Raw genomic sequence first — 56,226 nt, forward strand, 5'->3', positions numbered from 1 at the left:
CGTATTATTCCACGAGGTTGATGAGCATGAGCAGCGGCCCGTCTTCGGTTTCGCGGGCGTACTCTTCCAGTTCGAACAGGTTGGCCATGCGCTTGATGAGCGGGTCGCGGATGCCGCCGCTGCGGCCATTGTACAGGCTCAGCACGTCGAACAGGCTGCCCCCCGTATCGGCGTAGGTATAGGAGTTCAGGTTGCCCTCAAAGTAGAGTCGCTGCACGTCGGCGCTGTGGTGGGTCAGGTACTCAATGGCTTTGGCCAGCAGGTTGATGTTGGTGCGGCTGATAACGGCCTTGCTGACGGGTTCGCCGGTGCCGCCCCCGTGCCCGGTCAGGGGAAAGGGCAGTTCCGCCCCGAGTTGGTTCTTCCAGTTCAGCACCTGGGTGGCCAGTTCGGCCACCGGTGCGCCAAACCGAAAGCTGGCGCTCAGCTGGAAGGTCGTAAAATTGCTTTTCTCCAGCGCGTTGACCGCGTGCCGCCACCCGTAAATCTGTTGGTGGGTGTCGCCCACAATGACTTTCGTGGCATCCTGGCTGAGGAAGAAATCCAGCATCACGCCCGAGGCATCCTGCCCCTCATCGAACAGAATGTAGTCGAAGGCCAGCTTGGGCTGGTCGAGCTGAAATTTCTTGAGGTAAAAATCGTGGGTGATGGGGACCTCCCCCCCGTTCATGCGTTTGAGTAGCACCCGGCAGCTGCGCTCGATGAGGGCGTAGTGGGTCCGTACGAAGGCCTGCGCGCTGGGGTCGGCCACGGTGTCGAGGTAGTTCAACTCCTGCACCTGCCGTTTGCTGCTGTTGCAGAAGTAGGCCAGAAACTTGCCGACGTGGTTGGCCAGCACGTACTCCGCATGGGCCTTGGCATCGGCCATTTTCGGGAGCTTCAGCAGCTCGGCCAGCTCATAGGGTTTATAGCCCCCGTTTTCGTGGAGCTGGTAGCCCGAGTGTTTCATGACGTGGCGGTAGGCCAGCGAGTGCGCCGTTTCCACCTGCACGTTGTGCAGCCCCTGTTGGGCGAACTTGCGAATGGCTTCCTGGCGCACGCTCTTGTTGAATGCCAGGTAAAGAATGCGCGCATCCGCGGGCCGCGAACGCGCATAGGCCACTACCGTGGTCGTCTTGCCCGAACCGGCCACCGCGTTGATTTTGATATCGCCGGCCGAGGCAATAATAGCTTCTTGCTCAAGAGTAAACTGCATCGTGGAGTTTTGCTGGGATTAACCGCAATTTAGTTTTGTAGAAACGGATACGCTTAATGGTAATACCGGTAATATACATAATACGAGTAATATAAATGTTGTTAGTAATACAGGTAACATGAGTAATATGGTTAATACGGGTAATACCAGTAAGGAATAGTAATGCTGAAGACTTGGTCCGCGGGCCACTCATCAGGTAACGCCGCGTTAGCTTACCTGCAGTACTGTTCGTTTCAAAGCACCAAAATACGCTTACCGCTCTGCCCAGAACATGAAGCTTAGCGGCTGGCCACGACAAAAGGAGCCCAGGCGTTGGCGTGGAAATATCCGGGATAAAATGCGGGTAGGGCCAGTGCCTTGTCAACCGTTCATTGTCTAAAAGGCCCGTTCCTGGAGGAAGCCCGTGCCACGACCGGGCCAAGCAACTGGCCGTTTTGCCGCCACCTGCCCAACTGCTGCTGCCCTTGCTCAGTCGGCTGCTCCGGTTGCGCCCATCTCACGCTATCAATTCACGCTATCAATCACGCTGTCAGCCGCAGCGTGACCGCCCGCAGTGCAGCCACGTCCAGCGTAGCCAGAGGCAGGGGCGCGGTGAGGCCCGCGCCATAAATCAGGTCCGCCGCCCACGCTGCCAGGTCGGCCGCCTAAATCATGCGCCGACCCGCTCCGTCCTCGTACTGCGTTTTGCCCATCATGAAAGCTTCCAGTTCAGGGTGCAGGGCGGCCGGTACCTCTGGCAGCGCCTGGTCAACTGAGGATGAGCGAAGGAGCCCATTCAGATAATCCCGGAGGGCCTGGTAAGCATCTTGGCTAGAAATAGGTCATGGAAAGCAAGTATTAGATGCTTCATGCACTGGAAAGCGAGCAGTGGAGGTAATATAGGTAGTGAAGGTAATATAGGTAACAGCAGTAATATTTCGAGTTGCATCACCTGAGTTTTAAATCAAGATTTCGGGCGAGTTCCTATGTATTCATTTGTCGGTCCTCTCGTTTGGTGGGATGACGGGTGCCTGTCGGCATCGCCCCAGGTCCTGTAGTGTATAAATGCCATCCCGGGTTTTTACAGTAACTCCGGGCTCACCGCACAACAGTGTTGGGCTTCCAGGAGTTGGTGCCGGTAGCGGTGCATACCCAAAGCTACAAGTAGCACGCGGTGAGCAACGCAATAGCGAAACCCGCGCGCGACTGGTCCGGACCGTCTGCTGCTAGCAGTCAAGCAAAACCTGGGACTGCGGCTACGAGCAGCACCACCGCACCGGGGACTGGAACAAACCACGGTGGATATTAAGTGACCAAATACCATCAGGCCCCGGCATGCCGTTCCAGCCTTCCTTGCCCAAAGTCAGCCGGTGCATGCACTGCGCTCGGGCCAGACAGAGCCCTGGGTGGAAGAACGCCAGAGTAGATACTGAGGCATAAAAAAGGCAGTGGGGAACAAGATGCTAAAAGTGAAGGTGCGCCTAACCATGTGTTTAAAAGAATTTTAAAGGGAACACAATTATTATTAGTAACATTGATAATATAAATAATATGGGTAACAACACTTTAATTAGTAACATGAGTAATATGTGCTTGCGGACGTTTATTCTATGAGTAGAACTTTGGCATTTGCAAACCAAGGGGGAGTGGGTAAAACGGCATCCCATCCCGCTCGAAGCTCAGATGTATGCCGCCGACGCCCTAGAAGTACTGCGCTTGGAAACGGCTGGGTAGTTACGGGTGGAGCACCCGTACCAGGTACTCGACACCGTTATCCACGAGTCGATTGTCCGGGGTGAGCCGACTCATTTGGGAAAGGACATTTTTTCCTATGCCACACAAAGTACCTGGGCCGCCGACAACTATTTGCTGGTCGCTGAATACTCACCCGCTAATTCGTTCGTCGCCCAAGGTCAGAGTCTTCAAATCCTGCGCTGCCCCAGCGAGCCAACCCTGCACAAGGTCATATCCGAACGCGCCTTTTTCGACCCTATTTGTGCTGTTGAGCTAGTAAAAAAAACACCTAGAAGCTAAAATAAGGCGTATACTATAAGTAACACTGGTAATAATGATAACACAAATTATGCTGTCATTCCTGCCGATGCGAAGAGCGCTGTTGCCGTTCTAGACTGTTGGGCCGGTTAGTGTCACTATTGCTTCAGACGGTGCCTGGCAGACGTTCGTACTGAACTGGGGAAACCTGGAGCAGTTGCTCGATTACTTCCACGTCAATTATGTCCATGCCTGCCGGGTGTGAGGGGAGCATACCTACTCGCAGAAGCGGGCGCTACTTTGAGGCGCTGAAACTGCTTTTTGCCAGTTGTCTCCCCGGTTCGCAACGTCTATGGCACCTCCGGCAATTAAAGGAATAGCAGCAAGAACGAATTAAGCGGGGGTATGCTCATCAGTCCAATGCCCAAAAACGGTGGGTTTTGCGGCCTGTAATCGATGCAAAGAGTGCCGCGCTATCTGGACCCGGTCTAGGGTAGGTGCGTTGAAGGGCATGGCGTTTATGGGACAATTCTCCTGAGTTAGCTATCCGGTCAATCTGGTGCCGGCTAACTTACCGCAACCCGCAGATTTTTAAGAAAAGCTCCCGAGGTTCTTAGTCGCCTTTATTTTGTCGGTTTTGAGCGAGTCGGTGAACTTGAAGAGCTGGTCCAGGGGCTTGACGTCGCCGAGGACGGTGGCTACGAGTTGCGGCTGGGTAATTCCCAATGCCTCTAGTGCTGCTTAGCCGTGTAGGCCCGGGCATCTTCGGCGGGTTGTTCGAAGGGAATGGGCAGTTGCTGGGGCTGCTGACGGGCAATGGGGAAGCACACCGCGTCGTAAGCCCTTCCTCGCTTCACCAGCGTGTAATCAATCCTGAGGTCGGTGTGCTCGCTGACCTGGCGCACGGCGATGTCCAATACCCGGGCCTTGAGCTGGCTGATGTTCTGGAACAGCTCCGGCTCCTTGCCCTTGGGGTCCTTCAGGTGCAGCAACTGTTTGAACTCGTCCAGCGAGTAGGTCCGCGTGGTATCCTTGTCTTTCCACTGGCTCACAAGCTGATAAATGTGCTTGGCGTATTTGCTGCTCAGTTTCAGAGCCGAGTGCAGCTGATTGGAAGTGAATGAATTTTTACAATATAAATATGTGATAAATAATGTTAGAACCACTTTTTATAAGCTGAGATACTTCGATGACCTCAAAAGCATCTAGTGGGGCTTCAGACACTATTCCATCGATATGACCACATCATTAATCGGTAAAGCACTAAAAATAGCGTCGATAAAAACCTGTCAAGGTACAAAAAATCTGGTTCTATAAGCCAAGATTAGTCACTTTTAGCAGGTCGTTTTTAAGATTAAGTAATTGATTATCATAATAATATGCGTAAATATGGCCTCCGTGGTGAGTTGATTTCTAGAAAAGATGATTACCGAGTGGTGCCGTAACTTAAGTTTCTCAACACCTATAATAATCGTAAGTATCTGATAAATAATATTTTATAATTCGACTTGGTTTCCAGTAATCACAGCTTTGGTTGTTTTGCATATGAGATGCGGTAGTTGAGACGGCTACGTAATGATGGCTAGAAAGAAGGGGCTTGAATACTGGTTGCAGGATAGCATAAGCCATAGAATGGGGATAAGAAGGCAGTGGGGAAGAGAAAGGTCAAGAGGACCCACAGTGAGTGGTAACTGCAGGAACTGGTCAGTACACCCGAATTGGGCCTGTATGCTGTGTCTTTAGATAATACAATTACACCCCTCTTATCAAAAACATCCAGCCTGCCATAGTAGCATCAAAGCCTGAAAACCACACAAGAAATGCAGGGCCGATTCAGCTTTTGGATAGATAGGGTGCTGTCCCTTCAAAATAAGCTAAACGTCACCAGTGGATAAGCACAAAGGGGGGATGGAGACCAGGGGTTGAAATTGTACTGTTTTCCTAAAGTATGATAATGAACTAAATGAACCGTTGATTGAATCGAATTACTGACCAGACAATCATGGGAGGCAAACAAAGGGTTTACTGATGATATTTTTTAGAGCAGGCATACTTGTTGATGCGGTTTATCCGATAGAAGGAACTGCGGATTGAAACGAGAACACCGGCCGATTAGGAAGTGGTCTGTTTATCTTATCTGGGGTGAGTGGGCTGGCTAATGGGGAAAGCATATCGTTCTGATAGGTGGTTGATGGGGCTTGCAGAGAAACGGATTATTAGCCATTTGGGGAGGGTGTTGAAAGCGAACGGGTAGGCAGTGGGGAAGAAAAAGGGTGAAACAATTTGGTGACGTAGCAGTGCTGGTGTAGCTTGCTTGTGAAGTAGGGTTTGGGTTGATTGGAAGCCTTAGCTTGACTGGTTTTTTTGAATGCATCACACACACGATGCATACAGAAATTATACATAGCTTCGCTGACATATTTTACTTGTCATTCCACCTACTTAGAAGGTCCTTCATTTTTTTCTTTTCTAGCGACTATGGCTTACGCAATAATCAAGTGGGGTAGGATTCAAACAGTGGTGCAAGCGGCATCGGCCACGGCCCATAACTACCGCCAGTACGAGGTGTCCAACGCCGACCAGGAGGCCCCGCATCCGAACATCGAGTTCGTGAACGTCGCCGAGCGCGACTACTGGGAAGTGGCCAGCGAACGCATCACCGAGGCCGGCATCACGCCCCGCCGGAAAGACGCGGTTCGGTGCGTGGAAGCTTTTATAACTGCTTCGCCCGAGTTTTTTAAATGCGACCCTAACGGATGGACAGCTGATTATTCGCAGAGCAACTGGCTGAAGGATACTAGGATTTTTCTAACCGAGAAGTTCGGGGAGAAAAACCTTATCGCCTTCCAGCTTCACCAGGATGAGAAGACGCCGCACATCCACGCCGTCATTGTGCCCATTACACCAAACGGGCAGCTGTCCGCACGGGGCCTGTTCAATCCGGCTACTATGCGCGGGTATCAACGCGAGTACGCCGAGAAGATGAAGGACCATCTATAGCAGGTCGGCAAGTGCAGCCTGCTTTTTTTAATACAATTTTTAGGACGTGCGCCCTTCTCCGGCAACCCTCCTTTTTCTTCCCCACTGCCTAATCGTTTACTCTAATGGCTTACGTCATTTTGCGTCACGGCAAACTATCTACCCGAACCCAGGCGGCGGCGGCCACGGCCCACAACTATCGCCAGTACGAGGTGTCCAACGCCGACCAGGAGGCCCCGCATCCGAACATCGAGTTCGTGAACGTCGCCGAGCGCGACTACTGGGAAGTGGCCAGCGAACGCATCACCGAGGCCGGCATCACGCCCCGCCGGAAGGATGCGGTTCGGTGCGTGGAAATCATTTTGTCAGCTTCGCCCGAATGGTTTGAACGCAATGAAAATGGACGGGCAAAGGATTACTCGCAGAGTGAGTGGCTGAAAGACACCAGAAGTTTTCTAACCGAGAAGTATGGCGAGAAAAACCTCATTGCCTTCCAGCTTCAGCAAGATGAGAAAACGCCGCACATCCACGCCATCGTCGTGCCTATCACCAGTGACGGGCGGCTATCCGCGCGGGACTTGTTTAATCCGGGGACACTACGCCGCAATCAGACCGAGTACGGCGAGAAGATGAAGGCGCATGGCCTGGAACGAGGCATTGAGTATAGCAAGGCCAAGCATCAGCCCATGAAGCGTTTCTACGGCCAGCAAAACGAGACCGCTGCCGAACTGGGCATGCAGCTGGGACCAGCCAGCCCGTATCAGGAAAAGCAGGTATCCAGGCCGGGCCACATTGTGGCTAATCCCGAAAAGTGGGCCGCCCAAGAGAGTCAGGTAATGAACGACCACGCCCGGGCCCAGGTGGATGCCGCCAACCAACGGGCTGATAAGGCTCAGAATTCGGCGCTAGAACATGCCGCAGTCAAGGACCAGGTCCGATTACTGCAAAAGCAGTTGAGCGCGTTACAGGAGCTAAAACGGGCCGACGATAAAGTGCAGGAGGACCTGTACAAATGTCTGGCGGGGGGGGAGAAAACCCCTCGAATGGTTTTGAATAAAGGTAATGAACTGCTAGACAATGAGGTGCGCGCTTTAGTAATTGGCCGAATAACTGTCACTATGCTCAACCAAGACGTTAAGACAGCAGGTGATAGGGGAAATTATAATAGAGCGGCTGAGTTAGTCGACAAGGTGACGGACCAAGAAGCCAAGAACAAACTTTTAGAGGCCGGTCTGAGCCGTTATGCAGGCGGTAAGACCCGGTTGGCAGAACTCAACGAGAAGCAGGCAAAGGATGCCGCCGAAAAAATTCGGGAAGCTGAAAAGCAAAAAAGATGGGATGAAGAAGAACCCGCGCGAAGAGCCCAAAAAATTCTCGACCAGGAACGCCAGCAAAAGGTCATTTTTGATAATGAACGGCTAAAAATTGAACAGGTAAGCGGACAAGTGCTGAGTACGAAATCGCACATCATGTCGCTTGATGGATTCGCTTGGTCGGCCAGAGAAGCTGGTTTACAGGTAGAAATTCCCAGTAAGGGGCAACTCATTCTCTCTATCCCGGGAAGTAAAAACCGCTTTGAACACCAAGACCTCCAGTTGGGCGGTAAAGAATTCGCTGACGTTCTCAACGGACACATCAAAATCAACAATGCAACATATGAACGAGAGAAGGGGAGGAGCTACGACCGGGAAATGTGATGAACCGAAAACAGGGCTGAGCCGGAAGTAGATTTTTCTTCCCCACTGCCTAATCGTTGTTCAACACCTCTGCTTGAGAGGACGGAGGTTCGCTTTTTCGACCGTACTGGACAGTCGTTCCGGGGGCATTCAACGAGCCGTTCAATGACCTTTCAAAATGGAGGCTTTTAGCCTCCATTTTGAAGAGTTAAGAGCGACCCCTCATAACTCATTGACCAGTCGGCAGGTCGTGTTTTAAGAAACACACTTCTTGTTTTAAAATTCGCACTTGTCTTTTTAGAATCAGGACCAAAACTAAAACAAATTGATTTAGTTTTGGCAAACAAACTGTTTTACTTTTGCTAGGTAATCCTAAAACAAAATTGTTTAGTTTATATATATTAGATACAAAATGAGCCAGTCTACCGCATCCTCTCCAGATAAATCAACCGAACCTCACACTTGGTACAAGAAGCTGACTGACTACCCATCGAACCGTGAAAATCCCTTTTTAGAAAAAGCGGTAGCGGAGATGAAGGTTTCCGTTAAGCGTCAGTCTATCAAGCCTAGGAATCGCGGAGCGGAAACAAGTCTGGTGCTCGTCGACGACCTCGGTGAAGAACACGGGGAAGCAATCTTCGTGCGGCAAGTTGAGGTCGATGAAGCCGGATTCACCAAAATATTTCGGGAAGGCTTGGCTCGTTTTAGCGGTCTAAGTATGCGTGGTACAAAGGTCTGGCTTTACATATGTGACCAACTCAAACCGGGTTCAACAAGCGTGCACTTTATGCATTCGCAATGTCTGGAGCATACTGGATATAAGAGCCGGAGCAATGTTATGAGCGGTTTAGCTGAGCTATTGGAAGCATCCATCATCGCTCGAAGCGAAGAATCTAGCCTCTACTTCATTAATCCGATGGTCATGTTCAATGGCAATCGGATAACTTTTGCCAAGTCCTACGTTAGAAAGCAGATAACTAAAAACCATCCTACTCAGTACGAACTAGAGCTCAACCCCCATCTTTCATTGAACCAGTTAAAGGACCTGTCCACAAGGCTGGATGGTTGATGAGGTGTTTTAGAAAGGGGAAGGCAGTCGGGCTGACTGGCCTCACACCTCAGTGCTTGCACACATAATGCATTATCTGACGGGGTGGTGTTGTAACGTTCGTCGCAGACTTTAACCCAGGGAGCAACTCCTATTCACTGGTCCCGACGCGACGGCCTCGCTGAATGCGTTCCCGGCGCTGCTGCTCCTGCTCGCGGGCCTTGGCCGGGCGGGGAGCAGCAGGAACATCCGTAGCAAACAACAGGTCCAGTGCATCTTGCAGGGCCTGCTTTTGTGAATAGGTGTACTCACCCCGCGACCGGCGCGCGTGGACGAAGTCTCTCAACTGCTCCAGATGCCCCCGGCTGAGCACGAACGTTTGGCGGACTCCATCCGACGCATCATCGGCCTCCGGAGCGGCTACGGTAACGGGAACTTCCGCTTTGGATGCCCGCTTATTATTGCTTTTATTACCAGTGTTACTTGTATTATCAGTATTGCTGGTTGTCTTTGACACAACTGGCTTAGCCGCTGGTTTTTGGACGGGGGCAATATCGTCGGTGAGGTCGAAGAAGTCGCGCTCTGACGTTGGCTTTGCAGTGGTCGCCTCGCCGGCAGCCGATAGATTTTTGAAGGTTTTGGCCATGGGATGTAAGCTGCTTAGCGGGTGAGGATTTCCGCCACCAGCGCCTGGTAGTCGGTGGCCCCGGCACTTTGCGGAGCATAAGTGAAAATATCTTTGCCTAAATGAGGGGCTTCCCCCAAGGCAATGCTTTCGCGGATAAAGCTGTTCAGCACCAGTTCCGGATGCTGGGCCCGCATTTGCTCGGCCGTTTCCCGCCGCAGCACCTTACGGGCGTCGTGGCGGGTGAAGAAGATACCGCCGACTATCAATTCGGGGTTTAGCCGCCGCTGCACCCGGCTCACCAGACCCAGCACCATCTCCAGGCCATCGGTCGCGTACAGCTGGGCCTCCAGCGGAATGTAGAGCTCCTGCGCGCAGGCGTAGGCGTTGAGCGTGACCAGCCCCAGCGCCGGCGGGCAATCGAGTAAGATATAGTCAAACTTCCCGCGAATTGGCTCAAGCAACTCCTTGAGCAGAAACTCGCGGTCCAGTTCGTCGCCCTTCACCTTCTCGAAGCCCGACAGCGCCGGTGAGCCCGCTATCAGCCCCATGCCGTGGGCCGGATAGGCTTTGAGGGGATACTCCTGCAGCAGCGCGCCATACACGTTTTTCTCCGCCTTCACCACCCCTAGTCCTTTGCTAAGGTTGGCCTGCGGGTCCAGGTCCACGAGTAGTACCCGCTTGCCGGCGCGCAATAGCCCCGCGCCGATATTGGCGGTGGACGTGGTTTTGCCAACTCCGCCCTTTTGATTCGTAAATGCCAGAATTTTACTCATGCGGCAAATATAGGCACCCGAATGTTACCAGTGTTATACGTAACACAAATATTACTAGTGTTACTAATATTATAACTGTTCACGCAATGGTATTTGCAATTGAATAAACCTTGTTATAGCGGCGCAGATTAAAATTACTGTGATTTCTATCCTACGCTTCGTGAGGGGCTACCCCACATCATGGTCTGCTACAATCATCGTTGGTCGTGTGTGGACGCGAGGCGGTAGAGAGGCATATTTTTGATAATGGTTTTAGCCCCCCCTTATTTACCAATCCTGTAGCAGCCGGACGTTGTATATCCCATAGGAAAGCCACGGATGGTCTTCAGCGCTACCGCTGCACGGCCTGCCAGATGCCTGTGGGCTCGTAGTCTTCGTTGAGTAGCACCAGCATGACGCTATCCATCCCATTACTTGCGAAACTTTAGCGCGCCGACCTTTTGGGTTGGCTTACCGGTGGGCAGCAGCCGGCGGCCCATTATCCGAATCTTGTGCTCCTGGCCGTCCACGATTTCGCTCGCGTCGTAACCTTCGCAGCAAGCGTCAGCCAGCGTCAATCCGAGCAGCCGCACCGTTTCTGCTTCCGCCATCTCCCCGGATACGCCCAGGGGCTTGCCGGTTAGGGCGTAGCAGGCTTTGGCTAAGGTTTTAGCACGGGCCAGCTAGCCTATAACTTGGTTGTTTTTCTGTCGTGACGGCAATCTGCCAGTGCAACCTCTCAGCCGGCTTTAGCCGAAACCGCCGAATTCCATTCGCTATCAAACCTATGGACTTGCAGTCCATAGTCGTTTAGTTCAACCCAGAACCTGATTGTATCCGGCGTAGTGGGGTCCCCTCATTTTCCACCCCTTATGCTTTCGGTTCTAGAAGGAGCGCAGCATTTGAAAAGCACGCTGGGGGTGGGCTTAGCGGCGCATGAGCAGTGCTTCCAGCTGGGGGGTGGTGTACTTGCTGCTCAGGTCAAGCAAATATTCTTTCAGGTCAGGGTTGAACTTGCCCGTTACCACCTCTGTGTCCGGCTTCAGGCTCAAGGTGGAAAATAGGAGCAGGTATTGGCTGCAGCCTTTTTCTTGTCGGAGAGTCTTGTCTTTAGTTGCTTGCATGAGCCGCTTAATGGCCACCAGCAGCTTAGCGTACTGCTTGCCGTCCGCGTTATCGCCTGGGATAACGTCATTGAAGGCGAACTGGAAGGTTAGCTGTTGCGACTCATGGGTCAAGCTGCTTAGGGCTAAGGCAAAGAGACGGGCCTCCACCGGGCTGTAGGCCGGTGGGGAGCGAACGAACAGGTCGCTCAGATAAGCAACTTCTTGGATGTCAGATATGGGCGTGCTCATAGCAGAAATGTGTTAGCGGATTGTTAAACAAAACCGTGCGCTTTGGTGCCAGCCCTTGCACCGGGGTGCCATCATTGCGCCTGGCTCTTATGACGCAGGCTGGGGCGTGGGCAGCATTTCGTCGAGCTGCGCCACATTGAGCAGGTAATCGCGCAGCATGGGATTGAATAGCACGGTAACCAAGCCATCGACGCACCCAATCGAACGTTCCTTGGTATCGTCCAGCAGCCGGCGCGGGTGATACTGCCGGAGCGCGGGCATCTCGAACGAAAACATGACCGAGTCGAGTTGGTGCAGCGCGCAGTAAATCAATTCCTCGCGGGTGTTTTCTCCCGGCGTGGTTACCTCCTCTAACGGGAAAACGTAGTATTCACGCAGGACGTAGCCATCGGCGCGGATTTGCTGCAGCACCCGATTCATGAGTTGATGCACGGGCTCGCCGGCCGGAAATTTGCGCACAAAGTTCTTGTTCCAGTGGGTGCGGACCATTTTAAAGTCTGCCTGGTCATAGGCCAGGCGCAACACGAACGGGGTCGCGTGCGGAAGACGGCGTGAGGGGGAGGACATATTACGGGCAAATAAATAAGTAGCAAAGGGGGAAGAATGCCACCGCTGACGGCGACCGGCTGGGGATGGCCCAAGACGTTATCCGGTCGGTTCGCGACGCGTCGACGGTGCCATTCTGTTTGTTTACCAACGTCCTACTGGGCTACTGAGCATTTTCCGCTTTAAGCCGGGCGCTGGTCTGGGCCGCCAGCGCGGCTTCCAACGGTTTGCTCAGTACGTCCAGGGTGCCTTCCCACCCAAAGCCCTGGGGTTTTTCGATGTACGCGGCCCGGGCCCGGCCCCCTTCCCAGAATAGCCGGTACTTGCTCTCTTGCTGACTTGGGCCGAACAGGTAGGTGGTCTCCGGCCGCAGCACGGCCCCGTCGCCGATGGCCCGGAATTGGCAGAATTTGCCGTCGAGAAAGTAGTAAAGGGTTCGCACCTGCGCGTGGTGCTTGCCGAACCAGCCGGTGGTCCCCTCGTAGGCGTAGACCTTCGTCAGGTCACCCGGCGCGGACGGCACCAAGCGCATTTGGGAAAAGGCACTCAGCGGCTCTCCGAAGGTATGGCCCGCGATGCCGTTAAGCGAATCAACCTTGCCGCCGAACGGAAATGCGGAGGGGGCCGGAGCGGCGGTTTCCGGGGCAGCAGCGGCGGGCGGGGAGGTCGAACTCGGCGAAGAGCAACTGGTCAGCAGCCCACTGGTGAGGAGCAGAAGCGTGGCGGGCGCGAAAAGGCGGTGAAGTGATAACGGCATGGGGTACGAAAGGGAAAGCAGGGAAAGAAAGGGGTTAGTGGTATCCGCTATTACTCGGGGCCGTCGCCGGTGGGGCGTTCGTGGCCAATGAACTCGGAGTTGCGCCCTTTCGGGCTGGGGGCCAGGTGTCGCGCTAAAAGCCCGAGGCCGTGCGCGTCGAGGTAAACAGTTTCCTGCCTGAGTCCCTGTTCGACCCACAACTCGGGTTGCACTATCAGCAGCGCGTTGACCCACGTGGCCCAGCTCAGCGGAAAAAAAATGTCCTGCAATTCTTTCTGGGCGAAGAGCAGGGCTTGGGTTAGCTGCTGGGGCGACGCCTGTGTATGCGTTAGCCGCTGGGCCGCAGGTGCTGCAAGGGATGGGGCCGGGAGAGCCATAACGGGGGAAAGGAGAAGCCAGGCGAAAGGCCGAAGATACCAAAAAACGACCGTCTTGTAGTCATGTATGATTACAAGACGGTCGTTTTTTGGTTCCAGCTTGCCGGGGTGAAAAATGAGGTGGTTTTGCAAGCCTTTGGCCAGCACCTGCGGCAATTGCGCGAGGCGCGGGGCTGGAGCCAGCAGGCACTGGCCGACGTGTCCGACGTGTCCAAACCAACCATCTACCGGCTGGAGACGGCCCGCTACTCGGTGACGCTCGACGTGCTGGCCTCGCTAGCTCAGGGGCTGGAAATCTCGCTCAGCGAGTTGATGCGGTTTCCCGTGCCGCCGCGCGCTGCCGCCAGCGCCAGCTAAGCAACTGCTACGAGGTGCTCGGAATAGGCTGGCTAATCGGTGCGGGTGGCTGCTGCTTCGGGCAAACCTGCCTCGGCTGATACCCGTGGCTGTACCAGCAGCAAGGGCTCCGCTTGGGCAGGCAGTTCGGTTGGGTCCGGCGTTGGTTTCTTGGTTGAACGTCGCACCGTCCGCTCTAAGGGTTGGGTGACCCAGGTATATTCGTTGCGGTCGTTTTCCTCAAATTGATGAATTACACGCGGAAACCCTGAATTGGGGGGGCGAATCGGTGCCTTAGGCATAGCAACGGGAAAGCTAGTGACGGATAAATGGCTATTACGGGCTACCCATCGGGTAATAAAGTAAAAAACTTACTTATGTTGCAATATACAGCAAATTGGTAGCCTGATTAATTTTATTTTGCTGTATAATTCTAGTATAATGCTGTAAAATACAGATTGCTAAGCGATTAATTTTGCTCGCTTTCAGCACTTGCCATGTATTTTGCTAAAAACCTGCGCTTTTTGCGGCGTAGAGCCGAGTGGTCCCAATCGGACTTGGGAGATAAAATTGCCACGGACTACAACACGATTAGCCGGTACGAAAGCGGGAAATCGACCCCCAAGCTCGAAGCCCTCACCAAACTGGCCCAGGTGTTTGACGTTAGCGTGGAGGAGCTGCGCAATGTGGACCTGACCCGGCCGGCGGGTCTGGGGCGGGCGGAAGAGCCAAGCGACGCGTACGCCAATAGCAGTCGTTTGCCGGCCCCGTCGGCCGAGGCGGTAAAGCACCCCCTCCTCGTTTCCGTTGAACTGGACGGCACTGCCGCTTCCTTGGAGCGCGCGGTGGCCCGCCTTACCGCCATCAACCCCATCATCGCCGCGACAGATTAGGGCCGGCTGGAGCCCGGCATACCGCGCCTGCGTCTTGCCAGTGGACGATGGTGCGGGTGAGCACGCCAGAGCACGTTGACTTCGGGCTTGGCCGCTAAGCCAGACCCAATTGCGCGAAACGCCGCTCCAGCAGCCGGTAGAAGTCGTCTTTCAATGGCTCCGGCAGAAAGCTGATAGCAATGAATGCCTGCCAAGCGGGTCGGGCCTTCGCGAAGCGCGCCAGCATGTCCGTCACCACTTTGTCGGCAATGCCGGCACGCAACGCGGCCTGCCGGAAATCCGGCTGCCGGAGCCGCTTTTTCTTGCCGTTCAGCGTGAGGGCCAACTCTTCGGTGTCGGCGGGGTTGACCAGGGCGGTGGCCACCAGGTCGTAGGCGGGGGCTAGGCCGTAGCCGCGGCCGGGCGTTTGCAGCAGCGAGAAGTTCTTCAGGTGCATGTCGGCGTTGCCCGTCAGGAAGCTGAAGAGCACCAGCTCGTAGTAATTGACCACGTCCAGACCGGGATTGGCCGAGTATTTTAGCAGGGCCCGGGCGATTTGCTCGTGTGAGCCGTCGTACTTGTTTTCCGTCAGGCGCTCGGTGAGCTGGCACATATCTTCCATGGCCAGCTTGTGGCCCTTCTGCCGGTCGATGCGGCGCGTGACGTAGGCCAGCGCGCCGCCCTCCAGGCGCAGCAGCCCGTGGGGCACCGTGGGCAGGCGGGCCAGCGCGGCCAGGTGCATGGTCAGGTCCTCCACTTCGGGCAGGTGGGGGTAGCGGGCGGTGGGCGGCTTGAGGATGTACTCGCCGTCGAGCGCGCCCACGATGGTGAAGCGCCCCGGCTGCCCGGCGGCTCCGGCCGGGGCCACTCTCAGCGAGAGCTTGGGTTGCACGCCGGTGACGGCGATGTGCTGGCGCACGACGGCTTCGGCCAGGGCCAGTATGTCGGCTTCGGTGTAGGGAAAAGCCGGCGGTACGGCCCGGCCGAACAGCTTGCGGCTGCAGGCCGGGTGATAAGCCGGGCCGTCGCCCGCGGGCAGGGGCCGATAGCAGGAGAGGCAGCGGCTCATCGCTCGTCTTCGGTTGGCAGCGGGTGAATGCTCACGGCTCCGATGCAGTCGCGGCAGCAGGCCAGCAGCAGGCCCATGCGGTCGCGGGCGTTGAGCTTCCAGTTCTGCTCGGCCACTTCCAGCAGCCAGCCTTCTGGAATCAGCCCGTCGAAGAACGGGTGCAGTACCCGCTCCACGTAAGGCTCGGCGCGCAATGGCAGGGTCAGGCTCACGGGCTCGGCGAGGGGGGAGAGCAGGTAGGCCGGCGTGTAGGCAAAGGTATAGCCGTGCTCATCCTGGGTGAGGTGCCCGGCCAGCTGCCCGTGCAGGTGGACTTCGGCCTTTCTCATGGCTGGTCGGCGAGGAGTTGAGTGCGGTCGAGGGGGGCCGGGGCAAGCTCGTGGCCGAAGAGGCGCAGCACCAGATTTACTTTGTCCAGCCGCAGTGTAGCCTTGCCCTGCTCCAGCTCACGCACGAAACGCAGGCCCACCCCGGCCTTGGCCGCCAGGTCCGGCTGCGACAGCTGCAACAGCTTACGGCGCTGCTTAACGAACGCAGCCAGGGGATTAGTCATCAGAAACGTACCCTATCGGGGTTAACTAAGGCGATTAAATCGTGTATGGTACCCTTTCGGGTATAAATATACGCATTAAGTTCAATTCTATACCTGAACGGGTATAATGCATGACTATACGGTTGAAAGAGGAGAAAATTCCCACAAGCGCTTGCCGTTTAAAATAAGGTTTTTAGAGGGCGTGCGGGGCTCGGGAAAGCCATGCGGCTTCGCCGGAACCTGGGCATCTTGATGCCTTGATGCGGCAGAGCAATTGCCCGATTTCGGCGCTGTTCGGTGCAGCGCGTCCACCCGGGATGCCCGGTGGCAGGGGCGGGGCGCTGGATAGATTCCAACACCAGGCCTGCACCACTTGCTCGGCGAGCGGATTGGGGTGGGTCAGGCGGCAGAGCAGCGCGTAGAGCCGGGGGCCGCAGGCGGTGGCACTGGCCGCGACTTCCCCTAGTGCCCGGGCCGCCAACTCGCTGGTCTGCAGGCTGTGCTGGGCCAGGTGCAGGGCCGGCAACCCATACAGCGGCGGGTCCAGCACGGGAAGCTCCGGGGCCGCGGCCAGGTGCTGGGCAAGTTGCGTCAGGGCCGTTTCAGCCAGCATAATGGCAGAGCCGGTGAGCCAGAGGTCGGGTTGGTATTCGGCCAGGGCGTGGGACCAGGTGCTGGCGCGCAGCGAGGGAAAGTGGGCCCCGAGACGCTGTTGCAGATGGCCCACGGCCAGCGCCCGCTGGGCTGCGGTGGCATGTTGATAGGGGAGGCGCACGCCGGTGGGCTGGGCGGAAAAGGTGAAATAGTAGGGCATAACAAGGGTGTGGACGCGTTGAGAGCGAAGCGTGGTATGACAAGCAACAGGGTACGTGGGCGCGCAGCGCCCCTCGGTAGGGCGCAGTTGAGGGTAAAGCCGGGGAACGGGCTGAGCGCTAGGAGGCGGGAGGCGCGTCGGCCAGCGGCTGGTTGGGGCGAGGCTTCTCCTTGCGGGCGCGCAGCGTCTCGCTTTCCTGCCAATCCTGGCGCAGCTGCCGGGCTTCGGTTTTCAGGACCTGGCGGCGCTCGCGCAGGGCCTCCCGGAGCGTATCGACCACTTGCGCCCCCGCTGCCCGTTCAATGAGCACGGTCAGCGTTTGAGTAGCGGAGTGCAGGGTGAGGGCTACGATGCCTTCCAACTCCAGGGCAAGAAGCTGGTGTTGCTGCATTCGGGCCACCTTGCGGGCCCGACGGACTTGACGGAGTTGCTTGCTATACCACATACCCGGCCAGTGAAGTAGTGGACGAAGGGCCGACGGGGTGCCGATGGGTAAGCGCGGCGGTCATGCGCCGTAACCAGCGGGTGAGTTGCTGGGCATCCTCGCACTCGTGGATGTAATGATTGGCCAATAATTGCTCCTGGGGCGAGAAGAGCGGGTTGCCGAAGAATACGGCCGAGAGGGCATGGCGGAGTTCGCCAAGCACAGGTTGCCCGGTTACATGCGTTTCCATGTAATTTTGGGGTAAGGTTTGCAAGAACCCAACCGTAGTGCCTGCGCAAACAGGTGCTATATCGGAGGTCAGTCGTTAGCGCGGCTGGCCTCTTTTGCTTACTACTGGTTAAGTCGTTCAACTTGAACACCACAAATGTATTAAATTACTTGATAAAACCAAGTAAAAAACTTGAATAAACCGGAAATTTGCCAAGTTTTTTACTTGGTGTATATTTGCCCTATGAGTAATGATGAAAAGCGCATACGTAAGCCTCAAATTGGTATTGAGGTCGAAGCTGACGAAAAAGCATTATTCCAGAAAGTGGCGAAAGCTCGTCGCCTGACTCTGTCGGCGCTCACGCGGCTATTGTTACTCGACGAAGCGCGCCGCCTGGGTATCCCTTATTCCACTGATGCAAAGGAAGAAGGCTAGTTAATTTGTGTGACCTGGCATAGGCATTCAAAAACGCCGGCCATTAGGTCGACGCTTTTTTTGTTTGGACGCTACCTAAAAGGAGCCTACAGTTGCTCCTGCTTATCAATCTCCTTCACTTTTGCAGTTAATGCTTTCTCAGTAGGTAGATACAACTGATACTTGCTTGCCACAATGGTTTGATTGTCGGCCGGCCCCTGATTGACCTGCTGCTCCAATTGCCGGGATGAGGAGTTGCTTTTGGCTGCTTCGGCCAAGCAAAATGCACACTTCCCGGGGGTATCGATACTGACAGCCATCTGGCAGCCTCAACTCAATTGCGTCCACAGTGCGGACGCAATTGAGTTGAGGCTGCCAGATGTTAAAGCCTACTAGGAAGGCGATAAAACAGGGATAGACAAAACCTGGCATAAGAAGGCAACTACTATGCAAATAGCTGCCTCGCCGAGAACAAAAAAGCCCCTTTTTACTGGTCTATACGCACTTTTTGGCGTATCTTGTAGCATGACAGGAAGCCAAAAAAAGCAGTTTCGTCAGCGGTTCCAGACACACCTTTTCCCGGTCAAAATATTCCGGGGTGACCCTGGCCGGCCGGCATACACGCTGTTCAGCTTACACAAGTACCCGACCTACCTCGCTGCGATGAACGAGTTGGACGAGCTGGTGGACCAGTGGCCCAGGAACCGGCAGCGCACCGTCGCGCTGCTGGCCGTTCGCCAGGCGTTTTTCGACAACGGGGCCGTGCATTGGGAAGTGGGGATGGTGGCGGACGAGGACCAGGAGAATGTGCACGGCCTGATGCTCAACGAGCGCCAATGGGTGCAGCGTAGTGACCCGGCGAAAGCCGCCCGTCACGCCCGCAACTTCGCGTTAGCCGAGGCGGCACTGGTCGAAAGCCAGCGCCGCAAGCAAGGCCCTCCGACCGGTAAGGGGCCGCACCAAGACCCGCGAGTCCCCCAGCAGGCGAAGAGCTTGGTGTTTGTCCCGGCGCAGCCCCGGCCGAACAACCGGCCCGCCGCCCGCCCTCGCTACACAGCCGCGCAGCTGCAGCGCAACCCGCTAGCCTACCAAGCGTCACTGAACGAATTGGACGAGCTGCTCGAGCACTGGCCGTACAAACGGAACCGCATTCTTTACTTGCTGGCAACGCACGACGCGCTGGTGCAACGCGGCGGCCGAGTGACCGATGAATCCCAGCTACTCGACCCCCGTAATCCCGCACACCATGCCAACCGGGCGCAGCGGCTCCAACGGGCCGCCGCACGAGCGGCCGACCCGGCGCGGGCCGACCGCCACCACCAGGCCGAGCGCGAGGCGCGCAGCTGGTTGGAGTGCCGGAAGCTCTACGGGGCTGTTCAATCGAATTAATCGCCTTTCTTATGCTTGTGGGGCTTCAAATCGGGGTGTTTTGGTGCGTTTTCCTTCGTAACCCGTCTTCTTTCGTCGGGGGTGCCATCCTGTTTGTTCGGTTTTGGTCCAGGTTTGATAGCCATGATAGCAAATGGTTTTTGGGGTTAAAAACTTTTTTTAAGACCTTGCGGTAGGAGGGCACTTCCTACCATGAATCTAATAAACGAAGAAAAAAGTTGCTAATTGCCAACCCGCTACCCTCATTTCCAAGCGGATTAAATAGCAGCGCCGTTAGCAGCAAGATACCACGTCGGCGGCAGCGGCCGGACGAACCAAAAATCGCGCATTTTTCAACAGGTGTCCGACGAGGAAGCGTGCGTTGAGCATCAAAAGCAAGAAAGAAAAGGAAAATCACCTGCCTGCTAAATTGCCCAGTAATCTATTTATTTAGGCCAAAAAGTGACCCATGAGCACCGAACCGACCCCAACGCCCGAGCAGCCCGCCGACCCGCGCCATAATATCACGGCCAAGGAATTAGACCGCGACCTGATTAATCTGCACCTCCCGGAAATCGACTTGATTGCAACGGACGAAGAATGCGCGGCCATGTATCCGCCTGGTATCTACGCGCAGATGATGAAGAACTTGTAATAACACGTGCCTCGCTTATGGAGAAGACACAACTTGCCGCCCAGGGAGGCGACCACGACCCGCGCACCGACCACTTGCGGCCCGTTATCGAGTACCTGTTGGCCCAGGGCAACACGCCGGCCGGCCGGCACGGGGATGCGTTCGCGTTTGACCAGGGGGGCGAGGGGCATTACCTCTTTGTCGACCCCCTCGACGCGGCCGAGTTGCGCAAGCGGTTCGCGTTTCCGGCTTCTATTCGGGTGTATGATGACGGTTCGATTAAGGACAGCCTCAACCGGGTAGAAATTAGCCAGATACTTCCGCGCCGACTGTTCAGCTTTGAATTGACTGAATAAGCGCTGGGCAACGTCCTCGAAGCGTATACCGCAATTAGCAGGCTGAAATTCCGACGGCTGTTACATAAGTGATACATAAGAAAGTGCTCTGCCAAGGCGTAGAGGCAGCCAACAGAAGCCAAAACCCGCGAATCGTTACATGGACACTACATGAAATACGCGGCATCATTGGGCCGGCCGATGGTTCCCGTTCGCAGTGTCGAGGGGCGTAGGGGAGTACCTCGTAAGGCGGATGCACTTTGCTGATAGGTCCGGTTTTCAGGCGACGGAATGGCCTGCATGAAGTCGGCTAAGCTAAAACCGCTTCCGCCGGGCGGCGCGGATGTCAATGCCCAAGATGCGCCGACGGTAATTAGCCATCTGCACACTGGCACCGTAAATGGCCGCAATTTCTTCTGATGTACGGCCGGCACAAACATGCCGAAGAATTCCTTCTTCTGGAATTTGTAGGGTGGCTCCAAGCCATTTGGCTTCTTGTTCGTGGTCTTCGTTATGGACCCGCAAAGAAATATCGGCGTTGAGTTGAAGGCAGTCGCCTTTGTGGCCGCGCAGAATGTGAGCTACCTCGTGCATGATGTCGCTCTCCTGCCGGGCGGGCGAATTATTCCCGTTGTAGAGAATCATCTTGTGGTCCCGGACGATGGCTACGATGGCTGAAAATTCAGTCGTGGCATTCGCAACAAGTGCCAACTGCTGACGAACCCGCACCTGGTCTGGAAATTCTGCCCTTAACGCATCAAGGATTATCTCGCGTTCAAGTGTGCCTGCAGCCGTCACGGTGATGCCATACAGACCGGTTACTTGCCTCGCCGGGCAGGCATGCTCAACCGTAAGGCCGAGCTGGCGACGAAGATTGAGGGCGGTAGCTTCTGCTTCAGTTTTGAAGCGAGGGGGGAATTTGTGACTCATCGGGTAGAATATTACGCCGAGCCGCCGCGTAAGCCACTTCAATCATGGTTATCAGGGCTTCCCGGGTTTGCTTGGAAAGCAATTTGTCAGCCCGAAGATGGGTAATAATATCTTCTCGTTGAAGCGGGGATTCCATCTCCGTCGTTTTTCTGCCGGTAGGAGTAATTGCAAAGTGGGCTGGGTCCACATTCAGCCAGCGACAAATTCTCATATAAGTATCCAAGTCGGGCAGGTTTCCGCGCTCAATCCTAGATAAAGTGGAAGGACTGACATTCTCCATTTCGGCTGAGGCTGCCCGACCTGTCAGTTTTCTTGCTTCTCGGTGGCGTATAATGGCCTCCGCTAGCGCCTTGGCATTTATTTCCTGAGACATAATTAGTTGATTTGGAAGTATATGAGCATGGCATTGTCAATGTGGCAGACTGTCCCTTTACGCGAACAAATGTAGCGCAGTTTGTGTCATTAATGCATCAGTGTCTTGTGCTACTTGTGAAATTGTGTCACGAATAGCGCACTGGCACGGGGATTGATAAGCCGGACCTTGTCTGTAGAGTACTGGCCAGTCGCTACCAGCAAGTCATATTTTTCAATCAATCCCCATTTTCGATGAAAGGATTTGAGTTTTACCAGGACAAAGACCATCCACACCAGTGGCGCTGGCGTTTGAAAGACGAGAACGGTCATACGGTGGCCGATTCCGCCGAGGGATACCACCACAAGAACGACTGCGAACACGGGGCCGCCGTCTTTACCCGCGATGGGGTAAACGCCCCTGAGCACGAAGGCAAAAAGGGCGGTGGTCCCGTTTACGAATACTTTTTGGACCATGCTCAGCAGTGGCGTTGGCACTTTCAAGCCGCCAACAACAAAATTGTTGCGGACAGTGGCTCCAAAACTTTCGAAAGTGCGGCGGAAGCGCAGAAGGGCATCGCCAAGGTCCGCGAATTGCTCAAGGGTACGGGTAACGGGGGGGGTACACCTCCTGCAACCGGTGGCGGTTCGGGTGGTGGCGTCCATGTGCCGCCGGCAGCCCCTGCTCCGGGGCCAAGAAACCCGCCGCAGCCTCCCAAGGACCGTCAAGTAGGCTAAGTATGATGGCGACAACTCAATCCCCTTGGTTTGAGGCCAGTCCCCATCTGCTGCAACGCGAAATAAATGCCCTGGAAAATCTGAATGTTGAATTTGCTATTGATTCAGCACTTCAGAGCCAGGGCATTTTGCAGCTTGGCCTTGTCATCGACCCCTCGAACCCGGCATTCAGGTTGCCGGCCGGGCAGGAAGCCATCCAGTTGCGAGCGGTTTTCCCCGACAATTACCCGTTCTTCCGGCCAGAAGTTGATGCCCTCAACGTAGAATTGCCCCGGCACCAACACCCTTTTCAGAAGAACTTGTGCCTGATACCGCGTCCTTCCAAGCATTGGAACGTCGAATGGACGCTGGCAGATTTTCTGCTTTCTCAACTCCCGAAAGTGTTGGAGAAAGGGGCCATTGTTGATGCCGCTCTGCTGGCTGCGGACCCCGCCGAGCACGCCGAACCAGCCAGCAGCTACTACGGGGGGGCTGCCGTTGTGTTTGACAGCTCCAGCTTCGATGCGCTCGTCACCGCCGATGCCGACCTGGCCATGCTGGGACGCATCCAGGTAGGATTTTCCAAGCAAAGAGTGCTGCCAGCCCGGTCAGCGGTTTTGCACAGCACAATCGATAGGCAGGTGGTTAGTCCGCTTCCGGCGGTCTTTCAGGAGTTGTTTCCGTTCAAGTTCGACGGCTACGCCCTGCGACTCTCCGAGCGCCCTCCTTTTGGCGACCCCAACCAAGACATCGGATGGTTGAGGAAGCTGTTGGAAAAGCACAACGGGGGTATGGTGCCCAGAAGCAAGCCCTTGCCAGGCTTCAAAGGCGACGTGACCTTGGATGGCCAGACCATAAACGGCAACTTGACCATCACGGACTTCTGGGGCCTTAACATCCCGGAAGAAGTAGGGCCAGGCGTGCTTGGAATGGGCTGGCTTTTCCTGCTCGAAGGGTTCATGGAAGTGACCGTGCCGCAAGGCAAAAACAAGTCGGTTAAGCAAAAACTGCCTTTTGCTTCTTATGCCCAAGCCGCCAGAAGTGGTCCCCAGGATATTCAAATCAGGGTGCCTGCATTAAAAGGGTTGCCAGCCTACACGGTTGCGGTCGTTGGCTTGGGGGCGCTTGGCGCGCCCGCAGCCATTGAGTTTGCCCGGAATCAGGTCGGTGGCCTGCGGTTGATGGATTTTGATTCCGTTGACCCGGGTACGACCGTTCGCTGGCCATTGGGCATACCGGCCTTTGGACAGCAGAAGACCGAAGCCCTCCGTGATTTTATCGGAGACAACTACCCCCGGACTGCGGTGCAGGCATTGGAACACCGAATCGGGCAAAAACCGGTGCCAGGTAAGCCAAATGAGCAGCAGCTTATGAACGATTTGCTGGACGGGGTTTCGCTGTTGTTCGATGCTTCTGCGGAAATTGGCATCAACAATTTCTTGTCTGAAGAAGCCAAACGGCGGGGCATCCCATACATCTCGCTATATGCCACGCCTGGTGCGTGGGGTGGTTTGGTTATGCGGGTTGTTCCAGGCAAGACACCCGGCTGCTGGATGTGTTTGCAATATGCCAAAGACAACACCATTCCGATTCCCCGTAGCGATGCTCATGGGGATGTGCAGGCACCCGGTTGCGGCGATATCACGTTCACGGGGGCAAGTTTCGATTTGCAAAATGTTACACTAGCTGCCGTGCGTTTAGCTGTTTCAACGCTCTGCGCTGGTACGGAGGGAGGTTATCCGGATGTGAGTTGGGACGTTGGGGTCGTGAATTTTGTGGACGCGAACCACCTGCCTATTCCTCCTACTTGGGAAACGTTTCCGCTGAGCATTCATCCCGACTGCCCGTATTGCTCAAAAAGCTAGTTGCATGAATAAGGTGTGGTTACAAAAAGCTGCTTACACGCGCATCCTGGAAGAAACCATTCGCAAGATGCCTTGTGAGACGGGGGGTATTTTGATGGGCTACTGGGGCAACACTGGCGAAGCAGTTGTTACGGCCATCATCGGTCCTGGTCCTAAGGCGGTTCATAAAAGGACGAGTTTCGTGCCCGATTATGAATACGATAAAAAAGCAATAAGCCGGCACTACGAGCAGTCTGGTTTCACCGAAACGTACCTTGGAGACTGGCATACGCATCCTTATGCAGCAGCCTATTTGAGCGAGCAAGACAAAAAGACCCTCAAGAAAATTGCCGATTTTGAACCGGCTCGCTTAGTAAAGCCGCTCATGATGATTTTAGGGACGCAGCCGTTTAACCTTGGCGCCTGGGCTCACACGTACACGAAACGCCGGTGTATGAGAAAACCCTCGATAGTGCCGTGCAGCATTGAACTCTACTGAGGGGATTGGGCACGATATGAAAGGGCTGCTATTATAAATAGCGGCCCTTTTGTGTAAAACCGTTCTTGCAATGCAACAATTGTTCGACGTTAAGGTCGACCTGTTCCGAGTGCTGAAAGGCCCCCGCAAAGTCAAGCAGTAGCCTGGGTCCGAATGCCAGCCGACGTTTCCACTTCGGCGCAGCGGATGGCCTGCTCCATTTTCCCGGTGGTGAATGCCTGCGCCTGTTATTGCCGCTTGCGCAGGGTGCGGGCAATGCCATCCATCACAAAGCTGGTGAGCCTTGCGGATGGCAGCCAGGTGCTGCTTGATTGTAGCCAGCACATGTGGCTCGGTGAGCGGTTGCTGACCCTTGTTTTTTTCTGACTGGCCCCCACTGCTGGTCTGAGTTTCTCCGCGGCCAAGTGCACGAGGTTATAGGGGAGAGTATCCACGTCGGCGGGCACCGCAAGCAAGCTGTGCTGCTTGCAGAAGGTCACGTAGCTTTTCATATCCGAGGTGTATTGCGCTCGTAGCTCTGGTAGCGGCTTGCTTTTGGGTGGAATATGCTGAGCAATCTGAATTGGCACTTCCCAAAACCCAGCGTTATTTTTACCGACCACTTTCCGACTCAAATCCATTTTATGACCCAACGCTACCTTCTGCCATTTCTATTCCTCCTCATAAGCATCCCCGCGCTGGCCCAGCGGCCCAAGCCAGCGGCCGTGAGCCTGCCGCCGGCCGACACCGTGTATTTCGACCGCGACTGGGAGCGCACCGAAACCCTGGAGGAGGTAGCCTATGCCCGGATTGCGCACCACGACGCGGTGGGTAAAGCCATAGGAACCGTGCGCAACTATTATTACCCCTCGTGGAAGAAACAGTGGGAAGGCAAGCTGGCCAGCGAAGGCCCCGACAAACCCACGGGCATTTGCTGCGGCTGGCACCAAAACGGCCAGCCCAGCTTTCGCGGCACCTACGTAAACGGCCAGCAGCAGGCGGACTACAAGAGCTGGCGCGAAGACGGCCGTGAAATCAAGTGCCGCTCGGTGATGCAGGACGCGCTGCCGCTGAGCAATGCCACCATTCATTGCAGCAACTGCATGCACACCAGCCGCAAGGTGTTCACGGTGGATATTCCCGACGGCACGGTGGGCATTGTTTACAAGCTCGACGTGCGCGACGAGGGGCAGCCGCCGGTGTCGTGGTCCACGGCGCTGGCCGTGGCCGCCGTGGTGGGCAGCGGCGGGACGGCCGCCCCGGCCCTGCTGGGTACCGCGGCCTCGGCCCTGACCAGGCAGGGCAATAACGCCCCGCCCACGGTCAGCACCAAGTGCCACTGGTACATCACCGCCGACCCGGCCGCCGCCGACCAGTTTCTGGCCACCAAAGGCACCATTGCGAACGCCCAGGCCTGCCTGCGCGCCGCGTTGAATACGCCCCAGGAAACCCGGCCCATTACCCTGCCGCCCGGCACCCGCCAGCTGTTCGTGTGCGTGAACAACGATAACTACACCACCGACGCGACGGCCACGCTGAGCGTGACGGCGCTGGTGCAGGCGTGCAAGTAGGCAGGCTAATCCATTGCCTCACGGCCGAGCAGCTTCCGCACCCAGCTGCGCAGGGCATAGATTCGGGAGTTGAGGTAGCACTCGTGGCAGTGGCGGAAGCTCCACAAGCAATCCACCGTATCCGTGAACAGGTGGAACAGAATGCCCACGGCGACAATCTGCGTGGCGGGCAGCAGGAGCAGCAAGGCGTACACCGGTACAGCGTAAAAGGAGTGCAGCGGATGATACCCAATGCTGCAGCGCCGTGGTTCGAAGATGGGTTTGGCCAGCAGGTGGTCCAGGTCAATGAACATCGTGGCCAGCAGAATCAGGTAAGCCGTTTGCCACATCAAGGGAAAAAACACCAGCGCCAACACGGCCGGGAAAGCAAAGTGCAGGCTGTAGTGCACCAGCGTCTGGGCGCTAAATAATTTGAATGGCTGGCGTGGCTGGCGCGGTATCGTGGGCTGGGTGAAGCGGGCCGCGGTATCGTGGGCTGTTGCTTTGGCATACCGGCTGCCCAGCTTCCCCTCCGGCTCCAGTTTCGCTCCGGGCGCGTGGTCCCGCGTGCTCACGACCCGGGGCCGCACTTTCGTCGTTACCGGCCGTTGCGGGATGGTGGGCGAATCGTGGGCGGTGCCGGCCGTCACCGTGTCGAAGCGCTGTGTCGGCAGCGGGAGGTGGTACCCGGCGGTAGTGGGGAATTTCGGGACTACAACAGCCGAGCGACAACCGGCCAATACCAGGGCCAAACTGGCGGCAGTAGACAAAATGAGGCGAAAAACAGGCAATCGGGGCATTACTTACCTTCAAGCTGCCGTTAATAGTGCAAGGTGAGGCCCGCGCCCCAGCCGTACTGGTTGTCGTAGTTGGTGCTGAGCGAGGCGTACTTGCTCACCATGTAGCGGAAGCCGAGCGTGAACTCGCGGTCGGTATTGCCGCGGATGTCCATGAAGACGTTGTTGCTCAAAGGGATGTCGCGGCGCTCCAGCTGCGCCCGCAACTGGCCGGTGAGGTCGGTGCGCAGCTCGGCGCGCACGAGTAGGGGTAGCAGGTAGTACACGCCGACTTCGGCCTGGCGGCGGAAGTTGCGGTTGTTCTCCGCCGTGCGGCGGTTGCCGCCCTCGGTGTCGGAGGTCGAGCGCAGGGTTTTGTTGTCGCGCAGGTCGTAGCCCACGAAGGCGGCCAGGAACTGCCGCTTGTCGAGGTAGCGCAGCAGGTGGGTTTCGGTTTCGTAGTTGCCCTGGTAATTTAGCCGGCCCTCAAATTCGAGGGCGTTTTTGTTGTTGGAGAGGTTGGCTTCCAGGAAGCTGCCCTGCGAATGCACCGCCAAATCGGCCCAGGGGTAGAGTTTGTTATCCTCGCGCTTGAGGTGGCGGTAGCCCGTGCGGGCGTACTCGTTCTGCGGGCTGCCCTCGTAGCTGATGACGCGGGCCATGCCCGACATCATGTGGTAGAGGGTGTGGCAGTGGAAAAACCAGTCCTGGTCCTCGTTGGCATCGAACTCGATGGTAATCTTGCCCATCGACTGAATATCGAAGGTGTGCTTCATGGGCGAGTACGCGCCCTGGGCATTCACGAGGCGAAAAAAGTGCCCGTGCAGGTGCAGCGGGTGGCGCATCATGGTCATGTTCTGGAAGACCATGCGCACGTTTTCGCCCTTGCGGATGGGAATGTTGTCGGACTCGGACAGGGTTTTGTTGTCGAACGACCAGACGTAGCGCAGCATGTTGCCGGTCAGGCTGAGGTGGATTTCGCGCCACTGCTTCGTCGAGTCCGGGGTTCTCGTTACAACGGGGCGAAAAATTACGCTAAGCTGTTGCCGCCGTCGGCGTGACTGCCTGCCTGGGATGGCGCAAGGGGCGTAAGCCGTTGCGGAGCAAGGTTTCCTGCTCGGCGAAGGTGTATTTACCCAGCCGGTTGATATGCTCGAAGCGGGCCGGGGATAGATGGGCCATGTCCTCGTCTTGCATGGGGTAGCCTTCGGCCCGCAGCTGGGTAATTACTTCCTGCATATAGACGGTGTTCCAGACGACCACAGCATTGGTGAGCAGGTTGAGGCAGCCGACGACCTCCTGCTGGGCTTCTTCCTGCTTGCGGCGCAGCACCCCGTCACCGCCGAACCAGAGCCAGCTGCGCAGCGCGTGCAGCTGCTCGCCTTTGTTGAGCTGGGTGTTGATTTTGCGGCGCAGGGGCTGGTGCAGCAGGTAGCGCAGGATGAAAATGGTTTTGACCAGCCGCCCGTATTCCTGCAAGCCGTAGGTGAGCTGGTGCTGCCGGGGGTAGGCCTGCAGCTTGCGGATAAATAAGGAGGCCGTCACGTAGCCGAGCTTCAGCGAGCCGGCGACGCGCACCAGTTCTTCCCAGTGGCGGGCTAGGTAGTCGGGATTTACCTGCCCGGTAAACTTGAGGGCCGGGTAGGCCACGTCGAGCCCCTTGACTTTGCTCAGCTTCTGGTCGCCGATGTCGCGCAGGCGGGGCGTGAATTCAAGGCCCAGCAAGTCAAAAAGGGCAAAAACCAGGTCGGTGTAGCCAGCCGTGTCGGTGGTGTGCTCCAGGATTTCGAGTTCCGTTTCGTTGCCCAGTATTTCGTCCAGCACGTAGGTCGCGTCGCGCTCGGTGGCGGCGATGACCCGGCTGCCGTATTGGGCGTACTGGTCGGCCGTGTGCGTATAAAACGTGACGCCGCGGCCGTAGCCGAAGTACTTGGGCAGGGCCCGGGCGTTGCGCACGGCCCCGGAGACTGGAAAACGCTGGCCGTCGGATGATGACAAGGTGCCGTTGCCCCAGGAAGTAGCCAGCCACTGCCGGTGCTGGTAATTGACCAGTTGGGTGGTCGCCGGGCGCAGCGTTTCCTCGCGCAGGCAGCTGCGTGCTGTCCACCACAGCGCCTGGTAGTCAAGGCCGGTGCTCTGGGCCATGTCGGTGAGCGGAATCGTGCAGCCCAAAGCCAGCAGGCTGGCGTAGCGCAACGTGGCGTGCTGCGCTTGGCGCGGAGCCTGGCCCTCTAACGGGTGCAGCTGGGCGGCAAATTGGGTCCAGCCGTCCACTTCCACCAGCAGGTCGGTGAGCTCGACGCGCGGCAATCGCCGGGTAATTTCCTCCTGCAAGGCCGTGACCGATGCCGGCAACTCTTCGGCCTGCAGGCGGGGCACGACGAGGCGGCCGGCTTCCTCGTCAAGGTAGCTCCCGTGGCCACTGCCGAGCAGGGCCTCCACCTGGGGCAGCAGCTCCTGTAACTCGGCGATACGCTGGGCAATCCGCTCGACGGGCTGCGCGGGCAAGCTGAGTTGCTGGCAGGCGTCGGCCCGCACGGTTGCCCATTCGCCGGCCGGGAGCAGGTAACTTTCCAACGGCGCGTACTGGCGCGAGTCGGGCAGGTACACATCGCCTGAGCGCAGCCGCTCCCGGAGTGTTGTAAGCACGCCCAGCTCGTAGGCTTGACGGTGGCCACCCGGGGCATCCGCCGTTTCGGCGGCCCGCACGAACCGGGTCCAGGTGGGTGTCATAAAGGCCTGCGGCACATCGTCCGGCAGCTTGCGCCGCCGGCCCGCCTGTAGGTCGGCCACCAGCGCAAGGGCCTGCGCAAAGTCATCGCCCTGGTAGGCGTGGGCAAAGTGCAGCTGCGCGAGCAGCTGGCCGGAAAACTGCTTGACGCTGGCGTAGCGCCCGGCGAGGAAGGCCAAGTGGGAATGACGGCTGGGCTGCAACAGCGCCTGGCTCACTTCCAGGGCCGTGAGCAGGGCCTCCCGCGAGAGGGTTTCGTAAATCGTCGCCCGCAGGTCCGGCCCGGGCACGTCCGCCTCGTCCACGACCAAACGGGCCGCTTCGCCCAAGGTCAGCAGGGCCTGGTCTTTGGCGGCGGCCATGCGCTGCTGGTACGCGTCGAGGTCGCGGCGGGCTTTGGCGGTGGCACCCTCCCAGTACTGGCCTTGGTTAAAAGTTTGGTACAAAGGTTAAACGGACGACCTTTCAACATCTCATATTAGCGCACCCCCTATTTTTGCGGTGGTCTAATTTGGGAAGAGTGCCCGATTATAGTTATCGATGACAATTTTAATTCAAGTCTTGTGCATCGTCCGGTTTTTGCTGAAGGTGCCTAATTTGTGCTCGAGCACTCCGCATCGCTGGCGTAGTACGGTATTAACCGCTTTTACGATGCTGGTCTGCCCTTTGCCTTTAAGGCCAAGGTGGTGCCGCCAGCGCGGCAATACCTTGGCATAGGCCAGTGATAAGTCTGTAAAATACCATAAATAACGCCAGTATCGATATGACAATGCCTGCGACACCGCAAGGCGATGGCCGTGCTGGCTGTCGCGCAGCACCCAAGCCAATATGAACCAACAAGCCCGCTCCACGGCCAACCAGAGCCACACTTTATGCGGCTTGTGGCCAAGAACGTCCACATTTCGTCGAGTTCCAAAGCTTCCCACCGCTTTTTTTGAGCCTTTTTGTTGCGTCGGCACGAAAGGTAGGGCGCGGACACTTACGCGTTTTTTGCCAAGCCGGCCACCGTCACGCGGGGAACGCCCATAACGCGCACAATGCTTCAATGCTAATTGCGCTCGGCCAACAGCCAGTCCACTTGCGTATAGCGATGGCGTACGCCACGGCCGCCGTCACGAACCTGCAAGCCGCACAGCGGTAGCAGGCATAGCCGTCGCGTGTCCCATTCCGTTGAAGGTCACACGCACTGGGCGCAAATAGCGGTTGTATTTATCATCTTCCTACAACACGCAACCCTCCCAAATTAGAACACCGCCTTTATTTTACTTTCCTAACAGGTATTGGGACAGGAAATGTTGCGGGACGGCTGAAACGACGGAATTTTCGGTTGAATGCTGCGGTATCCTTCGTAGCATAGTGGTCGTTATAGGACGCCTGTTTACTGATAACCTCAGCAGTATGTTTCCCTGAGCGTTTCCTCTCTTCTGCTTTGCCTTTGGGTGTTGGAGCATTCTGAGCATGGGCGCAAAATGAAGCGCTTAACAGCGCAACAATAGCGAGTAAAACGGAATGTCTTTTCATGTTGAAAGGGCGTTTCGTGTTGGAAAATAGACAGACGAAGCAAAATGGTTTCCGTTCGGCATGTAACGCAATAATTCACAGCCAATCTCGGCCTTTGCTAAACGTTCTCTAATGATGTTGCATAATGTTACAAGCAGCAACGTTAACAGACCGACAAAAGGTGCAAAGTTAGGCTAACAATAACATCGGGAGCATGCTGGCCGCCCTGGCGACACTAAACTTAGTGTATAACAACTTTAGAGCATTATAGGCTATTGAGGCGCTGTTTTTACAACTTTTACGTTCCTCGTTATGTAAAACCTTTTTACTTGAATTGATTTCTGCTAAATCCAAAAGCTAGTTGAGTAGGGTGAAACTCACGGTAAACTAATATCATCGCGCAAGACGGCCGAGGAGGATGCTGAAAATACGCTGAATAACGTTGCGGTCTTCTGTCACTATCTGCGCTGTTCCCGACAACTCAGTGCGAAGCGGTAGCTGAAATCCTGTGCTGGTACGTAGGCTGGTCAGCCGAATTGTAATGAGGTAATTCCCATCTAATGACACCTCACTTACTTTTTCTATAGTGCCGCGCAGTTGCCCAAATTCCTCGAAAGGATATTCGTTAAGGCGGATGTGTGCCGTCTGCCCAACCCTTACTTTGCCGGCCTTGAACACCGGTAGCGAAGCGCGTGCAAACTGGTTGTGAAGTGAGGGCACAACCACAAAGACAGGTTCGTCAGTTTTGACGTACTGATTAGGTGTCCAGACCTTAAAAAAGTTAATTCTTCCCGAAATAGGGGTGCGCAAAACATACTTTTGGTCCCAAGTTGCAATGCGCCCCACTAATACTTTAACCGCTCCCCTAACCTTGTTTAGTAAGTCCTGCAGCTGTGCTTCATGCTCGTTTTGCAAGACAGCCAATGTCTTTTGATATTCTGACTGTTGCAATTGATTCTGAATAATACTGGCATTATTGTCGCTGGATGTAAGTTGTTGACTAAGATAAAGTTTGTGTTTATCGTTGAAATCGAGCTTAGCGATGACCTTTTGACCCAATAATTCTCGGTTAATACTGTCTTTCTGCCTTTCTAACTCAAGCTGCTCATTTAGTGATTTGCGTTTAGTGGCTAATTCTGCATTTAGGTATTGATAATAAGTTATTTGGGTCCGTAAACTAGCTAATTGGGCTGTATGACTGCGGTTTGCTACAAAAGATTTGTAAGCACTGATTGCTTGATATAAGTTGGCATAATCGGCCTGTAAGTCACCCGCTTGTAGAGATGTTGGTATGCCTATATGGGAAATAACGAGGGCTAGATTCAACGTCGTATCCATATTCTGCACTACCTTGGCTAAGCGAAATACATCGGAGGTGGAAGCAGCATTTTCCAGCACGGCTACCACTTGGTTAGCAGCAGTAATATCGCTGTCGTGAACATACAATGTTTGAATACGGCCACTGTTGTGGGCGGCTATTTGTATAGGTGGAGATGCTGAGGCAAACGTGACCGGTGCGTCCACTAAATCAGGGTAGCGCACAAACCAAGCCCCGACCATAGAAATCATCGTTAGGCAAGCGATAACCATTGTGCCCACACGAACAATCCAGGATGGAGGACGGCCAACAATCTCCTGAACTTCTTCACTACGTGTAGTATCGGTCGGAGTAAAGGTGGGCATAGGCAAAGGAAATGTTAATTACCTAGTTCTAACTGATTCTTGACGAGTTCAAAGTAGCGGCCACGTTTGGCCGTTAGGGTAGCATGGTCCCCTACTTCTACGACTTGGCCTTGTTCGAGCACAACAATCTGGTCAGCATGCTTGACCGTGCTCAGGCGGTGGGCAATAACCACTACTGTACGATGTTGAAAAAAGCTCTCTAGGTTATCAATAATTATTCGTTCATTGTTTGCATCAAGCGAGCTGGTGGCCTCATCAAGAAAAATAAACTGCGGGTTTTTATATACGGCGCGTGCAATCAGCATGCGCTGGCGCTGGCCTCCACTTATACCATTGCCCGACATCCCAATTTTGGTAGCTAGCCCCAAAGGCATGGCAGCCACAGTAGACGCCAGATTGGCAGTACGTAGCGCTATAGCAAGTTGCTCCTCGTTAATATCATCCTGTATCGCAATGTTATGGGCGATAGTGTCCGAAAAAATATATCCTTCCTGCATGACACTGCCGCACTGTGCGCGCCACCATTTGGGTGAAACATTTGTTAGCGGTGTTGCCCCCACCTTTATAATGCCAGCTACCGGGTCATAGAAACGCAGCAAAAGTTTAAGCAAGGTGGTTTTACCACTACCGCTGCTGCCTACCACAGCCGTCACCTTACCAAATGGGATAGTTAAACTTACATCTTTCAATACAAAAGCCGAATCGGGCCCCTCGTATTGGAAAGACACCTTATCGAGCACAAGGCCCGCTCCAGCCTGTTCAACGGTATGCAGCAAAGCCAATTCTTTGTCAAGGCGCACGTAGCTTGGCTTTTCTTCGTCATCCTGCTGCTGAATTTCCCCAAGCCGGTCGATGCTGATTCGAGCATCTTGTGCACTACGGAAAAAGCCTAATAAATGCTCGATAGGCCCATTCATTTGGCCCGTGATGTAAGAAATACTCAGCATCATTCCAAGCGTTAGCGTACCATGAATGACCTCTTGGGCCGCTACGAAGGTGATTAGAATGTTTTTAAGTTGCGTCGAAAGATTTACGCCCAGCATTTGATACTGTTCTAATGCCATACTTCGTATCCCCACCTTAAAGAGTTTAGCCTGTATGCGCTCCCAACCCCAACGCTTATTGGTTTCGCTGTTGTTGAGCTTTATCTCCTGCATCCCAGTAATAATTTCGAACAAATTATTTTGATTTGCACTCTGTTGCTGAAATCGCACATAATCCAAGTCACGACGCTTTGCCAAAAACAATAATATCCAACTGACTGATACGGAAGAACCTATCATAAAAATTGCTAGAATTTTAAGACTGTAGATAGCTAACACTACCGAAAAAACTATTATGTTCAGTAGCGAAAAAAGAGTATTGAGAGTAGTAGCTGTAAGAAACTGTTCTATGCGGTTGTGGTCCTGAATTCGCTGTGTAATATCGCCCACCATTTTGCTATCGAAGAAACGAATGGGCAGCTTCATGAGCTTAATTAGGAAATCGGATATAATAGCGATATTTACTCGGGTATTCATGTGCAATAGCAACCAGCCACGCACCATTTCAATAGCTGCCCCGCCTAGGAATAAGAATAATTGCGAAAATAAAATCAGGTAAGTGAAGCCAATGTTTTGTTGATTAATACCGAAATCAATCAGGCTCTGGGTTAAAAATGGAAATACTAAAGAGAACAGACTCCCCAGAACCATTCCCAGCAGTATCTGAAAAATATAGCGTTTGTAAGGGCTCAGATAGGTGAGGAAGAACGATAAGTTCGATGTCTTTTCCGACTCGCCATCCTTTGTAAAAAAGTCGGGGGTAGGCTCAAGCATCAATACAATGCCCATTCTATTTTCAGTTGAAATCCAACTTTTAAGGAAAGCTTCGCGAGTCAGCGTGCGTTTGCCATATGCAGGGTCAATGACAATAATGCGACTATTTTTTTTTGATGAATCATACTTTTGGGGTGGTAGCACCACAAAGTGGTTCTGGTTCCAATGCAAAATACATGGAAGCGTTGCCTGCTGGTCAAGTTGCTCAAACGTAATTTTTGCGCCAAAAGAGCGAAAACCAATTTGTTCGCTTGCCTCACTAATTCCCCTCATATCTACCCCTTCGCGTGTGATGTGTGCCGCCTCACGCAGGCTTTTGAGAGAATAGTGTTTGCCGTAAAACTTTGCAATCATGCGTAGGCAGGTAGGCCCGCAGTCCATCTGGTCAAACTGCTTGTAAACAGGAAAGCTTTTCATTAAATAGGAAAGAGACAAGCTTGAAATCTATATTAAATACTTGTATAATAATATTTATTCAGTTGAGGTTATAGTTTATCAACTTTATCCTGCCTTCTAAAAGACCATTTAAAGGCTCCTTTCTGGGTGCATGTGTAATTAGTCAGCTTTCATTTAAATAAATTTCAGGTGACGATACTTAGGATTACTTCATCAGCTTATCAGCTAAAAACTTCTCTAAAAATTCAGGGGTGACGTCTTTCATTAATACTTTACCATTATGGTCGAGTAGAAAAGTGGATGGATAACTATATATATCCAGTTTAGAAGCTGCAACGGCGTTTTCATCTAGATATTGAGGCCAAGGAAGTTCAAACTCTATTATTCGCTTCTGCCAAAGTGGAACTTCTTGCGTTCGGTCAGTTGAAATACTGACCAACTCAAAACCCTTACCTTGATAAGCGGCGTACAGCTTCTTCAAGGCGGGGAAGGATTCGATGCAGGGCTTGCAACGGCAGAACCAAAAGTCCACAAGCGTGTATTGTACTTTTGGAAGCACCAATAGGTGCTCAGGTTGCGAAGCCCCTTTGACACTAATCTGAGGAAAAACGGCTCCCTGCTTTATTAGAGCCTTCTTCATATCATCATTCAGTGTTTGCCACAAGCGCGTACTTTGGATGCTTTTAGAAAAGCTTGTTAATATCTTTTCACGCAATTGCGTATGTCCAAACTTGCTGAATCGCTCAATGAGACTCCATAGAGCGACGTATGAAGTAGGATTTGCCTTCACATACTTGTGGAGTGTGCTGTCGAATTTTAAGGCCTTATCCCATGCTAGTTCATCGAAACTGCGTTCATGACAATCAATAGCTGCATTAGCTGGATAAAACGAAGGTATAAACTTCGTGCGATATTCTATGTCATTAGTTCCGTTCCCTAGATTGCACTCTTCGACGACATAATCTACTGCAATTGAACTAGTCGACGCATCTATGAAATACTCTCCACGCCTATACGTCCGTTTACCGCGGTCACTCTTAAGAAGAATTCGTCGCATTTGGGGGTAGCTGATGTTAGTTTCAACATTGAAACTATTAGCTGTAATCCTAGCAGGAGGAATGGGACTGTCGTAGTACTTTCGGTTAATACCACCCGTGACGAAAAAAATCGAATCGTCTGGAACGGATTTCCCCATAATTTCACCATGTAGACTAATTTTTGAGGGTGATTGCACCGTTTGTGTTCCAGTGTTTTTGGCAACCGAGACTGTGCCGGAACGTTGTGTCTGTGCGAAAGCAGACACGATAATACAGTAATTAAAAATGCCAAGTAATATCAGGTTTTTCATTGCAAAAGCGTAAAAAAGCTAAAAATTAAATCTGTCCGCGCCGTAGACAGCGCTTGCTATTAAAAAAGATTTAGGGGACAAAAAGAAGGCCTCCTTTATCAGGAAGCCTTCTTTTTCTTAGTGGAACAGCATTATACATCTGTTCCATTGCGCGGAGACAGCAACGTGCCCACTAGGCGGCGCAGCACATGCTGCAAATGCCATTGTTGCTGCAGAGTGAACCATCATCGCAATACTCATCTTTACCAAGAGGTTGGCACGAATCAACAGGCGCATATAGCCCTCCCTTGATTTGCTTCATTTCATCATGACTCAAGGGCTTTAAGTCATGAAAACTAGGCTTCGACACACTTTTCATATGGTTTTGGGGATTTTGTGATGGTATAGAAGTTGCAATCTACACCGATGGTTGATAATCCAGAAGCAACTATACTACTGATAGACAGCAGTATCTCTAGATACCGACGGCAACAAAGCCAATAATTGAGGAAGTAACGGTTCAATATCCTCCAGTGAATACCTTCCTGGAATTTTTCTACCGTTCAAAAACAAGGTTGGAGTATAAGTAATGCGGGTTTGTGTCATCCACTGCTGATGCTGTTCAAGTCTTTTTTGCACATCCAGGGTAATGTCTGGCTTCCATAAATCAGCCCATGATTGCAAATTCATTTTTTCGAACCAGCTTGTCATCATTGCTTGCAAGTCAACCTGGGTCATGCCCCAAGCGGCTTTCTGCAAAATAGCTCGGGTGGCTTGTGTTATTTTGTTGTTTGCATCATCGGGAGTTGCCATTAGCCTTATCTGTACACTCAACTTTCCATTGTATCGTTCTAGCAAATCATCAAGTTTCTGATGAGTCTTCGCACATGGATTACAGTAGGGGTTACACGCAACTGTAATCCATAAGGGTGAGTGAATCGAGCCTAAAATTAAGTCGTTGTGCCACTTTGTATCATCAATTGGTTTTTCTTGCTGCCATTGACTTATAAACAGTAAACCATCAGTCTTCCATTTTTTTAACTCCGATAGCTTAATCTTATTTGCATTATTAACCTTAACGAGCCTTTTAACGGGTAATAAAAGGGCGGCTAGTATAGCAGCGCATGCCGTAAATGCACCCATACTACCCAGATTACCCAACTGAATATTCAGAGAGAAAGCCAAAAGGACTTGACTACTCAGTATTGCAACGACGGCAACGCATAGCGCACACCACTCTTTGAGTTTAACCGCCTGGGTATAAATGCTCCAAGCAATGACGCCTATGGTCATATAGGCGATTGTTACTAACCCTGAAAAAAGGGGAAAATACCCAAGGGAACCAGCGATATATAGTAAAAATTGTGTAATAAAGTATATCAAGGAAGCATCCGCAGGTGTGATTCCCGCAAAACCTCTCCCATAATTGCTCTTCATGACACGTTCACATCCTGACTCATTGATAAGTCCGCACACCTGTTTGATAGTTTGACTCTGGAAGCCTAACTCATTACCTTGTAGTAGTATGCTTGTAAGAATGCCAGCAAAGGCTAACAAACCAAAGGCATTAAGCAATAAATTTGGCAGTCTATATACAGAAAATCCAATTAATATTAAAGTGATGAAGCATATTGCCCAAATAACCCCTTGTTTTTCATGCTCACTACGCAAGTAGGCGCTATTTTCCCTAGTATTCCACGTTGCCTTTTCTCCTGGTACGACGACGATGCCAGACCAGTTTTGGGTGATTTCATTTTGTGTATCCCAATACTTAGCATCCGGTACAATGTGCATGTACTCCTGACCGGGTGACTGTATATGAGCTAATACAGGGTATGTGAACTCCTGAATATATTCTGGAGAAGCTTTAACAGCATGATAGCTCATGCCCCCACTCTCTAAAAAGTTAACAACCGAAGTGAGCGCTGGATAATCAGGGTGCGTACTGATTTCTTCTTTACAGTACGATTTATGAACTTTAACGCCACATTTCTTTAACCAGAGATAACAAGTCTCCCACAGCTGATTCGTTTGGTCCCTCATTATGCTAATTATAAGGTTCTTGGATGAGCTTTAGTTTAGCTTTTGTCTTTTACTTTATGATTAGCGGAGTTGAGAACACCTTTTAAAAGGTTAAGATGGGGTGCGTTAGGGGGGGAGCAATGGTACCATAAACACCCAGACCGACTGGTATGCTATTTTGAAGTAACAACTAATCCCTTCTAAGCCAAATGTATAAATATTATTCATAAATGCAAAGGACAGTCAGTTTTTTTTGCGTTCGAGTTATAAGGATACCCTTTAGGCGGACATGTCAACGCTCCTTACTTGAGCTGGTAACTGAGCCCAAAAAGGTACACCTTGCCGGCCCCCACCAATTGATGACTGCGGGATAGGCCAAGCTGGGGCCAGAAAGTGGGTTCACCTCCTTACCTTCGTGGCCCCACCTTGTTGACCCGTTTATATGCATTTCGGCTATGCCCGCGTCTCGGCCAAAGACCAGCACCTCGACACTCAGCTCGACCAGCTCACGGCCGCCGGCGTCGACCGCCTGTTTCAGGAAAAAATCAGCGGCACCACCACGCAGCGCCCGGTGCTCACCGAGTTGCTGGCCACCTTGCGCGCCGGTGACACGGTGACCGTGGCCCGGCTCAACCGGCTGGGCCGCAACAGCGCCCACATCATGCAGGTCGTGGCCGACCTGCACGCCCGCCAGGTGCGCTTCGTCGCCCTGGACCTGGGCATCGACACGGCCACACCGGCCGGGCGGCTGGTGCTGGGCATTTTCGCCGCGCTGGCCGAGTACGACCGCGAGAGCATCCGCGAGCGGGCAACCGCGGGCATCGCCCTGGCCAAAGCGCAGGGCAAGCACCTGGGCCGCCGCGCCGGGGTAGACGCGGCGAAGCTGGCCAAGGTGCAGGCCTGCCTGGCCGCCGGCATGTCGGTGCACCAAATTGTGGCCGCCACTGGCGTCAGTGAGTCGAGCGTCAAGCGCTACCGGCGCCAGCTGGCCCCGTAAGTCCGTGCGCTACCTCCCGCTACTCGACGCGGCCCAGCAGCGGGCGTTCGACCACCCGCCCAAGTGGACCGCGGCCCAGCGCAAGCTCTACTGCAGCTTGCCCGAATGGGCCGCCCAGGTGCTCGGCAGCCTGGTGACGCCCCACAGCCGGGGCGGTTTCGTGCTGCAGGTGAGCTATTTTCAGGCCACCGGCCGCTTCTTCTCCACCGACCGGTTTCGGGCCGCCGACGGCGCGTACGTACAGCAGCGCTACCGCTTGGGAAATGTTGAGTGGGCGCGCTACGACAAGGCCACCCGCTTTCACCACCGCCAGCTAATTCTGCAGCAGTTCGGCGTGGCCCCCTTCGAACAGGTCGAAGCCGCCGTGCGCGCGCAGGTGACCCACTTCGCCCGCCAGCAGATGAACACCGTGGCCGTGTTTCGCTCGGCCGTGGATACGCTGCGGGCCCGCCGCTGGGAAGTGCCCACCTACGCCGCGCTGGCCGGCGTCGTGACCGAGGCCTTCCGCACGGTCGAGCAGCAGCTGACCACGCAGTTGGCCGCGTTGCTCACACCCGCCGTGCGCCAGCAGCTGGATGCCTTGTTTACCACCGACGCGGAGGAGCCCGCTCATCCCCACCGGCCCTACCGGCTCACCACCCTCAAGCGCAGCCTGGAACTGATGCGGCCGAGCGCCATCCGCGCCAACGTGCAGGATTACGCCGTGCTGCAGCCCCTTTTTACGCAGGTGTACCCCGTGGTGCAGGCCCTGGACTTATCGGAGGAGGTCGTGCGCTACTACGCCCGCTACGTCGAACGGGCGCAGGTCTTCCAGGTGCGGCAGCAGGCCGACAAAAAGTACCTGATGGTGCTCTGCTTCGTGGTCTACCAGTACTACCAGGTGGGCGACCTGTTGACCGAAATGTTGCAGCAGGCCGTGCAGACCCACCGCAACGCCGCCCAACGGGAAACCCAGGAGCGCGTCTACCGCCAGCAGCAGGACACGGCCGGCCAGCTGCGGGAACTGCTCGACGGGGTGGTGCGCCACGGCACGGCCCTGGCCCAGCTGGAAGACGTGGCCTTTTCGTTTGCCCGCACCAACGCGGAGAAAGTAGCCGCGCTGCTGGCCTGGCTCCAAACCCCGGAGGTGACGGCCTTCGGGCAGCTGCGGCACACGGCCCAGCAGCTGCGCAAAACCGGCGGGGGCAGTGCCAGCGGACCCTACTACCAGGTCGTGGAAGAGCGCTCCCGCGCCCTGCAGCGACGGCTGGGCGAGATTCTGCGCCGCGTGGCCTACGAGGGCGCGGCCGACAGCCCCCTGGCGCACGCCCTGGCCCACTATCGGGCGCGCGACGGGCAGCTGGGCAGCCACCCGCCGACGGGCTTTCTGAAACCGGCCGAACGCGCGGCGCTCGGCGAAGCGGCCAGCCCCGTGTCGCTCTACAAGGCCCTGTTGGCGGGCCACGTGGCCGACCACCTGAAAGCGGGCAAGCTCAACCTGCTGCACTCGTTGCGCTACCGCCCCTTCGACACGTACTTGTTGGACGGGGCGACATGGGAGCGGCAGCGGGACGCGTTGCTGCAGCAAACCAACCTGCTGGAACTGCGCGCGGCCGGCCCCTGGCTCGACGCGCTGCAGACGAAGTTGGCTACCGCGTTTGCCGGCACCTTCGACCGGCTGGCGGCCGGCACCAACCCCGGCGTGAAGACGCGCGCCGACGGCCGGCCCCGCTTCCTCACGCCCGCCCGGCCTGCGGACGAGGAGGCGCCGCCGCCCCAGCCGCTGTTCCCCGGGCCAGGGCTTATTTCGTTGCACGAGGTGCTGCACACGGTCAACCAGGCGTGCCGCTTCACCGAGTGCCTGCAACACTGGAGCCCCCGCCACCGCCCGCCCCGTCCCGCCGAACGGGTCTTCTTTGCCGGCATCATGGCCTACGGCTGCAACCTGGGCCTGACGCGCATGGCCCACGCCACCAAGCACGTGGCCCAATCCACGCTGGAAAACACCGTCAACTGGTACTTCTCCCTCGATAACCTGCGCCGGGCCAACGACGCGGTGATAGCCCTCACGGGCAAGCTGCCCGTGAGCCGCTTGTTCCAGCGCGACCCGGGCCAGACCCACACGTCCTCCGATGGCCAGAAGTACTACGTGGCCGTCGATTCCATTCACGCCACGCACTCCTATAAATACTTCGGGCAGGAAAAAGGGATTGTTTCCTACGGCTTCCTCGACGACCGGCACCGGTTGTTTCACTCCGTCACCATCAGCGCCTCCGAGCGCGAGGCGGCCTATTTGGTGGACGGCATCTTGCACAACGACGTGGTGGAATCCACCATTCACAGCACCGATACGCACGGCTTTACCGAAGTCAACTTTGCCGTGACCTACCTGATTCGCGTGGCCTTCGCCCCGCGCATCCAGTCCTTTCAGGACCAGCAGCTCTACGCCTTTGCCGGCATGGACGTGCCGGACCTGGCCGCCTACGGCCTGGCCCCGGTCAAGCGCCTGGACCGGGCCTTGATTGAAGCGCAGTGGGACACGCTCGTGCGGCTGGTGGTGAGCCTCAAGCAAAAGCATGTGACGGCCTCTACCGTGCTGCGGCGGCTCAATTCCTACTCCCAGCACCACCCCGTGTACCTGGCCCTGCGCGAGTTGGGCCGGGCGGTGCGCACTGAGTTTCTGCTGCGCTACATGGACGACCAGGACCTGCGCAAGCGCATTGATGACCAGCTGGACAAGCTCGAAAGCACCCATTCGTTTGCGCGGGCGGTGTTTTACGGCCAGAACGGGCAGATTCCCTACGCCGGCAAGGAAGAGCAGCAGCTGGCAGATGCCTGCAAACGGCTGGTGCAAAACGTGATTGTGTGCTGGAATTGCCTCTACCTCAACCAATATCTACTCCAGGCCCCGGCGGCTGAGCGCCAGGCCGTGGCTGATGCCATCGCCGCCAGCTCGCCCGTGAGCTGGCAGCACGTCAACCTGCACGGCGAGTTCGATTTCTCGGAAGACGCCCTGAAAGATTCCCTCCGCTTCGACGTGGAGGCCCTTTTTGCCTTCGACTGGGAGTCTCCAGCGGCCCCGCTCGTTTAACCTTTGTACCAAACTTTTAACCAAGGCCAAAGGTACTCAGCGCTCCACGTTACCGCTCTCGCGCAGCAGCACCCGCACCTGGTCTAGAAGCTGCTGATGCTGCTCCAGAAACCGAGCAATCTGGTCGGGCGAGTCAATCAGCTCCACGCACTGCGGGTGCTTGACGGGCATGTGCTCGTGGTGCCCGTGGTGCAGGGCGTCGCCGCGCAGGTAGCCGGCCGTCACGTTGAATGACAGGGCCTGCTCGATGCCCAGCGCTTTGGCGGCTTTCAGCAGCTCGTGGGCCAGCGGCTGCCCCAGCAGCTTGCGCCAGCCTTGCCGGCCGGCGACGTGGGTGCCGTGCTCAAAGTAGAGCCGCAGCACGGTGTAGGGCGTGTGGGGTGGGGGCGTGGGGCGCTTCATGACTCGGCTTTACGGTTGGCGGCCGTGGCGCGGCCATTCTCGCGGTGGGTGGGGATGTTGCCCAACTGCTGGCCCTGCTCGCGGCCGAAGCGCAGGTGCTTGGCGTGGCCAATGACCTGCGCCGAGTAGATGCCCGTGTGGCCCGAAAACAGGTAGGCCGTGGCGCAGGCCAGCGCCAGGTACACCCCGGCGTGCGCGCCAAATAATTCCAGCCCCATCAGCGTGCAGGCCAGCGGCGTGTTGGCCGCGCCCGCAAACACGCCCACGAAGCCCATGGCCGCCAGTAGCGCCACCGGCAGCGGCAGTACCAGCGCCAGCGCCGACCCGAGGGTAGCCCCGATAAAGAACAGCGGCGTGACTTCCCCGCCCTTGAAGCCGCAGCCCAGCGTGAGGGCCGTGAGCACGAGCTTGAGCACAAAATCCTGCGGCAGGGCCGCCGTCTGAAACGAGGCCAGGATGGTCGGCACGCCCAACCCGATGTATTTGGTAGTGCCCAGCGCGAAGACAGCTAGTGCCACCAGCACGCCGCCCACCACGGGCCGCAGCGGCGGGTATTTAATACGCTTGAACCAGTGCGTAATCTGGTGGGTGAGCGTGGCGAATCCCCTTGCCGTGAGCCCGAACGCGATGCCGCAGCCCAGCGTGAGCACCAGGGCCAGCGGTGTGAGGGGCAGCGCGTCGAGCTGCGGGTAGTGCGAGTGGCCCACGCCCCAGGCCTTGGTCACCAGGTCGGCGCAGACAGCGGCCAGAAAGCTCGGCACGATGGCGTCGTAGCGAATCGTGCCAATCAGAAACACCTCCAGCCCGAACACGGCCCCGGCCAGCGGCGTGCCGAACACCGAGGCAAAGCCCGCGCTGATGCCGGCAATGAGCAGAATCTTCCGGTCGCGGGGGCGCAGGCCGAAAAGGCGGGTGAGCTGGTCGGCCAGCGTGCCGCCCATCTGCACGGCCGTGCCCTCGCGCCCCGCCGAGCCGCCAAACAGGTGGGTGGCCAGCGTGCCGAAGAGCACCAGCGGAGCCATGCGCAGCGGAATGGTGGCCTGCGGCCGGTGAATTTCGTCCAGAATCAGGTTGTTGCCCCGCACCACGCCCTGGCCCAGGTAGTGGTAGCTGGCCCCAATGACGAGGCCCCCGGCCGGCAGCAGCCAGATTATCCAGGGGTGGGCTTCGCGCCAGGCGGTAATCCAGTCGAGCGACAAGAGAAAGCCGGCCGAGGCCGAGCCTACCAGCACGCCCACGGCGGCGCAAATCAGCAGCCAGCGCAGCAAAAACAGCAAGTGAGGTGTTTGCTCAATGGCCAGCGAGGGCCGAAGAAAGCGGGGAAACGGGGAACGAAAGGCCACGGGCAAAGGGGAATAAAAAGCCAAAAAAAACCTACGCGCCGCAGGCTTCGAGGGCCCGTAGGTAGCGTAGGAATCATCAGCTCAACCCCGAAGCGTTGGCGGTTCACGGTGGAAATCCATCACCGAACTTGTGGGGCAAAGATAGAACATCGTGCCCACAATTCCGCCGGCTTTACGCGCCGGGCGCAAGTTGGTTGGTCAGGGCCACCAGCCGCGTCAGCGTGGCGTCGAGGTCCTGCGCGGCAGCTGGGTCCAGTGGGCCGTAGCCGTGCAGCTTGCTGCTGCGGCTGTCTTCGAGCTGCTCCCACAAAATAGATGCCTTGGTGGCAAGCAGGTGACGCAGGCTCACGGGCTGGCAGCTGAGCCCGTAGCGGGCGTGAAAAGCCGCAATTTCGGCCCGCCCGGCGGCAATGACGGCGTGCAGCTGCGTCCGCTCGGCGGGGCTCAGGTCATTTACCACGGGCTGGCTGGCCGAGGGGCCGGGGGCGGCCAGGGCCAGCAGCTGCTCGGCTTCCAGCAGCTTGGCTTCGACCAGGCGCACGAGCACGCCCAGCACGCGGCGGTGGGTTTCGGAAAGGGGAGGCAGGGGTTGGGCCATAAGCCCGGTAATACGGGCGGCGCGGCTAAACCGCCCAGCTAGCTTAGTGCGGCTGCCAGGTGAAGCTCACGCCGGCCGCACCGCCGCCTTAGTAAGCGGGGCGCAGGCTTACGTCGCACCCGATGGGCTTCCGCACCCAGCGGTTGCGGTAGTCGCCGAATACGCGCCGCACATCGTCGCGGCCCTAGTAGCTGCTGTAGAAGCCGTTGCCGTGGCGTGGATGGTGCTGATGCCGTAGCCGATGAGCACGGCCGGCACAATGGTGGCCTTGAATACCTTGCTCTTGAAAAAGGGCTTCTTGGCGAGGGCCGGCACCCCACCGGGGTTTCGTACTTGTGCAGGGTGTCAGGTTTGGCCACGGGTACCTACGCGGCGGCAGTGCCCAGGCTGCTCAGCCAGAGCGCCACCCCGGCCAGGGACGAATAAAAAGCAGTAAGCATACGTTCACGAGCCCCCGGCCCGGCAGCCCAACGGTGGGGGCGGCGGTAAGCGGCGGCAAGGTTCCGGCCCGACTTTGAGCACCTTTTGAGCTTTTCGCTAAGCGCCGCCTGCTACCTTCTAAGCCCGTTTATTCCAAGGCTACCACCCGGACGCGGGCCAGGTACGCGGCCACGCCCAGCGCCACGGCCGCCGCCAGCCCGAAGGTGGGCAGCGGGCCGTATCCCTGCCAGAGCAGGCCGGCCCCGGTGCTGGCCACCAGCGCCGCCAGGCTGCTGAGCCCGCCGAGGGTGCCCAGCGCCGCCCCGGTATCTGCCTTGGCGCAGAGCGTGCTCACCCAGGCCTTGCCCACGCCCTCAGTCGCCGCCGCGTACAGGCCGTAGAGGGCAAACAGCGCCCCGAACACCCACAACTCGTGGGCCAGGGCCACTCCGCCGTACACCCCGGCAAACACCAGCAGGCCACCCACCAGCAGGCGGCGCGGACCCAGCCGGTCGGCCAGGTGGCCCAGCGGCCAGGCGCTGAACACGTAGGTCAGGTTGTAGAGAATATAAAGCCCGATAACCGTGGGGGCCGAGAGCCCGCGCTGCCGGGCCAGCAGCAGCAAAAACGCATCGGAGCTATTGAATAGAGCAAAAACCAGCAGCCCGCCTACCACCCGCCGGTACGCGGGAGGGGCATGCCGCCAGTAGCCGAACGAGGCCCAGAACGGCACCACCGGCCGCCCCGAGGGCACGGCCCGCCGCTCGCGCAGCACCAGCGTGATGAGCACCGCCACCACGCCCGGCACGAAGGCCCACAGAAACAGCGGCCGGTACTGGCCCGGATGCGCGGCCAGCCAACCCAGCGCCGCCAGCGGCCCCAGCACCGCGCCCAGCGTATCCATCGAGCGGTGAAAGCCAAACACCTTGCCCCGGTCGGCGGGCGTAGTTTCGTCGCTGAGCAGGGCGTCGCGGGCGCCGGTGCGCAGGCCCTTGCCCAGCCGGTCGAGGGTGCGGGCCAGCAGCACCCAGGCGGGGGTGGCCAGCACCGCCAGCAGCGGCTTGCTGAGCGCACTCAGCCCGTAGCCCCACTGCACGAAGGGTACGCGCCGGCCCAGCCTATCCGACCACTGCCCGAAGTAGCCCTTGCTCAGCCCGGCCACGGCCTCGGCTATGCCTTCGAGCAGGCCGATGAAAAACACCGAAAAGCCGATGGACTGTAAATACAACGGCATCACGGGGTACAGCATCTCGCTGGCCAGGTCCGTGAACAGGCTGATGAGCGAGAGTAGCCACACGGCGCGGGTCAGGTACTTGGGCATAGCAGGTTGTTACGGCGTGGGCCGGTAGATGCGCAGGGCGGCGGGCTGCCCCGGCCGTTGCGGCAGGGCCACAAAGTAGCGGTCCAGCGCCGGCGAATACAGCGAGGTGCCGGCTCCCGACACCGTGGGCAGCAACTGCAGCACAGCGTAGCGGTCGGGCGTTTGCTGCTGCACCACCACGAGGCTGCCCGCCCCGCACGACACGTAGAGCCGTGCCCGCCGCGCGTCGTAGTACAGCCCGTCGGCATCGGCCGGAATGGGCAGGCTGGCCACCGGCCGGCCGTCGACGGTGGAGAGCACCACCAACCGGCCCGGCGCGCAGGCCACGAACAGGCGCTGGTGCGCCCGGTCCAGGCCCATGGGAATGTTCTGGCCGGCCCCCGCCACGGGCCACACCGCCACTGCCCGGCGGGTGGCGCGGTCGATGACTTCCACCTGATTTAGGGCGGGCTCGTTCACGTAAATGCGCCCGCCGTCCAGCTCAAACTGCTTGGCGTAGCCAGCCAGCGGAATCTCGCCCATCTTCATATTGCGGGCCACGTCAAGCAGGCCCAGTGCCCCGAAGGTCTTGCCCACGCCCACCACCAGCTGGTGGGCCAGGCTGTCGTAGCGCAGGTTGTTGCAGGCTTCGCGAAAGGCGTAGTGGCGCACCGACCGGTAGGTGCGGCCGTCCAGCTCCGTCACGCGCCCGTCGCCGCCGGTGGACACGAACAGGCGGTTGCCTTCGGGGCGGTACACCACCCATTTCGGCTCATCGAAGCCGGGCAGGCTGGTCAGGGCGCGGCCCGCCCGCACGTCGATGACTTCCACGGTGTGGTTGTCTTCAGCGGCCACAAACAGCCGCTGGCCGGCCGCGTCCAGCGCCATCAAATCGAAGCCGCCCTGCACGTTGGGCAGCGGCACCGTGCGCTCCAGCGTGAGCAGCGGCCGGGCGGCTGGCGGGCTGGCCGCTTCAGGCTTTTCTTCCCGACTGCCCGGGTGGCAGCCGCCGGCCAGCAGCATGAGCAGGGCAGCCCCCAGGGGCCAGGCAGTTTTGAAGGGCATAAACAGTGGGCTGAGGTGCGAATGGCCCAATATTCTGTCTTGATTCTGAGCAAGCTTTGAGCAGATTCGGCGGCATCGTGTCGAGCAGCGCTACTCGTGGATTCGATACCGGTAGCTTTGCTTTACTGCATAGGACCCAGCAAGCACTAAATAGTTAAGGATGAAGCCTAACCTCTTTTCACTGGCCACAAAAGAATTGTCGCAGGATAGCTTCTTCGCCTGGCTGTTACAGTGGGGCAATGCGGATTGTCGGCAGTACAGTAAGGCGCTGCACGAGGCCGCCCAGGATTTTATCCGGCTGCTGCTGCAATGCCCCGCCGACTACGAAATAAAGTATGTGGAGGCAGCCCGGCAGTGGCACGGCATTGACGTGTGGGCGGAGGTGAATGAAGAGTATTTCATTGCTATTGAGGACAAGACCAACACCGGCGAGCATTCCGAACAATTGGAGCGCTACCACAAGATTGCCACCGAGCATTACCAGGATACGGGCTTCAAGCTGGTGTTCATCTACCTGAAAACCGGCAACGAGAGCATTACGACGCTGAACGAAATCAGCGCCAAAGGCTACACCATTGTTAGTCGTAAGCAGGTGCTTGACCTGCTACTGACGCATGAGGTCGAAAACGACGTTTTCAATGACTTCAAAGAATACCTGTCGACTATTGAACAGCAGTCCAATTCGTACACCACTTTCAGCAATATAACTTCTGAGCGGAAGGCTGCGGAGGGATTTTTCGGCCGCCTTCAGGAGCTTGTTGGGGAGTGGAGTGACTGGCGCTACGTGCCCAACCCGACCGGCGGCTTTTTAGGCTTTTGGTACCACTGGCGCGGGACCGAGGAGTTTGATATTTACATCCAAATTGAAAATGCCTTTGCGAACGGGATAAAGGTAGTCGTCAAAATCGGCGATTGGACGCCCAGCGTGGACACCCTTTACGCCGTGTTGTACGGCCTCCAGCCCTACGCGAAGGCGCAGGGCCTCACCCTGCGCAAGCCGCAGAAATACCGGGTGGGGGCCACCTCCACGCTGGCCGTGCTGCACAATGCCTTCCTCGTGGATGAAGCCGATGAGCTGAACATGGGAGCCTTTCTGACAACGCTAGAGTCTTTGCAGCTGGTACTGGATGAATACAGTGCCACGGAGCGAGCGAAGGCCGCAGAGCGGGCTGAGGTTTCTGGCTAGTGGCGCGGTGGCCGAAATAGGGTTGAACCGCGCGTTTGCGCATGCCACAGGCTTTGTTCGGCTATATTTCCCGGATGATAAAAGTTATCGATGACCAGCGGACAATTCAACAGCTGCACCGGCGCTTCCTGCATAAGCTGGCAGATGAGTTTACTGAGCGAATTGCGTGTTGGGTAGGCTTCCCGAGCGGTAATTTCGCTGATACCGTCAGTTATTCGGAAGAACTAGACATCTGGGTTTCTTCTAATAATCAGCCCACAAAGTTTTGGAACGGCTTCGGCGTGGGCCGACCCAAACCCGGGTCCAACAATTCCTTGGTAGGCGAAATAAACTTCCCGTTTGAAACCATCAACAGAAGAATAGCCGGGGCGTTTGCCGTCGAAGACGGCGGCAAAATACTGGTATTACACCGGGGAAAGATTGGCGGGGGCAAGCCCGGCATTGGCAAGAACTACTTTACCGATAATTACACCGGGGAGTGGGTCAGGGCATGGGATGGGGACCGGGGAACTGATTTCTGCCTGGTTGCCGAGTTTGAATCGCCGCTCTTTGCCAGTCAGGTTGCGGACTTTATCAAGCAGATTCAACGCGTTAAACGCCTCATCAGCGATGATGAAGAGCGGGCCCCCTTCGACTTTTCCGACTTTATCTACTCGGAAGAAAGCCACGGGCAAATCCTGACGGAAAGCCGGGAGCCGACAACCATTAACCGGGTTCACGGCATTGTGGTGAACCGGCTCGCAGAGCTACTCGTCAGTCAGGGCTTGAAGGTGGCGAGGGACAAAAACCGGGACTTATTCATCCACCGGCAAAGTGAGGTGCTCATGCTGTTCGAGGTGAAAACGACCCTCTCAACCCAAGCCATGTGTACGGCCATGGGACAGTTGCTGCTGTATAGCGTTCCCTTCCCCAAACGGGCCTTTTTGGTGGCCGTATTTCCCCAAAAGCTGAGTCGTAAAGTAGCCAAGCGTTTTGAGGAGCTGGGCATTCAGGTGCTCTACTATGAGTGGGAAGACAAGAAGCCGAAGTTTTTAAACCTGAAGAAAACGCTGGCCCTACTGCCGTAAGTGGGCAATAGGGCCAGCGTTTCACAAACACCTGCCAACTCTTTTTACCCCCGCTCCGCCAGCTCCTGGGCGGCACTGCGGCGGTGGTAAATCAGACGCATGCCGGTAGGCAGCACGAATAGCAGCATGGGTAGCGCCACCACGAAGCCGCCGATGACGGCCACGGCCAGCGGCTGCTGCATCTGGGCGCCCAGCCCGATACCCAAGGCCAGCGGCGACAAGGCAAGGATGGCCCCGATGGCCGTCATCAGCTTGGGCCGGATGCGCAGGGCGATGGCGTAGCGGATGGCCGTGTCCACGTCGCCCGTCTCGCGCAGCGACTCGTAGAACTGGTGCACCGTGAAAATGGCGTTTTCGGCGATAATGCCCACTATCATGATGATGCCCGTGTAGGAGCTTACGTTCAGTGGAATACCGGCGAAGAACAGCCCCAGCACGCAGCCCGTGATGCCCATCACCGAGATAAAGAGCACCAGGGCCGAAATCAGCCACTCACGAAACAGGAACACCAGCACCGCGAATACCAGCAGGCTGGCCGTGAGCAGAATCAGCAGCAGCTCGCGAAACGAAGCCTGCTGCTCGGCGTAGGCCCCGCCGTAGACGATGGTGTAGCCGGGCGGCAGTGCCACCTGGCGGCCCACCTGCTGGCGGATGTCCTGAATGGCCGAGCCCAGGTCGCGCCCGTCGAGGCGGGCCGTGATGAGCGCCACCGACTTGAGGTCTTCGCGGCGCAGCTCCACCTCGCCGGGTACCACGTCGATGGCGGCGAAGAAGGGGAGCGGACGCACGCTGCCGTTGGGCAGGGCAATCACTTGCTTTTGCAGCTGCTCCAGGCTGTTGTGGCTGAAATCGACGTAGCGCAGCAGCACCTGGCGCATCTGCTCGCCGTCCTGCACCTGCCCCACCTGAATGCCGCCGAGCGAGCCTGCCTGGGCCGGCGAGATGCTGGCTTGCGCCGTGCCATTGCTCAGGGCCTGGCCGCCCACCAGGTTGCTGAGCTGGGCCTGAAAATCGAGGGGCGTGAGGCCGTAGCGGGCCAGCTTGGCGATGTCGGGCCGAAACACAATGCTGGGGCCGGCCGCCACCAGGCCGTCGTTGATGTCGGCCACGCCGGGCACGTTGCCCAGCACCTGGCCGATGCGGGCCGAGAGCTTTTCGAGCGTGGCCTGGTCGTCGCCGAAGAGCTTGATTTCAACGGGCTTCGAGCTGCTCATCAGGTCGCCGAGCAGGTCCGCAATGCGCTGGCCAAAGTCCACGGTGAGGGCCGGCTCGGTGGCTTCGATGCGCTGGCGCAGCTGGGCAATGACGGCGGGCGTGGTCAGCTTGTGGTCGCGCCGGAGCTGGATGAGGTAGTCGCCGTAGTTGGGCTGGCGGGTGTCGAAAGCCAGGCCGATGCCGGTGCGGCGCGAGTAGCTTTCCACCTCGGGGTGCTTTGTAATGATGTCCTTTTCGATGCGGCGCAGCACGCGGTCGGTTTCGGCCTGGTCGGTGCCCGAGGGCATGTGGTAGTCGAGCACGATGGTGCCCTCGTCGAGGTCGGGCAGGAAGCCCGTTTCGAGCTTGCCCGACGCCAGCCATGCCCCCACCCCCAGCCCCAGCAGCAGGACCAGCGCCAGCAGCGGCCGGGCAAAGAGGCTGGTCAGCCAGCTGAGCTTATCGGCCTGCTCCTGGGCCGCGTTGTGGGCGTGGGCGGTTTTGCCGGCGCGGTAGCCGATGAGCAGGTGCAGCACCGGCAGCAGCAGCCACGTGACCAGAAACGAGCAGACCATGGTAATCTGCATCGTATCCGACAATTCCTTGAAGAAGCTGCCCGCCAGCCCGCTCATCAGCCGGAAGGGAAAATGGATGACGATGGTACTCAGCGAGGAGGCCACCATCGCCGGAAACAGGCTGCGAATGGCCCCGCGCACCACCCGCACGTTGCTGTGGTCGGGGTGCTCCTCGTGGGTGCGGTAAATCTGCTCGATGATGACGATGGCGTCGTCAATAATGAGCCCCACCGAAGCCGCGATGGCCCCCAGCGACATGATGTCCAGCGTAATGCCGAACAGGTAAAGCATCAGCAGCGTGAAGCAGACCGTGACCGGAATGGTGAGCAGCACCGCCAAGCTGGCCCGCCACGAGCGCAGAAAAACTATCATCACCAGAATGGCCAGCGCCAGGCCTTCCACGATGCTGTGAATCACGCTGTCAATGCTGTCGCTCACGAACACCGACTGGTCGTAGTAGGGCTTGAGCGTCATGCCGGGGGGTAGGAGGCGGCGTAATTCGGCGGCCTTGGCGTGGGCGTCGCGGGCGAAGGTGGCCAGGTCCACGCCCTGCTGTTTCACGAGGTCGATAAGCACCGCGTCGTGGCCGTTGGCGTTGATGAGCACGAACTCCTGCTGCTCCTGAATGTCCACCGTGGCCACGTCGCGCACCCGCACGACGCGGCCCGAATCGGCGCGCACCACCACCTGGCGCAGGTCGTCGGCGGTGCCCAGGCGGGTGTCGGTGAGGGTGAGGTAGAGCCGCCGGAAGCTGGCCAAGTTGCCGGCCGAGAGCACGAAATTGCTGTTCGCAAACGCGGCTTGCAGCTGGGCCGCCGTCAGGCGCTGGCCCGCCAGCTTGGCCGGGTCGGGAATGACGACGAATTCCTTAGCCTTGCCGCCGCGCACCACCACGTTGGAGGCCCCGGGCACTTGCGAGAAGAGCGGCCGGGCCAGCAGGTTGCCGGCGTCGCGCAGGGCGATGGGCGAGCGCGAGTTGCTTTCCAGCGAGTAGCCCAGCACCGGAAACAGCGACTGGTTCATGGCTTCGGTGGCGATGGTGACGCCGGCCGGCAGCAGCCCCTTTATCTCGTTCACGCGGCTTTCGAGCTGGGCCTTGGTGCTGTACACGTCCACGTTCCAGTTCAGAAACACCTGAATCACGCACGAGCCCCGGCTGGTGCTGCTTTTCACCACCGTCACGCCCTTCACCCGCTTCACAGCGGCTTCCAGGGGCTTGGTCACGGTTATCATCATCCGGTCGATGGGCTGCTGCCCGGCGTCGGCGATGAGCGTGATTTTGGGAAAGGTCACCTCGGGAAACAGCGCCGTTTGCATCCGCGAATACGCAAACAAACCCACGGCCAGCAAGAGCAGGCCCATGAGCAGAATCGGCTTGCGGTAGGTCTGGAAATACGACGTCTCGGCCGGCTCGGCCGCCGTGGCGGCGGGCTGGGGGGCGGGCGCGGCGGCCGGGGTAGTGGTGGGCTCGCTCATCGTACCAGCTTCACTTTAGCGGTGTCGGCCAGCCCGTAGTTGCCGGCGCTCAGAATGCGGTCGCGGGGGCTGAAAACTGGGGTTTTAATCTCGATTTCGGCGGGATTCTGCACGCCCAGCGTCACGGGGACTTTCACGGCCGTCGAGTCGTTGACCAGCTTCATGACCCAGAAATGGTGCAGCGTTTCATCGGCCAGCACGCAGGCGGCGGGCAAGGTCTGGGCGTGGTCGCGCTGGGTCTGGGTGAGGCGCACCTGCACAATCAGGTTTTCGGGGATGACGCCCGGCGGGTTACTGGGCCGCACCAGGTACACCTCCGACTGGCCGGGGCTCACGCTGGCCAGCGGCGCGAGTACGGTGCCGGTGAGGCGGGTGCTGTCGGGCAGCACGATGGTGCAGCTCGGGTTGCCCTGGGCCAGGGCGTGGTACTCGTAGGGCAGGTTGAGCTGAAACACGAGCTGGCTGCTCTCCGCCACCGTGCACAGGGCCGTGCCTTCGAGCAGGTAGTCCCCGGCTTGCTGGACGTTGAGCACGCTCACGATGCCGCTGGAAGGTGCCGTAACCGCCACCAGGCCAAACCCTTTCAGGCCGGGGTCGATGCGCTGGACATCGCTGCCGAGGGCGCGGCGCTCCTTGGTTTCGAGGGTGAAGAGCACCTGGCCCGCCGTTACCCTATCGCCGAGGCGCACGCGCACGCCGGTGACGTAGGCGGCCACGGGGGCCGTGACGGTGCTCTTGCGCGGGTAAACGGAGGTGGCCGGAAACGTGCGGTACTGGGTTAGGGCCTGGGTGGCGACCGTGACGGCCCGCACCTGGGCGCGGGGCGGCGGGCCGGCCGCGTCATCCTCCGGGTCCTTGGAGTGGCAGGCGGTCAACAGCAGGGGGAGCAGCAGCCAATGGGCGGCCAGCGAAAGCGAAAAGCGCATAAAGCGAAGAAGTTTGGGCAGGCCGGCCTACCAGTTCCAGTAGTTGTAGGCGTTGATGAGCAGTAGGCGGTTGTTTTCCAGCAGCACCAGGTCGCGGCTGGTGAGGGCGAAGTTTTTAAGCACCTGCACGTAATTGATGACCGGGAGCTGCCCGGCAATCACCTCCTTCTTATAGGAGTCGAGCAGGCTGCGGTAGGTGGCCACCTGCTGTTGAGCCAGCGTCTGGCGGGCTTCCAGGGCGCGCAGCTCGTCGAGCAGGCGGGTGAGGCGCACCTGGTTCACGGCCTGAAAGTTCTGGCGGGCGTACTGCGAGGTGCCCAGCAGCACCCGCGTGCGGTCGCGGCTCAGCTGGCGCTGGTGCCCGTCGAAGAGCACCCACGAAAAGCTCAGCCCCGCGCTGGTGCCGAAGCGGTTGGGCAGGTCGGCCAGGGTCACGGCGTTGAAGCCGCCCGTGGCGAAGGCGTTGAGCTGGGGCCGGTAGCGCAGCTCGTAGAACTGCTGGGTCACGGCCACGTTCAGGCTATCGAGCCGAAACCGCTCGGCAAACAGCGACCGGGCCGGGGCCGGCCGCTGCAGCGTCAGGACCGGGGCCGGCAACAGCACCTGCGCCGTGTCACCCAGCCCGCAGAGTACGTTCAAATCGAGCAGGTCGCGGCGGTAGGCGGTCTGGTACGTGTTCAGGGCCAGCTGCTGGGTCTGGTATTCGAGCGTGAGCAGGGTGTAGTCGGACTGCTTGAGCAGGCTGGCCTCCACCAGCTTGCGCACCAGCAGGCGCTGCCGGTCCAGGATGCCGAGCAGCTCGCGCACGTAGTCGAGCTGCTGCACGTCCTGCCGGCAGAGAATGTACTGGTCGCCCACCAGCTTATCCAAGTCGTGCAGGCTTAGGCGGGCCGTGTTGGTGAGCACCTGCGCCGAGGTCAGGGCCTGCTGGCCGGACAGCGTGGCGCGGGCCGTGTTGAAGAGCGGCTTGGTGAGCGTGGCCACGCCCTGGTAGAGGCTGCCGTTGGTCAGGTTCACGTCGTAGCCGGAGTAGCGGTCGGCCCCTGCGCCGGAGTAGCGCAGCTCGGTACGGCCGCCCTCGTGCACCAGCACCGGGGCCACCAGGTAGTTGCCCGTTACCGTGAGATTGGCCTTGGTGTAGAAGGCCAGCATGCGCTGGGCTTCGAGCTGGGCGGCCTGGGTCTGGTTGCGGACATCCACGGCCAGGGGGCTGTTTTGCTGGGCCTGCGCCTGGTAAAAAGGCAGGTCGCGCACGGGCACCTGCGCCTGCGCCGGCCGCAAGGCGATGCTTAGCAGCAGGGCCAGCAGCCCGGCCGGGCGGAGTAGGAAGGGCAGAAAACGATTCATTGGTACAGTCAAAAGCACAGCCGGTTACGCGTCCAGTGCCCGGCACTGCGGGCAGCGGGGCCGGGTTTCTTCTTTCAGCTTGGGCTCGTAATACTGCCATTCCCCACTGGCCTTGATTTCCAGCCCAACGGGGCAGGCATCGTTGTCGTGGTAAGCGTAGCGCTCAGGTTCCGGGGCCGGGGCCATGAGCCCGGTTACGTGCGCGACGTGCCGGAAAAAAGGTTGGGTGCGGGCCATGCGGGTCAGAAGTGCCGGGGCGCGGGGGGCGCTGCCGGGCGGTTGAGCCGGCAAGCTATTGGCCAATTCTGAGCAGGTTCGGAGTATAGGCGCGCCGATGGCAGGCGCAGCCTTTTCGGCGGGAAAAGCCGTTTTGAACGAGCCCGCCCGCCGGTTTCTTTATAATGGGTCTGAACTTACCCGCCACCTCACGCGTAACTTACTGATAAGTCGCAAACATTTCCAAATTATTTTCGGGAAATATTTTTTATTTCGACTTTTTGTGCGTATATTTGGTGTAAATCAACTTTAACTTGCTATGAATAAGGCCCCGCCATAATTTAATTAGATTGCCCGAAGCTCACCTTTGTAAAGTGGAGTCATCAATTCCCAAACGACTATTTCGCCGTGGAAACTAAGAATCAAAAAATAACCGAGAAAAGCGTCATGCAACGAATGCTCGAAAAGAAAGAGCGTATCAGCGCCGAGCGCAAGCAAAATAAAAATTTGTCACCTTTAAATGAGATTAAAATCACCAACAACGTATCTTCTCATACCCCAACCTGATGGGGCAGAATATGAGACAGCTTATAAATTTATAACTGATGAAC

Annotated in this window: 56 protein-coding genes and 1 riboswitch (1 of these 57 cut by a window edge); of the genes, 18 read left to right on the plus strand and 38 right to left on the minus strand. The window is 57.1% G+C overall.

What is annotated here, in order from left to right; translation table 11 throughout:
- Window positions 1-4: 4 nt before the first annotated feature.
- Both MON38_RS20765 and MON38_RS20770 read right to left on the minus strand, forming a co-directional pair.
- Window positions 5-1,195 carry a UvrD-helicase domain-containing protein gene (locus MON38_RS20765; protein ID WP_241938071.1) on the minus strand — a complete coding sequence of 397 codons (1,191 nt, stop codon included), beginning with the start codon at window positions 1,193-1,195 and terminating at the stop codon, window positions 5-7.
- A gap of 2,702 nt (window positions 1,196-3,897) precedes the next feature.
- Entirely contained in the window at window positions 3,898-4,218 is a 321-nt protein-coding gene (locus MON38_RS20770) for a replication initiation protein (RefSeq protein WP_338423794.1), read from the minus strand.
- 1,426 nt (window positions 4,219-5,644) lie between these two features.
- On the opposite strand from MON38_RS20770, the gene mobV (MON38_RS20775) reads away from it, so the two are divergent.
- The 3 genes from mobV (MON38_RS20775) to MON38_RS20785 all read left to right on the plus strand — a co-directional run bounded on the left by mobV (MON38_RS20775) (window position 5,645) and on the right by MON38_RS20785 (window position 8,890).
- Window positions 5,645-6,166, plus strand: a complete 522-nt coding sequence (gene mobV / locus MON38_RS20775; RefSeq protein WP_241938073.1) for a MobV family relaxase — start codon at window positions 5,645-5,647, stop codon at window positions 6,164-6,166.
- A 104-nt stretch (window positions 6,167-6,270) separates the two neighbouring features.
- Complete coding sequence (gene mobV / locus MON38_RS20780; RefSeq protein ID WP_241938074.1) at window positions 6,271-7,842, plus strand: MobV family relaxase; 1,572 nt, start codon at window positions 6,271-6,273, stop codon at window positions 7,840-7,842.
- A gap of 391 nt (window positions 7,843-8,233) precedes the next feature.
- On the plus strand, window positions 8,234-8,890 hold the full coding sequence (locus MON38_RS20785) for a RepA protein (RefSeq protein WP_241938075.1): 657 nt from the start codon (window positions 8,234-8,236) through the stop codon (window positions 8,888-8,890).
- 130 nt (window positions 8,891-9,020) lie between these two features.
- On the opposite strand, the gene MON38_RS20790 is transcribed toward MON38_RS20785, so the two are convergent.
- The 7 genes from MON38_RS20790 to MON38_RS20820 form a co-directional block, all read right to left on the minus strand.
- On the minus strand, window positions 9,021-9,515 hold the full coding sequence (locus MON38_RS20790) for a hypothetical protein (RefSeq protein ID WP_241938076.1): 495 nt from the start codon (window positions 9,513-9,515) through the stop codon (window positions 9,021-9,023).
- 14 nt (window positions 9,516-9,529) lie between these two features.
- Entirely contained in the window at window positions 9,530-10,270 is a 741-nt protein-coding gene (locus tag MON38_RS20795; protein WP_241938077.1) for a ParA family protein, read from the minus strand.
- Between the two features lie 410 nt (window positions 10,271-10,680).
- Window positions 10,681-10,860 carry a hypothetical protein gene (locus tag MON38_RS20800; RefSeq protein WP_241938078.1) on the minus strand — a complete coding sequence of 60 codons (180 nt, stop codon included), beginning with the start codon at window positions 10,858-10,860 and terminating at the stop codon, window positions 10,681-10,683.
- A 315-nt stretch (window positions 10,861-11,175) separates the two neighbouring features.
- Window positions 11,176-11,604, minus strand: coding sequence for a replication initiation protein (locus tag MON38_RS20805; protein WP_241938079.1), 429 nt, complete (start codon window positions 11,602-11,604; stop codon window positions 11,176-11,178).
- Between the two features lie 87 nt (window positions 11,605-11,691).
- On the minus strand, window positions 11,692-12,171 hold the full coding sequence (locus MON38_RS20810; RefSeq protein WP_241938080.1) for a hypothetical protein: 480 nt from the start codon (window positions 12,169-12,171) through the stop codon (window positions 11,692-11,694).
- A gap of 142 nt (window positions 12,172-12,313) precedes the next feature.
- On the minus strand, window positions 12,314-12,907 hold the full coding sequence (locus MON38_RS20815; RefSeq protein ID WP_241938081.1) for a hypothetical protein: 594 nt from the start codon (window positions 12,905-12,907) through the stop codon (window positions 12,314-12,316).
- Window positions 12,908-12,957: 50 nt separating this feature from the next.
- Entirely contained in the window at window positions 12,958-13,284 is a 327-nt protein-coding gene (locus tag MON38_RS20820) for a hypothetical protein (protein ID WP_241938082.1), read from the minus strand.
- Window positions 13,285-13,347: 63 nt separating this feature from the next.
- Between MON38_RS20820 and MON38_RS20825 the strand changes: the two genes are divergently transcribed.
- Both MON38_RS20825 and MON38_RS20830 read left to right on the plus strand, forming a co-directional pair.
- Window positions 13,348-13,641 (plus strand): helix-turn-helix domain-containing protein, encoded by a 294-nt coding sequence (locus MON38_RS20825; protein WP_241938083.1) that lies wholly within the window; start codon window positions 13,348-13,350, stop codon window positions 13,639-13,641.
- Window positions 13,642-14,117: 476 nt separating this feature from the next.
- Window positions 14,118-14,513, plus strand: coding sequence for a helix-turn-helix transcriptional regulator (locus MON38_RS20830; protein WP_241938084.1), 396 nt, complete (start codon window positions 14,118-14,120; stop codon window positions 14,511-14,513).
- Between the two features lie 94 nt (window positions 14,514-14,607).
- Here the strand turns inward: MON38_RS20830 and MON38_RS20835 are convergent, their stop codons facing one another.
- The 6 genes from MON38_RS20835 to MON38_RS20860 form a co-directional block, all read right to left on the minus strand.
- Window positions 14,608-15,561, minus strand: a complete 954-nt coding sequence (locus MON38_RS20835; RefSeq protein ID WP_241938085.1) for a HipA domain-containing protein — start codon at window positions 15,559-15,561, stop codon at window positions 14,608-14,610.
- Window positions 15,558-15,890 (minus strand): HipA N-terminal domain-containing protein, encoded by a 333-nt coding sequence (locus MON38_RS20840; RefSeq protein ID WP_241938086.1) that lies wholly within the window; start codon window positions 15,888-15,890, stop codon window positions 15,558-15,560. Before MON38_RS20840 ends, MON38_RS20835 begins: the two co-directional genes overlap by 4 nt.
- Window positions 15,887-16,114: a helix-turn-helix transcriptional regulator gene (locus MON38_RS20845; protein WP_241938087.1), complete on the minus strand. Its 228-nt coding sequence runs from the start codon at window positions 16,112-16,114 to the stop codon at window positions 15,887-15,889. The genes MON38_RS20840 and MON38_RS20845 overlap by 4 nt, the downstream gene beginning before the upstream one ends.
- Before the next feature lie 172 nt (window positions 16,115-16,286).
- Window positions 16,287-16,907, minus strand: a complete 621-nt coding sequence (locus tag MON38_RS20850; RefSeq protein WP_241938088.1) for a hypothetical protein — start codon at window positions 16,905-16,907, stop codon at window positions 16,287-16,289.
- Window positions 16,908-17,025: 118 nt separating this feature from the next.
- Window positions 17,026-17,298 carry a hypothetical protein gene (locus MON38_RS20855; protein ID WP_241938089.1) on the minus strand — a complete coding sequence of 91 codons (273 nt, stop codon included), beginning with the start codon at window positions 17,296-17,298 and terminating at the stop codon, window positions 17,026-17,028.
- A 43-nt stretch (window positions 17,299-17,341) separates the two neighbouring features.
- Complete coding sequence (locus MON38_RS20860; RefSeq protein ID WP_241938090.1) at window positions 17,342-17,581, minus strand: hypothetical protein; 240 nt, start codon at window positions 17,579-17,581, stop codon at window positions 17,342-17,344.
- Window positions 17,582-17,803: 222 nt separating this feature from the next.
- Here MON38_RS20860 and MON38_RS20865 point away from each other — a divergent pair, with 222 nt between their 5' ends.
- Window positions 17,804-17,995 carry a hypothetical protein gene (locus MON38_RS20865; RefSeq protein ID WP_241938091.1) on the plus strand — a complete coding sequence of 64 codons (192 nt, stop codon included), beginning with the start codon at window positions 17,804-17,806 and terminating at the stop codon, window positions 17,993-17,995.
- Between the two features lie 86 nt (window positions 17,996-18,081).
- Here the strand turns inward: MON38_RS20865 and MON38_RS20870 are convergent, their stop codons facing one another.
- On the minus strand, window positions 18,082-18,252 hold the full coding sequence (locus MON38_RS20870; RefSeq protein ID WP_241938092.1) for a hypothetical protein: 171 nt from the start codon (window positions 18,250-18,252) through the stop codon (window positions 18,082-18,084).
- 385 nt (window positions 18,253-18,637) lie between these two features.
- On the opposite strand from MON38_RS20870, the gene MON38_RS20875 reads away from it, so the two are divergent.
- The 3 genes from MON38_RS20875 to MON38_RS20885 all read left to right on the plus strand — a co-directional run bounded on the left by MON38_RS20875 (window position 18,638) and on the right by MON38_RS20885 (window position 20,332).
- Complete coding sequence (locus MON38_RS20875) at window positions 18,638-19,363, plus strand: hypothetical protein (protein ID WP_241938093.1); 726 nt, start codon at window positions 18,638-18,640, stop codon at window positions 19,361-19,363.
- Between the two features lie 448 nt (window positions 19,364-19,811).
- Entirely contained in the window at window positions 19,812-19,997 is a 186-nt protein-coding gene (locus tag MON38_RS20880; RefSeq protein WP_241938094.1) for a hypothetical protein, read from the plus strand.
- Between the two features lie 17 nt (window positions 19,998-20,014).
- Window positions 20,015-20,332, plus strand: a complete 318-nt coding sequence (locus MON38_RS20885; protein ID WP_241938095.1) for a hypothetical protein — start codon at window positions 20,015-20,017, stop codon at window positions 20,330-20,332.
- 294 nt (window positions 20,333-20,626) lie between these two features.
- Here MON38_RS20885 and MON38_RS20890 read toward each other — a convergent pair whose 3' ends face one another.
- Both MON38_RS20890 and MON38_RS20895 read right to left on the minus strand, forming a co-directional pair.
- Complete coding sequence (locus tag MON38_RS20890; protein WP_241938096.1) at window positions 20,627-21,241, minus strand: ImmA/IrrE family metallo-endopeptidase; 615 nt, start codon at window positions 21,239-21,241, stop codon at window positions 20,627-20,629.
- The gene (locus MON38_RS20895) at window positions 21,207-21,614 is read right to left on the minus strand and encodes a helix-turn-helix domain-containing protein (protein WP_241938097.1); all 408 of its coding nucleotides are present in this window, start codon (window positions 21,612-21,614) and stop codon (window positions 21,207-21,209) included. Before MON38_RS20895 ends, MON38_RS20890 begins: the two co-directional genes overlap by 35 nt.
- Before the next feature lie 233 nt (window positions 21,615-21,847).
- Here MON38_RS20895 and MON38_RS23055 point away from each other — a divergent pair, with 233 nt between their 5' ends.
- The 3 genes from MON38_RS23055 to MON38_RS20910 are packed head-to-tail and all read left to right on the plus strand — an operon-like array spanning window position 21,848 to window position 24,652.
- Window positions 21,848-22,330: a YegP family protein gene (locus MON38_RS23055; RefSeq protein WP_422388762.1), complete on the plus strand. Its 483-nt coding sequence runs from the start codon at window positions 21,848-21,850 to the stop codon at window positions 22,328-22,330.
- A gap of 2 nt (window positions 22,331-22,332) precedes the next feature.
- Window positions 22,333-24,174 (plus strand): ThiF family adenylyltransferase, encoded by a 1,842-nt coding sequence (locus tag MON38_RS20905; protein ID WP_241938099.1) that lies wholly within the window; start codon window positions 22,333-22,335, stop codon window positions 24,172-24,174.
- A 4-nt stretch (window positions 24,175-24,178) separates the two neighbouring features.
- Window positions 24,179-24,652, plus strand: coding sequence for a Mov34/MPN/PAD-1 family protein (locus tag MON38_RS20910; RefSeq protein ID WP_241938100.1), 474 nt, complete (start codon window positions 24,179-24,181; stop codon window positions 24,650-24,652).
- Window positions 24,653-24,879: 227 nt separating this feature from the next.
- Here the strand turns inward: MON38_RS20910 and MON38_RS20915 are convergent, their stop codons facing one another.
- A complete protein-coding gene (locus tag MON38_RS20915) occupies window positions 24,880-25,143 on the minus strand; it encodes a hypothetical protein (protein ID WP_241938101.1) in 264 nt (87 codons plus the stop codon).
- A 132-nt stretch (window positions 25,144-25,275) separates the two neighbouring features.
- Between MON38_RS20915 and MON38_RS20920 the strand changes: the two genes are divergently transcribed.
- Entirely contained in the window at window positions 25,276-26,202 is a 927-nt protein-coding gene (locus tag MON38_RS20920) for a toxin-antitoxin system YwqK family antitoxin (protein WP_241938102.1), read from the plus strand.
- A 5-nt stretch (window positions 26,203-26,207) separates the two neighbouring features.
- On the opposite strand, the gene MON38_RS20925 is transcribed toward MON38_RS20920, so the two are convergent.
- From MON38_RS20925 to MON38_RS20965, 9 genes are all read right to left on the minus strand, one after another.
- Complete coding sequence (locus MON38_RS20925) at window positions 26,208-26,951, minus strand: DUF6122 family protein (RefSeq protein ID WP_241938103.1); 744 nt, start codon at window positions 26,949-26,951, stop codon at window positions 26,208-26,210.
- 50 nt (window positions 26,952-27,001) lie between these two features.
- A complete protein-coding gene (locus tag MON38_RS20930; protein WP_338423798.1) occupies window positions 27,002-28,108 on the minus strand; it encodes a multicopper oxidase domain-containing protein in 1,107 nt (368 codons plus the stop codon).
- Window positions 27,993-30,134, minus strand: a complete 2,142-nt coding sequence (locus MON38_RS20935; RefSeq protein ID WP_241938105.1) for a Tn3 family transposase — start codon at window positions 30,132-30,134, stop codon at window positions 27,993-27,995. Before MON38_RS20935 ends, MON38_RS20930 begins: the two co-directional genes overlap by 116 nt.
- 108 nt (window positions 30,135-30,242) lie before the next feature.
- Window positions 30,243-30,647: a hypothetical protein gene (locus MON38_RS20940; RefSeq protein WP_241938106.1), complete on the minus strand. Its 405-nt coding sequence runs from the start codon at window positions 30,645-30,647 to the stop codon at window positions 30,243-30,245.
- A 298-nt stretch (window positions 30,648-30,945) separates the two neighbouring features.
- Entirely contained in the window at window positions 30,946-31,209 is a 264-nt protein-coding gene (locus tag MON38_RS20945; RefSeq protein WP_241938107.1) for a hypothetical protein, read from the minus strand.
- Between the two features lie 372 nt (window positions 31,210-31,581).
- Entirely contained in the window at window positions 31,582-32,871 is a 1,290-nt protein-coding gene (locus MON38_RS20950; RefSeq protein WP_241938108.1) for an HlyD family secretion protein, read from the minus strand.
- 14 nt (window positions 32,872-32,885) lie between these two features.
- A complete protein-coding gene (locus MON38_RS20955) occupies window positions 32,886-35,105 on the minus strand; it encodes a peptidase domain-containing ABC transporter (protein WP_241938109.1) in 2,220 nt (739 codons plus the stop codon).
- Window positions 35,106-35,289: 184 nt separating this feature from the next.
- Window positions 35,290-36,432 (minus strand): TlpA family protein disulfide reductase, encoded by a 1,143-nt coding sequence (locus tag MON38_RS20960; RefSeq protein WP_241938110.1) that lies wholly within the window; start codon window positions 36,430-36,432, stop codon window positions 35,290-35,292.
- Window positions 36,433-36,864: 432 nt separating this feature from the next.
- A complete protein-coding gene (locus MON38_RS20965; RefSeq protein ID WP_241938111.1) occupies window positions 36,865-38,454 on the minus strand; it encodes a vitamin K epoxide reductase family protein in 1,590 nt (529 codons plus the stop codon).
- Between the two features lie 421 nt (window positions 38,455-38,875).
- Here MON38_RS20965 and MON38_RS20970 point away from each other — a divergent pair, with 421 nt between their 5' ends.
- Window positions 38,876-39,430: a recombinase family protein gene (locus MON38_RS20970; RefSeq protein ID WP_241938112.1), complete on the plus strand. Its 555-nt coding sequence runs from the start codon at window positions 38,876-38,878 to the stop codon at window positions 39,428-39,430.
- 4 nt (window positions 39,431-39,434) lie between these two features.
- The gene (locus MON38_RS20975) at window positions 39,435-42,500 is read left to right on the plus strand and encodes a Tn3 family transposase (RefSeq protein WP_241938113.1); all 3,066 of its coding nucleotides are present in this window, start codon (window positions 39,435-39,437) and stop codon (window positions 42,498-42,500) included.
- A gap of 36 nt (window positions 42,501-42,536) precedes the next feature.
- On the opposite strand, the gene MON38_RS20980 is transcribed toward MON38_RS20975, so the two are convergent.
- The 6 genes from MON38_RS20980 to MON38_RS21005 form a co-directional block, all read right to left on the minus strand.
- Window positions 42,537-42,902 carry a DUF190 domain-containing protein gene (locus tag MON38_RS20980; RefSeq protein ID WP_241938114.1) on the minus strand — a complete coding sequence of 122 codons (366 nt, stop codon included), beginning with the start codon at window positions 42,900-42,902 and terminating at the stop codon, window positions 42,537-42,539.
- The gene (locus MON38_RS20985) at window positions 42,899-44,245 is read right to left on the minus strand and encodes a voltage-gated chloride channel family protein (protein WP_241938115.1); all 1,347 of its coding nucleotides are present in this window, start codon (window positions 44,243-44,245) and stop codon (window positions 42,899-42,901) included. The genes MON38_RS20980 and MON38_RS20985 overlap by 4 nt, the downstream gene beginning before the upstream one ends.
- A gap of 60 nt (window positions 44,246-44,305) precedes the next feature.
- Window positions 44,306-44,378, minus strand: a riboswitch (Fluoride riboswitch).
- A gap of 39 nt (window positions 44,379-44,417) precedes the next feature.
- A complete protein-coding gene (locus MON38_RS20990) occupies window positions 44,418-44,843 on the minus strand; it encodes a hypothetical protein (RefSeq protein WP_241938116.1) in 426 nt (141 codons plus the stop codon).
- Between the two features lie 108 nt (window positions 44,844-44,951).
- Window positions 44,952-45,158, minus strand: a complete 207-nt coding sequence (locus MON38_RS20995) for a hypothetical protein (RefSeq protein ID WP_241938117.1) — start codon at window positions 45,156-45,158, stop codon at window positions 44,952-44,954.
- 253 nt (window positions 45,159-45,411) lie between these two features.
- Entirely contained in the window at window positions 45,412-46,584 is a 1,173-nt protein-coding gene (locus tag MON38_RS21000; RefSeq protein WP_241938118.1) for an MFS transporter, read from the minus strand.
- 9 nt (window positions 46,585-46,593) lie between these two features.
- Window positions 46,594-47,628, minus strand: a complete 1,035-nt coding sequence (locus tag MON38_RS21005; protein WP_241938119.1) for a YncE family protein — start codon at window positions 47,626-47,628, stop codon at window positions 46,594-46,596.
- Between the two features lie 160 nt (window positions 47,629-47,788).
- On the opposite strand from MON38_RS21005, the gene MON38_RS21010 reads away from it, so the two are divergent.
- A complete protein-coding gene (locus MON38_RS21010; protein WP_241938120.1) occupies window positions 47,789-48,814 on the plus strand; it encodes a PD-(D/E)XK nuclease family protein in 1,026 nt (341 codons plus the stop codon).
- A 41-nt stretch (window positions 48,815-48,855) separates the two neighbouring features.
- Entirely contained in the window at window positions 48,856-49,881 is a 1,026-nt protein-coding gene (locus MON38_RS21015; RefSeq protein ID WP_241938121.1) for a hypothetical protein, read from the plus strand.
- A gap of 44 nt (window positions 49,882-49,925) precedes the next feature.
- Here MON38_RS21015 and MON38_RS21020 read toward each other — a convergent pair whose 3' ends face one another.
- The 4 genes from MON38_RS21020 to MON38_RS21035 are packed head-to-tail and all read right to left on the minus strand — an operon-like array spanning window position 49,926 to window position 55,636.
- Complete coding sequence (locus MON38_RS21020; protein WP_241938122.1) at window positions 49,926-53,126, minus strand: efflux RND transporter permease subunit; 3,201 nt, start codon at window positions 53,124-53,126, stop codon at window positions 49,926-49,928.
- Window positions 53,123-54,052, minus strand: a complete 930-nt coding sequence (locus MON38_RS21025) for an efflux RND transporter periplasmic adaptor subunit (RefSeq protein ID WP_241938123.1) — start codon at window positions 54,050-54,052, stop codon at window positions 53,123-53,125. Before MON38_RS21025 ends, MON38_RS21020 begins: the two co-directional genes overlap by 4 nt.
- Before the next feature lie 27 nt (window positions 54,053-54,079).
- A complete protein-coding gene (locus tag MON38_RS21030; RefSeq protein WP_241938124.1) occupies window positions 54,080-55,399 on the minus strand; it encodes a TolC family protein in 1,320 nt (439 codons plus the stop codon).
- 24 nt (window positions 55,400-55,423) lie between these two features.
- Window positions 55,424-55,636, minus strand: a complete 213-nt coding sequence (locus MON38_RS21035; protein WP_241938125.1) for a hypothetical protein — start codon at window positions 55,634-55,636, stop codon at window positions 55,424-55,426.
- 499 nt (window positions 55,637-56,135) lie between these two features.
- Between MON38_RS21035 and MON38_RS21040 the strand changes: the two genes are divergently transcribed.
- A protein-coding gene (locus MON38_RS21040) for a DUF6169 family protein (protein ID WP_241938126.1) crosses the window boundary here: on the plus strand, window positions 56,136-56,226 show its beginning. Its footprint extends 401 nt past the window's final position; the window shows 91 of its 492 coding nt (coding positions 1-91); it begins with the start codon at window positions 56,136-56,138; its stop codon lies off the right edge, out of view.

Source organism: Hymenobacter cyanobacteriorum (assembly GCF_022631375.1).
GTDB classification, from domain to species: domain Bacteria; phylum Bacteroidota; class Bacteroidia; order Cytophagales; family Hymenobacteraceae; genus Hymenobacter; species Hymenobacter cyanobacteriorum.

Bases quoted from the DNA above. Each gene is read 5' to 3' on its own strand.
- MON38_RS20765 (WP_241938071.1), bottom strand. From the start codon at position 1,195: ATGCAGTTTACTCTTGAGCAAGAAGCTATTATTGCCTCGGCCGGCGAT.
- mobV (WP_241938073.1), top strand. From the start codon at position 5,645: ATGGCTTACGCAATAATCAAGTGGGGTAGGATTCAAACAGTGGTGCAA.
- mobV (WP_241938074.1), top strand. From the start codon at position 6,271: ATGGCTTACGTCATTTTGCGTCACGGCAAACTATCTACCCGAACCCAG.
- MON38_RS20785 (WP_241938075.1), top strand. From the start codon at position 8,234: ATGAGCCAGTCTACCGCATCCTCTCCAGATAAATCAACCGAACCTCAC.
- MON38_RS20790 (WP_241938076.1), bottom strand. From the start codon at position 9,515: ATGGCCAAAACCTTCAAAAATCTATCGGCTGCCGGCGAGGCGACCACT.
- MON38_RS20795 (WP_241938077.1), bottom strand. From the start codon at position 10,270: ATGAGTAAAATTCTGGCATTTACGAATCAAAAGGGCGGAGTTGGCAAA.
- MON38_RS20800 (WP_241938078.1), bottom strand. From the start codon at position 10,860: ATGGCGGAAGCAGAAACGGTGCGGCTGCTCGGATTGACGCTGGCTGAC.
- MON38_RS20805 (WP_241938079.1), bottom strand. From the start codon at position 11,604: ATGAGCACGCCCATATCTGACATCCAAGAAGTTGCTTATCTGAGCGAC.
- MON38_RS20810 (WP_241938080.1), bottom strand. From the start codon at position 12,171: ATGTCCTCCCCCTCACGCCGTCTTCCGCACGCGACCCCGTTCGTGTTG.
- MON38_RS20815 (WP_241938081.1), bottom strand. From the start codon at position 12,907: ATGCCGTTATCACTTCACCGCCTTTTCGCGCCCGCCACGCTTCTGCTC.
- MON38_RS20820 (WP_241938082.1), bottom strand. From the start codon at position 13,284: ATGGCTCTCCCGGCCCCATCCCTTGCAGCACCTGCGGCCCAGCGGCTA.
- MON38_RS20825 (WP_241938083.1), top strand. From the start codon at position 13,348: ATGTATGATTACAAGACGGTCGTTTTTTGGTTCCAGCTTGCCGGGGTG.
- MON38_RS20830 (WP_241938084.1), top strand. From the start codon at position 14,118: ATGTATTTTGCTAAAAACCTGCGCTTTTTGCGGCGTAGAGCCGAGTGG.
- MON38_RS20835 (WP_241938085.1), bottom strand. From the start codon at position 15,561: ATGAGCCGCTGCCTCTCCTGCTATCGGCCCCTGCCCGCGGGCGACGGC.
- MON38_RS20840 (WP_241938086.1), bottom strand. From the start codon at position 15,890: ATGAGAAAGGCCGAAGTCCACCTGCACGGGCAGCTGGCCGGGCACCTC.
- MON38_RS20845 (WP_241938087.1), bottom strand. From the start codon at position 16,114: ATGACTAATCCCCTGGCTGCGTTCGTTAAGCAGCGCCGTAAGCTGTTG.
- MON38_RS20850 (WP_241938088.1), bottom strand. From the start codon at position 16,907: ATGCCCTACTATTTCACCTTTTCCGCCCAGCCCACCGGCGTGCGCCTC.
- MON38_RS20855 (WP_241938089.1), bottom strand. From the start codon at position 17,298: ATGCAGCAACACCAGCTTCTTGCCCTGGAGTTGGAAGGCATCGTAGCC.
- MON38_RS20860 (WP_241938090.1), bottom strand. From the start codon at position 17,581: ATGGAAACGCATGTAACCGGGCAACCTGTGCTTGGCGAACTCCGCCAT.
- MON38_RS20865 (WP_241938091.1), top strand. From the start codon at position 17,804: ATGAGTAATGATGAAAAGCGCATACGTAAGCCTCAAATTGGTATTGAG.
- MON38_RS20875 (WP_241938093.1), top strand. From the start codon at position 18,638: ATGAACGAGTTGGACGAGCTGGTGGACCAGTGGCCCAGGAACCGGCAG.
- MON38_RS20880 (WP_241938094.1), top strand. From the start codon at position 19,812: ATGAGCACCGAACCGACCCCAACGCCCGAGCAGCCCGCCGACCCGCGC.
- MON38_RS20885 (WP_241938095.1), top strand. From the start codon at position 20,015: ATGGAGAAGACACAACTTGCCGCCCAGGGAGGCGACCACGACCCGCGC.
- MON38_RS20890 (WP_241938096.1), bottom strand. From the start codon at position 21,241: ATGAGTCACAAATTCCCCCCTCGCTTCAAAACTGAAGCAGAAGCTACC.
- MON38_RS20895 (WP_241938097.1), bottom strand. From the start codon at position 21,614: ATGTCTCAGGAAATAAATGCCAAGGCGCTAGCGGAGGCCATTATACGC.
- MON38_RS23055 (WP_422388762.1), top strand. From the start codon at position 21,848: ATGAAAGGATTTGAGTTTTACCAGGACAAAGACCATCCACACCAGTGG.
- MON38_RS20905 (WP_241938099.1), top strand. From the start codon at position 22,333: ATGATGGCGACAACTCAATCCCCTTGGTTTGAGGCCAGTCCCCATCTG.
- MON38_RS20910 (WP_241938100.1), top strand. From the start codon at position 24,179: ATGAATAAGGTGTGGTTACAAAAAGCTGCTTACACGCGCATCCTGGAA.
- MON38_RS20915 (WP_241938101.1), bottom strand. From the start codon at position 25,143: ATGAAAAGCTACGTGACCTTCTGCAAGCAGCACAGCTTGCTTGCGGTG.
- MON38_RS20920 (WP_241938102.1), top strand. From the start codon at position 25,276: ATGACCCAACGCTACCTTCTGCCATTTCTATTCCTCCTCATAAGCATC.
- MON38_RS20945 (WP_241938107.1), bottom strand. From the start codon at position 31,209: ATGAAAAGACATTCCGTTTTACTCGCTATTGTTGCGCTGTTAAGCGCT.
- MON38_RS20950 (WP_241938108.1), bottom strand. From the start codon at position 32,871: ATGCCCACCTTTACTCCGACCGATACTACACGTAGTGAAGAAGTTCAG.
- MON38_RS20955 (WP_241938109.1), bottom strand. From the start codon at position 35,105: ATGAAAAGCTTTCCTGTTTACAAGCAGTTTGACCAGATGGACTGCGGG.
- MON38_RS20960 (WP_241938110.1), bottom strand. From the start codon at position 36,432: ATGAAAAACCTGATATTACTTGGCATTTTTAATTACTGTATTATCGTG.
- MON38_RS20965 (WP_241938111.1), bottom strand. From the start codon at position 38,454: ATGAGGGACCAAACGAATCAGCTGTGGGAGACTTGTTATCTCTGGTTA.
- MON38_RS20970 (WP_241938112.1), top strand. From the start codon at position 38,876: ATGCATTTCGGCTATGCCCGCGTCTCGGCCAAAGACCAGCACCTCGAC.
- MON38_RS20980 (WP_241938114.1), bottom strand. From the start codon at position 42,902: ATGAAGCGCCCCACGCCCCCACCCCACACGCCCTACACCGTGCTGCGG.
- MON38_RS20990 (WP_241938116.1), bottom strand. From the start codon at position 44,843: ATGGCCCAACCCCTGCCTCCCCTTTCCGAAACCCACCGCCGCGTGCTG.
- MON38_RS21000 (WP_241938118.1), bottom strand. From the start codon at position 46,584: ATGCCCAAGTACCTGACCCGCGCCGTGTGGCTACTCTCGCTCATCAGC.
- MON38_RS21005 (WP_241938119.1), bottom strand. From the start codon at position 47,628: ATGCCCTTCAAAACTGCCTGGCCCCTGGGGGCTGCCCTGCTCATGCTG.
- MON38_RS21010 (WP_241938120.1), top strand. From the start codon at position 47,789: ATGAAGCCTAACCTCTTTTCACTGGCCACAAAAGAATTGTCGCAGGAT.
- MON38_RS21015 (WP_241938121.1), top strand. From the start codon at position 48,856: ATGCCACAGGCTTTGTTCGGCTATATTTCCCGGATGATAAAAGTTATC.
- MON38_RS21020 (WP_241938122.1), bottom strand. From the start codon at position 53,126: ATGAGCGAGCCCACCACTACCCCGGCCGCCGCGCCCGCCCCCCAGCCC.
- MON38_RS21025 (WP_241938123.1), bottom strand. From the start codon at position 54,052: ATGCGCTTTTCGCTTTCGCTGGCCGCCCATTGGCTGCTGCTCCCCCTG.
- MON38_RS21030 (WP_241938124.1), bottom strand. From the start codon at position 55,399: ATGAATCGTTTTCTGCCCTTCCTACTCCGCCCGGCCGGGCTGCTGGCC.
- MON38_RS21035 (WP_241938125.1), bottom strand. From the start codon at position 55,636: ATGGCCCGCACCCAACCTTTTTTCCGGCACGTCGCGCACGTAACCGGG.